Genomic DNA, 57671 nt, shown 5'->3' on the forward strand with positions numbered 1-57671 from the left:
GGTTATGCATGTGTTTCATGCACTGGCTTTTAACACACTGTTGAGTTCTCAAGAAACGGACGCGTACTTCCTCACCAGAACCCGTTCCCGGATCCCCGCTCAGAGGCGTTCATTTCGTCTTGCGTTCTTTCGTTGTGTCTTAATTCTTTCAGCCGTTCAAGTCTCTGTCAAATTGACCGGACTTGCTCGACCTGCTGGAATTAAGTCGCGCCCCGCTTCCGGGACAACCCCTCTAACTTACTCCCAAGCCTGACTCTTGTCGAATCGACCTTCCGTTGGACGCGGAGGTCCGCCGGAGTGGCAGTGTCTGGAGGTGGCCCCCGAGTGAGGTCGGCGATCAACGCCTTCCTCGTGGGACTGGTGAACTCTATGTACGGTCCCCAGAACCGTCAAATCGGCGACCCGCCACGCGTCGGGAAGACATGGTGGGTAGGTATTCCGGCGTGCGAGATCAATCCGTGCCGAGAGCACTCATCCTCCTGGTGGGCATCGCCGGCGCGGTGATCGCTCTGTTCGGGCTGCGCGAGATCAATTCCATCGTCGGGCCCGTCGTGCTGGCGCTCGTGCTGGTCATCGCCGTAGCCCCGGTGCGCAGCTGGCTGACGGCGCGGCGGGCGCCCATATGGGTGCAGGTGGCGGTGCCGTTCCTGATCGTGGTGCTGGTGCTGCTCGGCATGGTGGGGATCCTGACAATCTCCGTCACCCAGCTCGCCTCGCTGCTGCCGACGTACGCCAAACAGTTCGAGGAGCTGCTGGCGGCGTCGCAACACTGGGCCGGCACCCACGGTCTGGGCAACGACGTGCTGGCCAAGGCGGTGCAGGCGATCGATCCCGGCCGGATGCTGGGGCTGGCGCAGAGCCTGCTCGGGAGCCTGATCGGCGTGTTGTCGAGCCTGTTCCTGATCGTGGTGCTGTTGCTGGCGATGTGCCTCGACGCGCCGGTGACGGCGCGGATCCTCACCAACGGCGAGGGCAACCGGCCGCAGCTGGTGACGGCACTGGCGACGTTCGCGCACAAGACGCGGCGGTATCTCATCGTCTCGACCGTCTTCGGGCTGATCGACGCGATTCTCGACGTCATCGTGCTGTCGTTGCTGGACGTGCCGTTGCCGCTGTTGTGGGGGGTGCTGGCGTTGATCGCCAACTACATCCCGAACATCGGGTTCGTCATCGGGCTGCTGCCGCCCGCCCTGCTGGCCCTCCTGCACGGCGGCGTCAAGACGATGGTGCTGGTCGTCGTGGCCTACATCGTCATCAACGTGGTCACGCAGTCGTTCATCATGCCGAAGTTCCTGGGGGACGCGGTGGGGCTCTCGACCACGATGACGTTCCTGTCGCTGATCGTGTGGACGTTCATGCTCGGGCCGCTCGGCGCGATCCTGGCGATCCCGCTCAGCCTGCTGGCGCGGGCGGTGCTGATCGACAGCGACCCGAGCGCGAAGTGGGTGCAGGCGCTGGTGTCAGGGAAGATGCCGGACGGGTGAGAGCAGGCGGCCCAGCGGGACGCCGCTCAGCCGTTTCACGTCGTGGGACAGGTGGGCCTGGTCGGCGTAGCCGGCGCGGACCGCCGCCTCCGCCGCCGGCACGCCCGCGCGGGCCAGGGTGAGCGCGCGCTGGAAGCGGACGACGCGCTGGAGGGTCTTGGGCGAGTAGCCGAAGGAGGCGAGGCTGCGGCGGTGGAGCTGGCGTTCGCTGAGGCCGATGGCCCAGGCGACGTCGCGCACGCTGCGGCCCATGCGCAGCGCCCCGGCGATGGCGGGCGCGGCCGGGTCGGGGGCGGGGGTTTCGCGCAGGCGGGTCAGGACGGCGGCGCGCATGGCCGCGAGCCGCGCCGCCGGGTCGGGCGCGGGGGCCGCGTCGGACAGCAGCGGGGACGCGACGGCGAGGGCGGGCAGGGCGGCGAGCGGGACGCGGCGGTCGCGCAGCTCGTGGACCGGGACGCCGAAGACGGCCCCAGCCGCGCCGGGCTTGAAGCGGATGCCGACGTAGGCGTCGCCCGCCGCCATCGGGGTGGGCACCGGGCCGGTGTCGGGGCCGGCCACGAAGAGGCCGCCGGGCCCCCAGACGAGGTCGAGACAGGCGTCGGGCACCACGAGCTGCGTGGTGTCGCCCTCGCTGACCTGCTGCCACACGCAGGCGACACGGCCGGAGAGAGCGTCGCCCGGGTGCCGTTCCGCGTACATGCCTCCAACGTACGCGACCCCGCCGACAGAATCCGTTCAGGCGGGCAGGCGGCCGTACGCGCGCAGGGTCTGCAGGCGTGCCACGGTCAGGTAGCCCGCCCATTCGTGGGCGACCAGCGGGGTCCAGGTGTTCCAGTTCGGGTGCCAGCCGCCTTCCGGGGACTGGGCGGCGGCCATGGCGTCCAGGTGGGGGTCGAGGGTGGCGGCGTCGAAGAGGGGCAGGGCCGACGGCGCGGGGGCGAAGTCGAGGGGGTGGTGGACCGCGCCTTCGGCGTGCGGGTCGAAGGTGACCGTGGCCAGGACGGCCTCGCGCAGCCGGTCGAACTCGGCGGCCGCGCGCTCCCGGTCGGGGACGTGTTCGAGGAACACGAGCAGGGCGCGGGCCTCGTACGGAGTGGTCCGCGTGAGCTGGGCGATGCGCGACCAGCAGAAGTCGGTGGCGGGCCCGAGCCAGGAGTGGGTGACGCCGTGCTTGTGCAGCAGCCCGGCGAGCGCGGCGGTGGGGTTGAGGTCGCCGGGCGGGTCGTCCGGGGCCTGCCACCAGGGCGCGCGCGGCGTGTCGCGAACGGACGGCAGCACGAACGGCACCCCGCCCCCGGCGGCCGTGATGCCCGCCAGGTAGTCGCAGGCGGCGGCGACCATCGGCGAGTCGAAGGCGTCGAGCTCGTCGAGGATCCAGAAGGCGACCTCGACCGGTTGCGGCTGGCTGCCGGCGCCGCGCAGGTCGGGCTCCAGGGCGTTGCCGAAGCCGCCGTCGGCGTTCTGGTAGCAGCGCAGGGCGTCGAGGACGCGGGCGCGGGAGCCGCCCGCGAACAGGGCCTCGAATCTCAGTCTGTCGATGAGCCTGCCGTGGAGTCGCAGGAACTGTGCCGCTCGGTCGAGTGTGTCAATGTCCGTTTGCATGTCCGCTTGCATGTCCGCTTCCGTGGAGAGAGCCGTGTCCTGCGACGCTACCGCCGGGGGCGCGGACGGCTCTTGTCGGAATCGGACGCGTCGGCGGGTCACTTCATGAAGAAGACCGGGCCGCGCGGCCGGAACGGCAGCGGCGCGCCCTGGGGCACCAGGAAGGCGTGCTCGCGGCGGATGCGCAGCACGTCGCACTGTCCATCGGTGATCAGCAGGATGGGGCCGTCGGGCGGGAAGTCGTCGGCGCGTTCGAGCAGCTTGACGCCGGGCTGGAGGATCGTGCCGCCGCGGCCGCGCACCCTGACCCGGCCGGCGATCTCCTCGACCGGCAGGTAGCCGGCGTCGTAGGCGGTGGCGTCGCAGAAGACGACCCTGGCCCGGGGCACGTCGCGGGCGGCGGCGTAGGAGGCGATGGCGCCGAGTGCCTTGCCGAGCAGCTTGACGTCCATGGAGCCGGAGGTGTCGAGGACGACGCCGAACGTCTTCCTGCGGACGACCTCCTCGGGCCGTACCCGGCCGGGGCGCGGGATGCCGGGGCTGGCGGCCTGGCGGCGGGAGGCGCGGGCGTACGAGCGGCGCGACTCCTCGGGCCGGAAGTGCTCGTCGAACCAGCGGGCGAGCTGGGCGTCCCAGGGCAGGGGCGGCTGTTCGAGCGCGCGGATCTCCTGTTCGAGCCCGGCGGGCAGCAGGCCGCGTCCGCTGGAGTGGTGGTAGGCCAGGCCGGTGCACAGGGCGTTGCGGTAGTAGTCGTCGAGGTCGACGTAGCCGCGGGCCTGGCGTGCCGGGCGGTCGAGCACGTCGCCCATGCCCCGGCCGCGCAGGGTGGCCAGCTTGCGCATGCGTCGCAGGTCGCCGGCGATCTGGTCGTAGACGGCCTCGGCGGACAGCCCGCCGAGCGACTGGTCGAACAGCAGCCCTTCTGGCATCTCGCCGACGCCCATCTCGACCAGCCAGCCGTTGATCACGTAGTCGCAGGCGACGTTCCACAGGTACGGGTCGCGCATGCCGGCTCGTTCGCCGTGCCGCAGGGCGGCGTGCAGCATCTCGTGGGCGAGCACGAAACGCCATTCGTGCTCGGTGTGCGTGGCCAGCGGGTTGACGTAGATCTCGGCCGCCTCGGCGCTGACGGCGGCGATCGAGATGTCCCAGGCCCTGGCCAGTTCGGCGTCCGCGACGATCTTCATGCCCGCGGCCAGCGCGCCGAGCAGCGGGTAGGACGACATGAACCAGCGCAGGGCGCCGTCCCAGGGGCCCTTGACGTGGCCTTCGGCGGGGGTGCGCGGCGCGCCGGCCCGGTCGAGCGCGGACGTGGCGGACCAGGCTACGCCGATCGCGAAGCCGCGCTGGAAGTCGAAGTGTGCGGCGTCCTGCTCGGTGCCGATGTGGAAGTCGGCCGGGCCGAGCGGCTGGAACGGGGGCGGGACGCCGGTCCTGCGCCACCGTTCGGAGAGCGTCACCTCGTCCTCCTCGGGCAGCTCGGCGGGCAGCGGCGCGGGGCAGTGTCCGATCTTGACGGTGCGCAGGAAACGGTCGACCGCCAGGCAGCAGGCCGCGTGGTAGGCGGGGTCGGGCAGGTCGCCGTCGACGTCCTTGGGGGCGCAGGCGCGCGGGTCGGCGTGGCCGAAGCCCAGGTGGAGCAGCAGGTGGGCGAAGACCCATGCCCACTCCTCGGCGGGGGCGCGGCGCTTGGGGTGGAAGGTGACGTCGCCGTCCTGGCTGACGACGGCCCACGTCTCGGGCGGCAGCCGGCCGTCGGCCGCCTCCAGCAGGGTGCCGTGCAGGCCGGCGAACAGCGGGTGGCGGTTGACGGCGGCCCAGCCGTTCATGACCTCGGCCCGCCAGGGGTCGGCCTTGGGCTTGCGGCGGCTCACGAGCGGGCCGCCATGAGCCGGGGCACGTCCCTGCCGATCTCGACGAGGAACCAGGTGGGCAGCGCGGGCGCGCCGTCGGCGTCGTTGGCGATGACGAGCTGGGCGCATTCGAGGGAGATCTCGGCCAGCTCGACGAGCAGTGTCTTGGCGCGGAAGCCGAGGTCGCGGCCGCGGGCCGAGGCGCCGCGCTTGTCGGCGGGCAGTTCCTTGATCAGGCGGGCGCGGAAGGTCTCGGCCAGGAAGTAGAGCAGGTCGCGCTCCTCGGGGCGGCGCGGCCAGGGCGCCTCGCCCTTGAGCACGGCGTCGAGGTCGTAGGCGTGCCGGACGGTCCTGACGTAGGCGCGGAAGGCGGAGGCGTGGGCGGTGGTGAGGGTGCCGAAGGCGAGCATCGCGAGGGTCTCGTCGCCGAGGTCGTCGCCGTAGGAGGTGAGCACGTCGGAGAGCATGTGCCAGGCGCGCGGGGAGGAGAACGGCTCCTCGGTCTTGGGCGGCGGGCTCCACAGGTGGTCGGGGCGTTGGACGAGGTAGTCGACGATCCAGGGGTGGATGCCGCTGGACGCCGCCCACTTCAGCCAGTCGTCGGCCGAGGCGCGCAGGTGCACGTGGACCAGGCGGTTGATCAGGGCCGAGGCCATCGGGCGGGCCAGCGCGTTGTCGGTGGCCCGGTTGCCGGCTCCGATCACGACCGAGCCGGCGGGCAGCTCGTACGTGCCGATGCGGCGGTCGAGGATCAGCGAGTAGAACGCCTTCTGCACCTCGGGCGCGGAGGCGTTGAGCTCGTCGAGGAACAGGCAGTAGGGCTCGTCGCGGGCGATGGACTCCGGCGGCGCGAACCGGCTGCGCCCACCGACCAGCTCGGGCACGCCGATCAGGTCTTCGGGGGCGAGCTGGGTGCCGAGCAGGGTCACGCAGTCGAGGCCGAGGGAGCCGGCGAACTCGCGTACCAGCGAGCTCTTGCCGATGCCGGGCGCGCCCCACAGGAAGACCGGGCGGACCACGGCGACGTGCAGCAGCACCTCCGGAAGCTGCGCCGGGGTGACGGTGACCGTTGCCTGCATGCGTCCAAGGGTGACGAACCAGGCGTGCCCGCGCATGTCATTTATTCGTTTGCCCTGGTGGCGCCGCCCGGCCTACTGTCGGCGCCATGTGTTCCATGTTCTGCACCGTGTTCATCCGCATCCGCCGCGGCCGGGCTCTGGCCCGCTAGCGGACGGCTGACACCGCGCGTCCGCCGGCGCGCCCAGGGCCCTTCGAGACCTGTTCATCTCGAGGACCCGAAAGGGCAGTGCTGTGGCGCAGAACTTCGCGCACGGAAACTATTCACACACCCAGAAGAACGTCAGGAACGGCGGCGGCGGTCGCACGCCCGCCGACCGGCTCAGGCGTGAGCTCTCGCAGAACTTCCTGGCCGACCGGCATGCCGTGGAGCTGATGATCAAGGCGGCGGCGCCGGAGGGGCTGGTGCTCGAACCCGGCTCCGGGCCGGGGGCGCTCACGCTGGCGCTGGCCGAGGCCGGTGCGCGGGTGATCGGCTACGAGCTCGATCCCCGGCTCGCCGGGCGGCTGGCCTCGCGTACGCGCGACGATCCGCGGATCGAGGTGGTCAGGGGTGACTTCACGGCCGCGCGGGCGCCGCGTGAGCCGTTCGCGGTCGTGGGCAACATCCCGTACTCGATCACGTCGAGGATCGTCGACTGGTGCCTGCGGGCGCGGGAGCTGACCTCGGCGACGCTGCTCACCCAGCGGGAGTACGCGCGCAAGCGCACCGGCGACTACGGCCGGTGGAGCCTGGTCACGGTGTCGTCGTGGCCGTGGTTCGACTGGCGGCTCGGCGACACGATCGGCAGGGAGAGCTTCCGTCCCGTGCCGTCGGTGGACTCGGCGATCCTGCGCGTGCGACGGCGGCCCGAACCGCTGGTGAGCGACCGCGGGAGCTACCTGGAGCTGGTCGAGCTGGGCTTCGGCGGGGTCGGCGGCTCGGTGCGCGCCTCCCTGCGCACGCGCTACCAGGGGGTGGACGCGGCGCTCGGCGAGGCGGGCGTGCCCCGCGACGCCGTCGTGGGGCACGTGCACCCGGACCAGTGGGTGAGCCTGTGGCGACGGCTAGAGCGCCGTTGAGGCGACCTTCGGTGGGACGGCGGCGACTCTGTCCTGGGCCGTCGACACGCGACGGGCCCAGGGCATCGCCAGCAGCAGCACCGGCAGCAGCACGATGGAGGCCCGTGACCAGTCGCGGTGGAGGTACCACCAGTCGTTGACGCTGAACTGCGTCATGTACAGGTAGCCGAAGGCGGCCCAGAAGGAGGTGCCGATGATGGCCGGCCAGGCCCACCTGGTCGGCCTGGCCACCAGGAACGGCATGAACCACAGCAGGTACTGGGCGCCGAGGCGGGGCGTCATGACCATGAAGATCAGCAGGATGGCCGTGGTCAGGTCGATCGGGTCGGCCCGCCGCCACAGCAGCAGGACGCCGACGACGCTGACGTAGATGAGCTTCGTGCCGAACGAGGCCAGCCCCGGCATCAGGGCCCAGTCGCCGCCGGTGAACCACGGGGTGTAACCCCATTCGCCGACGATCGGACGGATGTCCTGGATGGTACGGATGACGGCCGGGATCTCGTCGAGCGTGGTGCCCGCGAAGATCGGCGAGGTGAGCAGGAAGAACACCGGGACGATGCCGGTCATGACGAGCGCGGCGATCCTGGCCCGCAGGTGGGGCAGGAGCAGCAGCATGCCGGGGATCAGCCAGATCGGCCAGCTCTTGGCGCACAGCGCGAGGCCCATGAGCAGCCCGGCCAGCATGGCGCGCCGCAGGTCGGCGCGGTCGTCGGAGCCGGGCATGAGGGCGCGGCGCAGCATGGCGACAGGGCGGCGCACCGCGGCGGCGAGGCCGGCGGCGTCGATGGCCGCGCCGGGACGGTCGGGTGCGCCGGGCCCTCGGGCCACCACGAACGCGGCCACGCCGAAGACGAGCGCGACCGGCTCGACCTGGCCGTGGACGCTGGCGATGAGCACGGCCAGCGGGTTGAACGCGTACTGGAGGGCGCGCAGGGACGCCTTGGGGCCGCCGGCCAGCTTGCCGACCAGCGGGATCAGCACGATGTCGGCGACGACGGTGACCAGGCGGCCGGCGTACTCCCACGGGATGCCGAGCCACAGCAGGATGCCGTAGACGTAGGGGATGGTCGGCAGGAAGTGCCAGCCGCCCTCGCTGGCCAGCACCGGGTCCTTGCCCTGCAGCACCGCCTCGCCGGCGGGCTTGAAGCTCTCCATGAAGTCGACGGGTTGCCATGAGTCGATCGCGGAGGTGTACATGATCAGCACGCGGACGGCGATGCCGACGAGCACGGCGACGTAGAGGGGCGGACGCCAGTCGCGCCACTGCGCGACGAGGGCGAGGACGACACCGGTGACGAGGACGACCCCCGTGAGAACTGCGTAATCCATGGCGGCCCCTAGCCTGCCGTAACAATCTGAGTGCCGCCACCTGGGCTTCCAATTCTTATCCCCGACATGCGGACACGTAACGCGATAGAACATGACTGTCTGTGTTGAACTTTTTCCATGGGGGGATCGCAGGTCAACCAGGCACTGGTCAGGCTCTATTTCGAGGTGAGGGACGGGGTCCGTGACCCGGTCGCGGCCTGGGCGAAACTCACAGGCAACTCTCAGGTCTACCAGGCGCGGCGCGGGGAGCGGCGCGTCCCGCTGGACGACGCCACGGCGGCCGAGCTGGCGGCGGCGGCGATCGTGCACACGGCGTCGGAGCACGGCGCGGACCGGGTGGCGGCGCTGGCGACGTCGCCGCTGGCGGGCGTGGTGGACGGGCTGGGCGGCGCGCTGCTGACCGAGCATCCGTGCGCGTCGGAGCAGGTGCTCGGGCCGCGGTTCACGGGGCCGGGGGCCGAGGACTGGGCGCGGGCGGCGTACGTGCTGCTGTGGGGGGAGAACAACCGGCTGGCCCGGACGGCGGACACGCCCTGGGTGATCGCCGGGCGGTACAAGGGCCAGAAGGTGGTGGCGATCGGCACCCATCCGACCCGGTTGTCGGACGAGACGCTGGTCGTGCGGCCGGGCACGGACGGCGCGCTGGCGATGGCGATGGGGCACGTCCTGCTGAAGGAGTTCTTCCTGGACCGGCCGCCGTTCGCCGCGCACGCGATGGAGCGGACCGACCTGCCGTTCCTGGTGCGGCTGCGCGAGCGCGAGGACGCGTACGTGCCGGGCGGGCTGCTCGGCCGGGCCTGCGACCGGCTCAGCGTGTACGGCGGCGAGGCGGTGCAGGTGCTGCTGCCGCGCTTCGACTTCGGGCCGGGCGTGCTGCGGCGCGGCGTGCCGGTCGTCAGGGACGGCGGCGAGCTGGTGACCACGGTGTTCGACCTGCTGCTGGCCGCCTACGGCGTGGCCCGGGACGGGCTGCCGGGGGTGTGGCCGCAGGGGTACGGGGACCGGGAGCCGTACACGCCGGGCTGGCAGGAGATCTACACCGGGGTGGCCGCCTCGCGGACCGTGAAGACGGCGCGGGAGCTGGGCGTGACGGCGGAGAAGACCGGCGGGCGGTGCATGATCGTGCCGGGCCGGCTGGAGACGCCGCACGCCGACACCGCCTACCGGGCGATGCTGGCGCTGCTGGTGCTGACCGGGTGCGGCAGCGGGTGGGCGCAGCCGGCGGGCGGCGCGGGGATCCCGCTGGTGCCGTACCTGTGCCTGCACGCCTGCGGTGAGGACCGCGCCGACGTGGGCGCGCTGAGCTGGGCCCTGTGCGAGGGCCTGTTCGCGCGCCGCACGTCGCGGTCGGTGCTGCTGGAGGCGGTGCGCGACGGGTGGCCGATGGCTCCCTCGCCGCGCGTGCTGGCCATCCCCCGGCCGATCTACCCGCTGCCGCCGGAGGTCGACCTGCTCATCGGCCCCGACGAGCAGTGCGACCTGGCGCCGCCGGACGCGGGCCTGGTGGCCGAGGCGGTGGCCCGGCTGGCCGGGCGGACGTCCCGGGCGGACCCGGACGGCACGCCGGCGGACGGGCGCATGCGCCTGATGGTCGACCACGCCTGGATGCACGAGTACGGCGAGGCGCTGCCGACCTACCGTCCGCCGGGGTTGGGGGTGCCGCTCAAGCCCACCCAGCTTGTCCGGCCGTTCACAGGCCGTTGAGGTAGGCCCGGTGGCTCCTTGAGAACTCGAAGGCGTTGTACCTGTCCCAGTTGATCGACCAGGTCATCAGGCCGCGCAGGTTCGGGTAGACGCCGCGGGGCTTGTAGGTCCCGCAGTTGCTGCCCTTGGCCAGGCAGTCGAACGCCTTCTGGACCTCGGCGACGGTGGTGAACCCGTTGCCCGCGTTGGGCGAGGCGGGCAGTCCGATGGCCACCTGGTCCTGGCGCAGCGGCGGGAACACGTTGTTCGGGTTGCCCATGATCGGGAAGCCGGCCAGCAGCATGTCCGTCATGGCGACGTGGAAGTCGTGGCCGCCCATCGTGTGGTACTGGTTGTCCAGGCCGGTGATCGGGCCGGAGTTGTAGTCCTGCACGTGCAGCAGGGTCAGGTCGTCGCGCAGGGCGTGGATGACCGGCAGGTAGGAGGCGGCCCTGCTGTCGGCCGAGCCGTTCGGGCCGGGGCCGTAGAACTGGTAGCCGAGCTGCACGAAGAACGTCTCGGGCGCCATGGTGAGCACGAACTTGGCGCCGTAGCGGCTCTTGAGCGCGCGCAGCGCGGAGATCAGGTTGACGACGACGGGCGTGGTGGGGTTGGCCAGGTTCGTGTCGCCCTGGTTGAGGTAGAGGGAGTGGCCCTCGAAGTCCACGTCGAGGCCGTCCAGGCCGTACCTGTCGATGATGGCCGCGACCGACTCGACGAACTTGTCCCTGGCGGCCGTGGTGGTGAGCTGCACCTGGCCGTTCTGCCCGCCGATGGAGATCAGCACCTTCTTGCCCTGGGCCTGCTTGGCCTTGATGGCGGCGACGAAGTCCGCCTCGGGTTCGACGTTCGGGCACTCGGCGGCCGGGCACTGGCGGAAGCGGATGTCGCCGGAGGTGACCGAGGTGGGCTCGCCGAAGGCGAGGTTGATGACGTCCCATTCGGCGGGCACGTCGGCCATGCGGATGTAGCCGGAGCCGTTGGCGAAGGAGGCGTGCAGGTAGCCGACCAGGACGCGCTTGGGCAGGCCGCCTCCCCCGCCGCCGCCGGCGGTCGTGGTGCCGGTGGCCTCGGCGGTGTAGGGCGAGCAGTTGCCTGCGGCGTCGCAGGCGCGGACCTTGAAGCGGTAGGAGGTGGAGGCGGCCAGGCCGGTGGCGGTGTGGCTGGTGGCGGTCACCGCGACCGGGGCGCCGCCGTCGCGGGAGACCTCGTACCGGTCCACGCCGACGTTGTCGGTGGCGGCCGACCAGGTGGCGGTGAGCGAGCTGCTCGTCGCGCCGCCCACGGTCAGGTTGCCGGGGACGGTGGGAGCCTGGGTGTCGCCGCCGCCTCCGCCGCCGGGCGCGCCGTCCAGGACGACGTCGTCGGCGAGGTAGGCGCTCTGGCCGTACCAGGAGTTGAGGTAGACGGTCACGGACGTGGTGGCGGCGCCGGTGGTGAACGTGGTGCGCAGCTGCGTCCAGGCCGAGCCGGGCGAGCCCCACGTCTGGGGGTCGGTGCCGCCGGTGCCGGTCGCGCCGAGGAAGACGTAGCCGCCCTGCACCCAGGCCGACAGCGTGTACGACGACGACGGCTGCACCTTGATCTGCTGCTGGCAGCGGGCGAGGTCGGCCCCCGCCGGGGTGGCCTTGAGCGCCTTCGTCCCGCCGTGGACGGGCGAGGTGACGACCGCGGCCCCGGCGGAGGCGCTGCAGGTCCAGCCGGTCAGCCCGTCCTCGAAGCCGGGGTTGACGGCGATGTTGGCCGCCAGGGCGGGGGTGGCGGTCAGGCCCGCCGTGCCGAGGGCGAGCGCGACCGCCGCGACGGCGGTGCGCCACCTGAAGATGCCGCTCATCCGGTGAACCCCTTGAAGATGTTCGTGAACTCGTAGCTGGACTGGGAGATCCCGCTGCAGGTCGGGGAGACCTGGCCGTTGGGGCAGCCGCCGTTGTCGCGGGCGGCCGACCAGAAGCCGACGAATCCGATGTGGTTGCTGTTGGCCCAGGTCAGGAGCTTGCGGGCGTCGGCCTGGGTGGTGGTCATGCCGGTGTCGTTCTTGCCGATCATGGGGGTGACGCCGAGCGCGCGCCTGAGCTGGGCGTCGCTCCTGGCCGGCCAGACGCCCTTCATCTGGCCGAGCGTGGCCTGGGCGGCGGCGGTCATCGCGTCGCCCCAGTTGTCGGTGTAGCCGAAGTTCATCAGCATGGGGTTGACGATCACGTCGAGGCCCTTGGCGGCGGCGTCCTGGAGGATCTGCAGCGAGAACGGGTCCACGCCGTAGTCCTGGCCCTGCACGCGCAGCGTGTAGCTGATCACCGTGCCGCGTTCGGTCTGGAGCTGCTTGAGCGCGGTGTTGACCTTGTTCGCGTCGATGCTCGCCTCGACGTCGACGTCCAGGTGGTTGGTGCCGACGGTGTCGAGCACCTTCTTGTAGGCGGCCAGCAGCGCCGCCGAGGTGCCGCAGGCGTGCTCCAGGTACGGTCCGACCGCGCCGCCGCTGGCCACGACCACCTGGCCGCCCTGGGCCTGGAGGGCCTTGACGTCGTTGACGATCCGGGTGTCGGCGAGCGGGATCGTGCCGCCCCAGGCCGGGTTGCAGCCGCTGCTGTCGCCGAGGACGAACGCCAGCGTGTAGTTCTTCACGCCGGTCGCGGCCGCCGCGCCCACCAGGGACGGGCTGGTCATCGTGATGTCGATGTAGGGGGCGTAGCGGATGTCGCCGGCGGGCGGGACGGTGTCCTTGGTGGTGCGGCCGCTGACCGGGGGCGAGTAGGCCGAGCAGTTGCCGGCGGCGTCGCAGGCCCGCACGCGGAAGGCGTAGGAGGTGTCGGGGGTGAGGCCGGTCGCGGTGTGGCTGGTCGTGGGGACGGCGACGGGGGCGGCGTCGTCCCTGGAGACCTCGTAGCGGGCGATCGAGCCGGAGTCGTCGGTGGAGGGCGACCAGGTCACCGTCAGGGAGGTGCCGGTGGGGCCGCCGACGGCCACGCCGCCGGGGACGGTCGGCGCCTGCGTGTCGGGCGGGCCGCCGGGGCCGTCGAGGACGATGTCGTCGGCGGTGTAGGCGCTCTGGCCGTACCAGCCGCTGACGTACACGGTCACGGAGGTGGTGCCCGCTCCGGTGGTGAAGGAGGTCCTGAGCTGGCCCCACTGGTTGCCGGGGGCGCCCCACGTGCTGGCGTTGACGCCGGCGCCGGTCGCGCCGAGGAAGACGTAGGAGCCCTGGGCCCAGGCCGAGAGCTGGTAGGCGGTGCCGGGCTTGACCGTGACGGTCTGCTGGCAGCGGGCCAGGTCGGAGCCCGGCGGGGTGGCCTGGAGCGCCTGCGTGCCGCCGTGCGCGGGGGTGGTGACGGCCTGCGCGCCGGCCGGGCAGGTCCAGCCGCTCAGGCCGGACTCGAAGCCGGGGTTGGACACGATGTTCGCGGCGGCGGCCGGGGTGGCGTGCAGGACGGTGAGTCCCAGTGCGGCCAGGGCCGTGGCCGCCAGTCCGCGCAGTCTCGTGCGGGGTCTCATGCGGGTCCTTTCGGGGGGTGCGGACCGCGCGCCGGTGCGGCCCGCCACCGGGGGGTGGCGGGCCGCCTCAGCGGGTCAGAAGCCAGCGGTGATCTTGGTGAACTCCCAGTTGTCCTGGGCGATGCCGCTGCAGTTCTCCGCGACGCCGCCGCCGGGGCAGGGGCGGTCGCGGTTGACCGACCAGAAGGCGAGCCTGGTCAGGCCGTGGGAGTTGGCGTAGTCGCGGATCTGGGTCCAGGTGCTCTGGTTGGTGAGCTCCTGCTGGTCGGACAGGCCGTTCATGCCGGAGATGCCCATGTGGGCGTACGCCTGGGCGTCGGTCCAGCCCTGGGCGGTCTTCAGGGCGTTCTTGAGCCCTTCGGCCGCGTTGACGGTGTTCTGGTACATGTTGGCGCCGCCGCCGAAGTCGAACGGCATGATCGTGTAGTTGTCGATCGGCACCGCCAGTTCCTTGGCGCGGTTGATCAGGCGGGTGCCGTAGTAGGTCGGGCCGGTGGTCGCGGTGCCGAAGGTCACGGCGATCTTGACGTTCGGGTTGGCCGCCTTGACGATCTTGAGGGCGTTCAGGATGCGGTCCTGGACGGTCAGGTTCTCGAACTCGTCGGTGTTCTCGATGTCGAAGTCCACCACGGCCGGGCCGACGGCGTTGATGACCTTCTGCACCGCGCCGGCGAACAGTTCGGGCGTGGAGCAGTTCGGGCCGAGCTTGTTGCCCTGCCAGCCGCCGAAGGACACCTGCACGCTGCCGCCGGCCGCCTTGATGGCCGAGATGGCCTGCGCGTCCTGGCCGCCGGTCAGCGGGCGCTGCCCGTCCCAGGCCGGGTTGCAGCCGTTGCTGGCCAGGATGAAGGCCATCGTGAACGACTTGATGCCGGTCGCGCTCATCACCGTGGTGGGAGAGGGCGGGTCGCCCCAGCCGGTGTAGAGGTAGGGGGCGCCGGGCATCTTGCCGCCGGTCGGGCAGCCGGTCGTGGTCGCCGAGACGTCACGCCCGGCCGACTCGCCCACCGAGTTGTACGCCTTGACGGTGTAGGTGTGGCTCTGGCACGCGCTCAGCCCGGAGATCGTCGTGCTGGTCCCGGTGACCTCGGCCTTCTGGGTCGCGCCCTCGTAGACGCGGTACCCGGTCACCGTGCCGGAGGAGGCGCCCCACGACAGCGCGATGCTGGTGTCGGTCACGGTCGTGGTGACCGTGCCGGGCTGGCCGGGCGCGCCGGTGCCGCCGGGGGTGGTGACGCTGAGCGCGTTGCTGACGCCGGACAGGTTCCCCGCGGCGTCGCGGGCCCGGACGGTGTAGCTGTAGGTGGTCGAGGCCGTCAGCCCGTTGTCGGTGTACGTCGTGCCAGTCGCGGTGCCGACCTGGGTGCCGCCGCGGTAGACGTTGTAGCCGGTCACGCCGACGTTGTCGGTGGAGGCGTCCCAGGCCAGGCCGGCGCTGGTGGCGGTGACGGTGGTCGAGCGCAGGTTGCCGGGCACCGACGGCGGGGTGGGGTCGCCTCCGCCGCTGCCCTGCTTCCACAGCGCGGGCACGTTCGGCGGCTCCCAGCCGGGCTGGGAGGTGTGACCCTGGAGGGCCACGTAGTCCACGCCGTTGTAGGTGACGGCGGCGCCGGTGGCGTAGGCGGTCCACGGCGCCCAGGCGGCGGCCAGCTGCTGCTGGGCGGCGGCGCCGTAGGCGGTGGGGACGCCCGTGGCCAGGCCGGCCCCGGTGAGGGCGATGGCCAGGCCGGCCACCGAGCTGATCAGTCTGCTACGTAATCTCATGGCATTCCCTGAAGGTGCGGCTTGACGGTCTTGGAGAAGGACCAGTTGTTGCTGGCGTCCCAGTTGATGGACCAGGTCATCGCGCCCCGGATGTCCGGGTAGGCGCGCGGCGGCACGAAGGATCCGCAACTGGTGCGCTTGGCCAGGCAGTCGAGCGCCTGGTTGACGAGGGAGGGCGAGACGACGCCGCCGCCCGCGGCCCCGGGCCCGGCCGGCAGGCCCAGTGCCACCTGGTCGGGGCGCAGGCCGTTCTCCAGCTGGATGCAGGCCAGGGCGGTCATGAAGTTGACCGTCCCCTGCGAGTACGCCGCGGACTGGTCGCAGCCGAGCATGGAGCCCGAGTTGTAGTACTGCATGTTGACGACCGTGAGGATGTCCTTGATGTTCAGGGCGAGCTTGAAGTACTCCATCCCGGTCGACTGCATGTCGATGGTCTGCGGGGCCATCATGATGATCAGTCCGCTGCCGGCCTTCGCGCGCAGCGACCGCAGGGCCTGGCCCATGTAGGTGGCGTTGAGGCCGTTCTCCAGGTCGATGTCCACGCCGTCGAAACCGTAGCTCTGCATCAGCGCGTACACCGTGTCGGCGAACTTCGTGGCGGCCGCGCCGCTGGAGACCTGCACGCGGCCGGCCTCGCCGCCGACCGACAGGATGACCTTCTTGCCGCGCTGGTGCAGGGCCTGCACGTCGGCCTTGAACTGGGCGTCGGTGTAGCCGCCGAGCGCGGTGGAAAGGCCCGGGTCGACCGAGAAGACGACCTCGCCCGCGGTGGAGGTGGCCTCGCCGAAGGCGACGGCGACGACGTCGTACTCGTTGGGCACGGCCGACAGCTTGAGCTCGGTCGCGGCGTTGACGAAGTTGTGCCAGTAGCCGGTCAGGAAGTGCTTGGGCAGCGGGTCGGTGGTGCAGCCCGGGGTGGTGAAGGTCGCGGCGTCGCTGGGCGGCCCGTCGCCGGTGGCGTTCGACGCGGTGACCGTCAGCGAGTACGAGGTGCAGGCGGTCAGGCCGGTGAGGGTGTAGGAGGTGCCGGTGACAGTCGCCACCTGGGAGCCGTTGAGCCGGACCTGGTAACCGGTGGCTCCGGCGACCGCCGGCCAGGTGGCCGTGGCGCCGGTCTGGGACGTGCCGGTCACGGTGATCGGGCCGGCCTTGCCGGGCACGCCGGTGCCGCAGCCCGTGGTGGTCGCGGTCACGGCGTCGCCGGCGGCCGACTCGCCCGCCGAGTTGTACGCCTTGACGGTGTAGGTGTGGCTCTGGCAGGTCCCGAGGCCGGAGATCGTCGCCGTGGTGCCGGTGACGGTGGCCTTGACGGCGCCGCCTTCGTAGACGCGGTAGCCGGTCACCGTGCCCGTGGAGGCGCCCCAGGACAGGGCGATGCTGGTGTCGGTGCTGGTCGCGGTGGCCGTGCCGGGCTTGCCGGGGACCTCGACGGTCGTGCCGCCGCAGGAGGAGCCGTTCAGCGTGCAGCCGGTGATGCCGGGGAAGTTGCCGGGGGCGCCGTTGAAGCCGAAGCTCGTGCTCGCCCCGGCCGCCAGCGGTCCCGCCCAGCTCGGCGCGGTGAACGTGTAGTGCTGGCCGCTCCTGGTCAGGACCGCGTCCCAGGCGGACGGGATGGAGAACCCGGCCGGCACGTCGAACTGCACGTTCCAGGCCAGGGGGGCGGTGGTGCCGTTGACGACGGTGACCTTGCCCTCGAAGCCGGACCCCCAGTCGGCGACCTTGACGAAGGTCGCGGTGGCGGCGGCGGCGTGGGCGGGCAGGGCCAGGAGACTCAGTGCGAGGGTCGCGAGCGCTAAGAAGATCGCGCGAAATCTCACTGTCGATTTCCGTTCTTCTGGCGTGCCGTACGGCTTGCACCGGGGGGTGAGAGCGCAAGCCGTACGGCACGGGCCCGTGGAGGTGAGACACGGGCCTTTTCGGGGGGTGTCGGCGCAGGCCGGTGGAAAGGCAGGCGCGCACGGAGCTTGCAGCGGCAGTCAGGGCCGGTGCGTCCGGCCGGGCCGCGTGACCGCTCCAGCGGCTGGGAAGAGGTGGGGGGTGTGCACGCCCGCAGCACCGGGGGCGTGGAAGAAGGGGTCGTTCGGGCGGATGTCTCCGCAGCTCAGCAGCGAGTCATGCGGGCGGCGAGCGAGTCATGGGCCATCCGATCCATGATTTCTTTTAGGAAAGTTTCCTAAGAGTTGCCGCGATCGTAGCCTTGACACCCTGTGCTTACAAGACCCAATCACGTGACGGCCCGTGACGTGCCGAAACGCGGGGTGCCGGCGGCAACGGCAGCGCCCCCTCATCCGGACCGGGGTCCGGACGAGGGGGCGCGGTGGTCGGGTCAGGGCTGCTGGGTGATCTTGACGTCGTCCACGCCCGCCTCCACCAGGGAGGCCCCGGAGGCGTCGGCCGCGTCGATGAGGATGCGGACCGTCTGGCCCGCGTAGGCGGTCAGGTCGGCCGTCGCCACGGCCCAGGCGCCGTTGCGGTTCGTGGCCGCGCCGGCCTGCTGGAACACGGTGGTCGTGGTGCCGCCGACCACGCGGACCCGGAAGTAGTCCGCGCTGGAGGCGTTGGAGCCGTGCGCCAGGTACCACGACAGCGACAGGCTCAGCGTGCCCGTCGAGGGCAGCGTGATCGGCGGCGACTGGATCGAGCTGACGCCGCCGTCGAGGTCGTAGTCACCGGCCGCGGCGCCCGCCAGGCGGCCGGTCACCAGGTCGTTCGTGCCGCTGACCGTGGTGCCGAGCTGCTTGGCGCCCGAGGAGGTGGTCGCCTCGGGGTCGCCGCGCTCCCACGCGCCCGTGGTGGCGGTGTCGGTGCCGGACGGGTTCGCCGTCCAGCCGGTCGCCGTCTCGAACGTGTCGGACCAGACCGTCACCGGCGGCGTGCCGGTGCCGCAGTACTGGGACTCCTTGCCGATGATCCGGTAGACGCAGTCGGAGTACTCCAGGAAGCGCAGCACGGCCTCCTTGTTGCGGGTGGTCTGCGGGACGATCTGCTCGTCCGGCGGGTAGAAGCCGGGGCTCGCCCCGACCGGGTACATCTCGAACGTGAAGCTGAAGATCTTGTACTGGCCCCACATCCAGTCGTCGATCGTGCCGTCGGTGATGTAGAGGTCGCTGGACTGCTCGGGCGTGTAGCCGTTGGTGCCGGCCATGTTCTGGCCGAGGGTGGCGTGGGCGTCCCGGTCGTCCTGGGTCAGGCCGGGGGCGGTGTCGTTGTAGGTGTAGCCATAGGGCCACAGGACCAGCTCGCTGTAGGTGTGCCAGTCGAGGTTCGTCCTGATCTGCTGCACGCCGCCGACGACCCGGCTGCGCACCCAGTCGGCCGCCGCCTTGACCTCGGGGGCCGACTCGGCGCTCGCGCCGCGGTAGGTCTCGCTGGAGGTCGAGCCCGAGGAGCCGCCGCAGCAGCCCCACTGGTAGGCCCAGTTGCGGTTGAGGTCGGTGCCGACCGCCGAGGAGCCGGAGTTCGGCTGCCGGTTCTTGCGCCAGGAACGGTAGGTGCCGCTGGCGATGTCGTACTCGCCGCCGTCCGGGTTGAGGTCCGGCATGATCCAGATCTCACGGGTGTTGACCAGGTTCGTGATCCTGGCGTCGGTGCCGTAGTTGTCGGTCAGCAGGTGCATGATGTACAGCGCCATCTCGACCGTGAGGTGCTCGCGGGCGTGCTGGTGGGCGGTGAACAGCACCTCGGGCTCGGCCTCGTCCGTGCCCACGTTGTCGCTGATCTTGACCAGGCGCATCGGCCGGCCCTCGTACGAGGTGCCGAACGTGCTCTGGCTCATGATCCCCGGATGGGCCGCGACCAGGGTGTTGATCTCCGCCGTCATCTCCGCGTAGTTGTGGTAGCCGGAGTCCGACGGCGGGAAGTCGAACGTCCCGACGGCGTCCGGCGGCGCCGGGCGCGGGGCCTCCGTCACCCGGTAGCCGAGCCGCCTGATGGCCGCGATCTCCGCTCCCGTGGCGGTGACCAGCACCGAGTCCGCCTGCACGTCCTCGATGGCGGCGCCCGTCGCCGCCACGGCGCTGCGCTGCCGCGCGTCGGCCGGGCCGGAGACCCGGTACTGCTTGTTCGCCGGTGGTTCCGCGCCGGCCCCGGCGCCGGTCATGCCGGTCAGGCTGACCATGCCCAGGACCGCCAGCAGGATGAGTAATCGGCGTTTCACCTCGTCCTCCTCGCCCGCGCGGGACTGGGGGGTTTGACCCGCGCCTGAACTGAGAGTGAAGACGATGGGTGCCCTAGGAAAGGCCCAATTTTCCGTCGAACCGGATCAGGGCCTCGTCCAGCGGTTTCCTGGCGAGGTCAGGCACCTCGGCGTCGGGGGCGGCGTACCCGACGGGGAACAGGATGTAGGGCCGCTCGTTGGCGGGGCGTTCGCAGATCTCGCTGAGGAAGGCCATCGGGTTGGGGGTGTGGGTGAGCGTGGACAGGCCCATGGCGTGCAGGGCGGTGATGAACAGGCCGCAGGCGATGCCCACGCTCTCGTTGACGTAGTAGTGCTTGACCTTGCGGCCGCCGGGGCGCACGCCGTACTTCTCGGCGAAGCACACCACCAGCCACGGCACGACCTCCAGGTAGCCCTTGTCGGAGGTCGTCTCCAGCGGGGCCAGCGCCTCGCGCCACTCCTGCGGCAGCCTGCCGCCCTCGTAGTTGCGGCGTTCCTCCTCCTCGGCGGCCTCGCGGATGCGCCGCTTGACCTCCGGGTCGCCGATCACCACGAACTTCCACGGCTGCTGGTGCGCGCCCGACGGCGCGGTGTTGGCCGCCCGCACGGCCAGCTCGACGCACCGGTACGGCACCGGCTCGTCGCTGAAGAAGCGCACGCTGCGCCGCCGGTCGGCCAGCGCGTGGAACTCCTCCCCGCGCTTGATCATCTCGTCGGCGTCGTAACGTTCGGGCCGGTAGGGGACGAACGGAAACTGGTGCTCCATAAGATCCGCAGTCTCGGCACGACCGGCGGGTCTGACAACACCGCGCGCCGTATGCTGCCGATCTGACAGCCGAATCGGCTTTTGGGAGGCGAATATGCCGGCACGTCGCCGCGGGCTCGACAATCTGGACCTGCGCGTCCTGCGCCTGGTCGCCGACCGACCGCGCAGCGGGCTGCTGGAGATCGCCCGGCTGCTCGGGGTGGCGCGGGGGACCGTACAGGCCCGGCTGGACCGGATGGCCGCGGACGGTGTGATCATCGACTACGGCCCGAACCTGTCCCCCGCCGCGCTCGGCTACCCGGTGCAGGCGTTCACCACCCTGGAGGTCGAGCAGGCCGCCCGCGAGCACATCTCCAGAACCCTGGAGTCCATCCCCGAGCTGCTCGAAGCCTGCATCGTGACCGGTCCTGGCGACGTCTGGTGCCGCGTCGCGGGCCGCGACAACGAGCACGTGCAGCAGGTGATCGACCGGATGCTGACGATCCCCGGCGTGCGCCGGAGCACCACCGTCATCGCGCTGTCGACCGTCGTGCCGCACCGGGTGCTGCCGCTGGCGGCGGCTGACAGGTAGGTGCCAGGCCGCTGCCAGCGCCCTCCGCGACCGTGGGGGCATGACATACGCGATCGAAGCGGAAGGGCTCGTCAAGCGGTACGGCGACAAGACCGCGCTGGACGGCGTCGGCCTGCGGGTCAGGACCGGCACCGTGCTCGGCGTGCTCGGCCCCAACGGCGCGGGCAAGACCACCGCCGTCCGCATCCTGGCCACCCTCGCCGCCCCCGACGCCGGCCACGCCACGGTCGGCGGGCACGACGTCGTCACCCAGGCCCGCCGGGTCCGCGAGCTGATCGGCCTGACCGGCCAGTACGCCTCGGTCGACGAGAAGCTGACCGGCACCCAGAACCTCGTGCTCGTCGGCCGCCTGCTCGGCCTGTCCAGGGCGGCCGCCAGGGCCAGGGCCGCCGAGCTGCTGGCCAGGTTCGGCCTGGAGGAGGCGGCGGGCCGGGCGGCGGCCGGCTACTCGGGCGGCATGCGCCGCCGGCTGGACCTGGCGGTCAGCCTGGTCAGCCGGCCCCGGATCCTGTTCCTCGACGAGCCGACGACCGGCCTCGACCCGCGGGCCCGCGGCGAGCTGTGGGACGTGGTCAGGGAGCTGGTCGCGGACGGGGTGACGGTCCTGCTGACCACCCAGTACCTGGAGGAGGCCGACCAGCTCGCCGACGACCTGCTGGTCATCGACCGCGGCCGGGTGGCGGCGAGCGGCACGCCGGCCGAGCTCAAGTCGCTGGCCGGCGGCCACCGGCTGGACGTCCGGCCGCTGCACGCCGCCGACCTGGAGAAGGCCGGCTCGATCCTCGGCGCCACGGCCGTGGACGGGCTGCTCAGCGTGCCCGTGCACGACCTGGCCGCGCCGCCCGACCTGCTGAGGCGGCTGGACGACGCCGGGATCGTGCTGGCCGAGCACGCCCTGCGCCTGCCCTCCCTCGACGACGTCTTCCGCACACTCACCGGAGCAAGCTCATGACCACCGCGCTCTCCCAAGGGCTGACGCTCGCCTGGCGCAGCCTGATCCCGTTGAAGAACAACCCCGGCCAGCTCGCTGGGCTGCTGCTCCAGCCCGTCTTCATGATCGTCATCTTCGTCTACCTGTTCGGCGGGGCGGCCGGCGGCGACCGGGCGGGGGCGGTGTCGTACATGCTGCCCGGCGTGCTCGTCCAGGTCGCGCTGATGGCGACGATCACGACGGGCATGAACCTGGCCACCGACATCGGCAACGGCGTGTTCGACCGGTTCAGGACCATGCCGATCGCCAGGTCGGCGCCGCTGGCCGGGCGCATCATGGCCGACCTGCTGACCCTGCTGATCACCATCGCCATGTCGCTGGCCGTGGGGTACGCCGTCGGCTTCCGCGTGCGGACCGATCCGCTGAGCGCGCTGGCCGGGATCGGCCTGGTGCTGCTCATGGTGACGGCGCTGAGCTGGGGGTCGGCCTGGATCGGGCTGGTGGCCAAGTCGGTCGCCTCGATGCAGGGCATCGCGACCGCCGTGCTGCTGCCGCTCACGTTCGGCAGCAGCGCCTTCATCCCCGCCACCGACCTGCCGGGCTGGCTGACCTGGTGGATGGGCGTCAACCCGGTCTCGCACCTGGCCGGCGCGCTGCGCGGGCTGCTGGTGGGCGGCCTGGCGGCGTCCGACGTGTGGATCACGCTCGGCTGGGCCGCCGCGCTGCTCGCCCTCTTCGCCCCCTTCGCCCTTCGTGCCTACAACCGGAAAGTGCGGTGACCGCGCCCTCCTACGTGGTGCTGCGGGCCATCGCGTAGAGCTCGTCCGGCGGCAGGGCGGCGCCCTCGGCGAAACGGCGGGCGAAGAGCTCGTCGCCGAGCGCCTTCCTGGCCGCCGCGTGTCCCTCCGCGGTGTCGGGCGAGGTGTCCTGGGGGACGACCGCCGACGCCCCGCCGAACAGCACCGCCGCCCGTTCCTGGTCGCCCGCGGCCTGCGCCGCCAGCGCGAACCCGGCCAGCGTCATCGACAGCAGCGGCCGGTCCGGGCTGACGTCGCCGAGGACGTCGAGCGCCTGGCGGTGCCGGGCCAGCGCGGCGTCCAGGTCGCCGGCGCGGGCCAGGGCCCGGCCGTAGGAGGTCAGGTACACCGCCGTGATCTGCGGCACCCGGGGAGCCGCGGCCACGACGCCGTCCATGTCCCGGTAGATCGCCAGGCTGCCGGCCAGGTCGCCGCGCCGCTCCTGGTACGCGGCCTCCCCCAGGCCCAGCAGCACCAGCGTCCACGGCGACGTCTCCTCGCCCACCCGGGACCTGGCCATGGCGAGGTCGGCGCCCGCGCCGTCCAGGTCGTCCACCCGCAGGCGGAGCTGGGCGAGCCGGATCAGGGTGGAGATCGACTCGTCGTCGCTGATCCATTCGCTGGTCAGCGACCTGGTCTCGGCGATCAGGTCGTCGGCGCCTGCGCCGCGCTCGGCCCGCAGGTCGGCCAGGCCCAGCAGCGCCTCGCTCAGCCCCCAGCGGTCGCCGAGCCGCCGGAACCCCTCGACCGCCCGTTCCAGCTCCCGCTCCCGCTCTCCCCCCGGCCGCATCCGGCCGCCGATCATCAGGGCGGCGGACGACAACCACAGGTCGTCGCTGCCGGCGTAGTCGCCGATCAGCGCGGCCGCCCGCTCGTCCTGCCCGGCCGCCGCGGCCATGACGACCCTGCTGATCAGTAGCAGCGGGTGCACCGGCCCCTCCCGGACCGCCCGCTCCACCAGCTCCTCCATCCGGGCCGACAGCTCCAGCATGGCCGCGCGGTCGTTGCTGATCGTCCCGAACACGTCGACGCCGTAGGCGAACATGCAGGACGTGTACGCCTCCGCGAGCCCCGGCGGCGGCGTGTCCCCGGCCAGGTCGAGCGCCTGCCTGGCCCAGGCCGCGCTCTCGCGGCGGTAGCCGCACATCCACCAGTACCAGTTGAGCGCCCCGCACAGCCGCAGCGCGGGCCCGGCGTCCCGACGGTCGATCAGCCAGCGCAGCGCCGCCGCGAAGTCGTCGCGTTCCGCCGCCAGCCGTTCGATCCACTCCACCTGGGTGGCGGTGCGCAGCTCGGGCACCGCGCGTTCGGCCAGGTCGAGCAGGTGGCGGGCGTGCCGGTCGCGGTACTCGGCGGTCTCGTCCGCCTCGGCCAGGCGTTCCAGGGCGTAGGCGCGGATGGTCTCCAGCATCGAGTAGCGGCCTTCGGGCGACAGGCGCACCAGGGACTTGTCGGCCAGCGCGCCGAGGACGTCGGCCGTGCCGCCGCACACCTCCTCGACGGCCTCCAGGGACGCGCCGCCGGCGAACACGCCGAACCGCCTGGCCAGCACGCGTTCCCGCTCGTCGAGCAGGTCCCAGCTCCACTCCACGACCGCCCGCAGCGTCTGCTGGCGCGGCAGCGCGGTACGGCTGCCGCCGTCGAGCAGCCTGAACCTGTCGTCCAGCCGGTCGGCGAGCTGGCGCGGGGTCATCGTGCGCAGCCGGGCGGCGGCCAGCTCGATGGCCAGCGGCATGCCGTCGAGCCTGCGGCAGAGCGCGACCACGGCCGCCGCGTTGCCCTCGTCCACGGCGAACGACGGCCGGGCCGCCGCCGCGCGGTCGACCAGCAGCCGCACCGACGGGTAGGCCGCCGCCTCGGCGGGCCCGGCGCCCGCCGGCGGCGGTTCGAGCGGCGGGAGGGGCAGCAGCCGCTCGCCCGGCACGTTGAGCGGCTCCCTGCTGGTGGCCAGCACGCGCAGCTCGGGGCACTCGTCGAGCAGCCTCTCGACCAGCACGGCCGCGGCCGTCACCACGTGCTCGCAGTTGTCCAGCACGACCAGCGCGGGCCGCTCGCCCAGCGCCTCGGCGACCTGCTCGACCACGTCCTTGGCCGCCTCGGGCGGGCGGTAGCCGGGGCGGTCGTCGCGCAGGCCGAGCGCGTCGAGCACGGCTCCGGACACGCCGGCCGGGTCACTGACCGAGCCCAGCTCCACCATCCACGCCACGACCCCCTGCCGACCGCCGGGCTCGCCTGCCGTCCGAGGTGTGGAGGGTTCGGCGGCCGGCCGGAGGCCCGCCTCGGTGCGCGGTTCGGTGGCGGGCTGGAGGGCCGCGTCGGTGCGGGGGTCGGTGGACAGCTGGAGGGCGGCCTCGGTCGCCAGTCTGGTCTTGCCGGCGCCGCCGGGGCCCACGAGCGTGACTAGCCGGTCGTGGCGGAGCAGGCGGGTGAGCCGTCCGAGCTCGGCCTCCCGGCCGATGAAGCTGGTGCGCGGCTTGCGTACGTTGCCCTTCGGCCGGCTTCTGGGCCACGCGACCGGAGGCGGCTCCGCCGACAACACGGCCAGGTGCGCGGCCCGCAGCTCGGCGCCGGGATCGACGCCCAGCTCGTCGGCCAGCCGGTGACGGGTGCGGTCGAACAGCTCCAGCGCCTCGGCCTGCCGTCCGGACGCGGCCAGCCCGCGCATGGCCAGCCCGACCAGCCGCTCGCGCAACGGATGCGCCGTCACCTCGGCGGCGAGCTCGACCGGCCGCCCGGCCGCCAGCAGGCGCTCGGCCCTGGCCTCGACCGCCGCCAGCCGCTCCAGCTCCAGCGCGGTCGCCGCGTCCGCCAGGTACGGGACCGACATGAGATCCGCCAGCGCCGCCCCACGCCACAACGCCAGTGCCCGGTCCGCGTCCTCGCCCGCCAGCCGCCGGAACTCCAGCGCGTCCACCTGCTCGGCGGGGAGCGCGAGGGCGTACCCGCCGGGGCGACTGTCGATCACCTCGTCGGGCCTGAGCGCCGCCCGCAGCCGTCTGACCAGCGTCTGCAGCGCGTTGGCCGCGTTGGCGGGCGGCTCCTGCGGCCAGAGCACGTCGATCAGCCGCTCCGCCGTGACCGTACGGCCCGCTTCGAGCGCCAGCACGGCCAGCAGCGCCCGCAGCCGGAGACCGCCGACCACGACCGCTCCCCCGTCGCCCTCGACCTCCAACGGCCCCAGGATGGATATCCGCATCCATCACATCCTGCCCTGCCTGCGCACATGCTCCGGTAGAGATCTTTCTCCCGCCCGTTTCCTCCCAGGGATGAACTCTTTCCACCTCCACGCGCCTGCCGTCCTTTTTTTGCGGACACAGAGCGTCATCGGCCGCTAACGTTCCGCCCGTGATCTCCTCCCAGCACGAGGCGCTGCACCGCGTCTTCCGTGACAATCCAGAGCTCTGCACGAGCGTCTTCAAGGTGCTCGACATCCCCTTCCCGTCACCGACCGAGGTCGCGGTGGTGGACACCGACCTGACCGAGATCAAGCCGATCGAGCGGCGCGCCGACACGATCATGATGTTCACGTCCCTGGAGGGACAGCACGCGGTCATCACCGAGTCGCAGTCCAAGCCCGACGACCGCAAGACCGCCGCCTGGGCGCACTACATCAGCCACGTGCACGTCAAGTTCGGCTGCCCCGTGACGCTGCTGGTGATCTGCCAGGACGAGGCGACCGCCACCTGGGCCGCCCTTCCGAAGACGATCGGCCTGCCGGACTGGCCGACGCTGTCCGTCCGCGCGGTCGTCGTGGGCCCGCACAACATCCCCGTGATCGACGACCTCGCCGAGGCGGTGAACGACGTGGTGCTCACCATGTTCTCGGCGCTGACCCACGCCCGTTCCAAGGAGGTCGCTGCCATACTGGAAGTCCTGGCAGACGCCTTGGACACCACCGACACCACCAGCGCGGGACACATCGCCGAACAAACCGAAATAGGCCTCGGAAACACCGACGCCCGACGAATCTGGAGAGACCTGATGGCGACCAAGACCTACCGCTACCAGTCCGAGTACGCCCAGATGCTGCGCGCCGAAGGCGAAGCCAAAGGCCGCGCCGAAGGCGAAGCCAAAGCGCTGCTGCGGCTGCTCGACCGTCGTGGCGTAGTGGTCCCCGACGTCGTGCGTGAGCGCATTCTCGCCTGCACCGACACCACCGTCATTGACACCTGGATCGACAGGGCCGTCCATGCCACCAGCCTCTCCGACATCTTCGGGATTGACGACGAGCAACCGGAACAGGGCTGACGGGCGGCCATGACGTACCGCTACCGGTCCGAGTACGCCGAGATGCTGCGCACCGAAGGCGAAGCGGCGGCCATGGCCAGGAGGCTCTTGTGGTTGCTGGACGGGCGAGGCGTGGAGGTGCCCGATGACGTGCGGGAGAGGGTCACCGCCTGCACGGACATCGCCGTCCTCGAAACCTGGATCGACCGGGCCGTTCACGCCGACCGGCTAAGCGAGGTGTTCCGGTCAGGCCTGGAGGAGGGTGAGGAGGCCGGCGGCGATCAGGGCGGCGGCCCACATGCGGTCCACGTTGAACCAGGCGCGGCGCAGGATCGTCAGGCCGAGCACCTCGTAGACCACCAGGGCCACGACACCGGCCACCACGAACATGGCCAGCGTGTGCAGGGCCGCCACCGCCAGCCCTCCTGAGACGGCGTGCCCCGGGTGGCCCTCCGCGCGCAGCCCGGTGAGTACGGGCAGCAGCATGAGCCCGGCGCCGTGGGCCGACGACATCAGGAACGACCAGCCGGCGAGCTGGGCGAGCGACAGGCGCATGCCCACCCACCGGAAGTGGCGGGTGGACAGCAGCCGCCACAGCCCGAACGCCACCAGCACCAGCCCGCCGACCACCGGCAGCGCCGCGCCCGTCACCAGGGAGCCGGTGACGGCCACGACCAGGGCGACCAGGGCCACCGACGCCAGGTGGCCCAGGGCGATCACGGGGATCGACTGGAGCAGCAGGTCGCGGCTGCGCTCCTGCAGGCCGCGGGCCACCGCGAAGAGCCAGCCCATGGCCGGGTTCAGGCCATGGAAGGCTCCGAGCAGCAGGACCGTCGCGGTGCTCATGGCGGGCATCGTGGCGGGCATGGTCACGGGTAGCAGTAGGAGTCGGAGGAGGCGTCGCCGCCCTGGAGGCGCACCTGGTGGGGGCGCAGGCCGCGGAAGGCGTCGCCGTGGGGGAAGAAGGCGGTGTCGAAGGTGAAGGAGTCGGCGTCGACCTTGGCGAGCCAGGCTCCGACGCCCTCAGGATAGAACTGGTCGTCCCAGGAGCCGTAGAGGGAGTTGGTGAGGTAGACGCGGCGGCCGTCGCGGCTCACCTCGACCATCTGGGGGCCGCCGCGCAGCGGGAGGCCGGGCTCGGCGGGGTGCGGGGTGCGCCGGGTGATGCCGCCGATCCGCAGGGATCCCAGCTCGACCGGCTTGTACGGGTCCGACACGTCGTACTGCTTCAGCTCCCCGGTGCCCCAGCAGGAGACGTACAGGCGCTGGTCGTCCACGGAGAGGGCGATGTCGGTGACCAGCGGCGGCACGGCGGCGAACGGCTGCAGCACGGGCGGCAGCAGGGCGGGGTCGGCGGGTTCTGCGGGGATGCTGATGACCTTCCGCGCCTGCCAGCGGCCGTCCTCGTGGAACCACAGCCAGACGGAGGCCGACAGGTCCTCGACGCTGGTGACCACGCCGACGAAGCCGTACAGGCGGGTGGGGTCGTGGGCGGGGCGCAGCTCCAGCGGCATCTGGTGCTGGTCGCCCAGGTCCACCTCCTGGACGTGCCGACGCTTGCGCAGGTCCCAGAAGTGCAGCTTGTGGCCGTACTTGCGGCCGAGCAGCAGCTCGCCGACCACGCCGTCCTCGATCATGGACGGCGTGCCCCACTCCGAGGTGATCAGCACGTCGTGGTTGATGTGCCACCAGAAGTCGTAGGCGAGGTACTGCGGCCCGCGGTCCAGCTCCCACCGGCCGAGCACCTCGAAGGAGGTGTGGTCGAGCACGGCGATGCCGCCGGGGCCCTCGGCGCCGTCCGCGCCGCCGAGCGCCGAGACGTACAGGCCCTCGGGACCGCAGTGGACGGTGTGCGGGCGGGAGTAGCCCGCCCGCCTGGCCAGCGACTCGGCGTCGATCACCTTGACCAGCTCGGGGCTGATCCGGTCCTTGGTGTCGTAGATGTGGATGCGCGAGGAGCGCAGGCCGGGCACGACCAGGTAGCGCCGCTCGACGTGCGGGTGCGGCGCGTTGGGGCACAGGGCGCTGCTGCAGGCGTTCCAGCCGAAGTGGTGCAGCTCGTCGCCGGTGCCGGGCAGGTCGGTCCAGCCGATCACGGTGCCGTAGGCCGGCGAGGCGGGGTCGGTGTCGAGCACGGCCAGCGCGTCCGGACGGTTCGCCGACCGGTCGAAGGCGGCGACGTAGGCCAGCTTCTCCACGGGGGCCTCGACGGCGTCGCGCGGGGAAGGATAAAACGTGGGGTCGGGGGTCCAGAGAGCCATGACACCAGATATTCACGAGTATCCCTACTGGGTCAATAGGCATCAGCGCCGCAATGTGCAGCCACCGACCGACTGAATCGGCACATATCACGCGATACCGTTAAGCGTGTTCTTCGGTATCACGGACATCTGGACCTACGTCGTCGGCGCCTTCTTCATCGTGCTGCTCCCCGGCCCGAACTCCCTGTACGTCCTCAGCTTCGCCGCCCAGCACGGCGTCCGGCAGGGCTACCGGGCCGCGGCGGGCGTGTTCCTCGGCGACACCGTCCTGATGGTGCTCGCCGCCGCCGGGGCCGCGTCCCTGCTGCGCACGACGCCCGTGCTGTTCACCGTCGTCAAGTACGCCGGCGCCGCCTACCTGGCCTGGATGGGCTTCCAGATGATCCGCGGCGCGGTACGGGCCTGGCGGGCCCGTCCGGCGGCGGCGGACGAGTCCGGGGCGGCCCCCGTGCGGCAGGCCAGGCCGTTCCGCAAGGCCCTGACGATCAGCCTGCTGAACCCGAAGGCGATCCTGTTCTTCCTGTCGTTCTTCATCCCGTTCGTGGACCCCGGGTACAGCGCCCCCTGGTTGTCGTTCCTCATCCTGGGCGCGGTGATCCAGATCTTCAGCGTGCTCTACCTCACCACGCTGATCTTCTCCGGCACGTTCCTGGCCGGTCAGTTCCGCCGGCACAGGAAGCTGAGCGCGGGCCTGACCTCGGGCGTCGGCGCGTTGTTCCTCGGGTTCGGCGCCAAGCTCGCCACGGCGTCACTCGGCTGAAAGCCGGGTTCAAGGGTGAGCTGGTTTCGTATGGAACAGATGGAACGCGGCAAAAGCGGCAGTCCTACTCGCCGGGCTCCGGTACGGTAGGCCACCGGCCTTCGGGGTCGCACCGGGCGGAGTCGCATCCGGCGGTGACGACGACCGGTCCATCCGGCAAGCCTGGACCCCCGAAGCCCGGGTAGACGCTGATCGTCGGCCTATCTGCGGAGCAGCCTTGAACCACCATCCGGTCGCACTCCCCCGTCTGACCGCGCTCGCCCGTCAGGCGGCCCCCCGCCTGCTCGAAGGCGTGGTCGCCCCCCTGCTGGTGTTCTACCTCGCCATGGTCGTGCTGGGCTTCAAGTGGGCCCTGGTGGCCACGGTCTCCTGGGTGTACCTCGGCGTGGCCTGGCGGCTGGTCAGAGGGATCAAGGTGCCCGCCACCATGTTCCTGGCCGCGTTCGCGGTCACGGTGCGGGCCCTGGTGTCGTTCTGGACGGGCACCTGGATGTGGTTCTTCATCCAGCCGGAGCTGGGCACGATCTGCATCAGCATGGTGTTCCTGGCCTCCGTCCGGCTCAACCGGCCGCTGGTGCAGAAGCTCACCCTCGACTACATCCACCTGCCGTCGGCCGTGCTCAAGCACGAGCGGGTGCGCAGGTTCTTCGCCAGGATCACCCTGCTGTGGGCGTTCGTGCTGCTGGCCAACTCGACGCTGAGCATCTTCCTGGCCGTCTACGAGAAGCTGGAGGGCTCGCTCGGCGCGTTCATGGTGCTGCGCACCTCAGCCGTGGCCGTGATCAGCGGGCTGGCGATCACCTTCTCGATCCTGGCGTTCAAGCGCGTCCTGGCCAGGCTGCACGTGGCCCACGCCTGACCGTTCGGCCAGCAGGAACGCTCCACACATCCCCATCACCAGCCCGGTCAGCATGCCGAACAGCTCGGCGAAGTCCGCGACGCCCGTGCCGCCGTAGGCCAGGGGGCCGCCCGTGGACCTGACGATCATCGAGAACAGCCCCCAGCCGAACAACGAGCCCGACCCCAGCCAGGCCAGCGCCAGCGGCCGCCAGAACGGGCCGTTCCCGCGCCGCCTGACCAGGACCACCAGCGCGGCCGCCCCGCCCACCGCGAGCAGCGCCTTCAGCCCGTTCTGCACGGCCTGGACGGTCCCGTCGAACGCCATGACGACCCGCAGCGCCCCGACGGCGGTCGCCACCAGGAGCGCGCCCCACGCCACCACCTCCTGGAACGATCTGGTCGCGCTCGGGAACGGCAGCCTGACCGGGGTGGCGAAGACGGCGGGCCAGCGGTCGCGGGCGTAGAGGGCGAAGGCCGTCATGAGGGCGACGCCGAGGGTGATGAAACCGCCGTAAACGACCAGGTAGACCCAGGTCTGGATCGGGCCGCCGCTGAAGATCGTCAGGCCGCCGATCAGCAGGATCAGCGGGGTCGTGACGGCCAGCACCGACAGCAGGCCGGTGCCCACCCACAGCGGCAGCAGCACCAGCCAGGCGGGCAGCCGCATGCCCCAGCGCATGGTGAAGGCCAGCGCCAGCAGCAGCCCGGCGGCCTCCATGGCGAAGGTCAGCGCGTTCATCCCCAGCATCTGCCCGTTGTCCATGAGCGCCGGGTCGGAGACGCCGACGGGGTCGCCGGTCAGCCAGAGCGTCTTGATCGTGAGGTAGGGCAGCGTGGCGGCGACCGCCACGATCGCGGCGGTGAGCCGGCCGATGCCCGCTCGCTGTTCTGTCATGCCACGATCGTGCGCCTCAGGCGGGCCGGTCCCCTCCCGACCGGCGGGGATCCGCCTCCCCCTCGCGGGGGAGCTCGACGGCCAGGCGGAAGCCGTCGCCGTCCGGGCCCGCGGTCAGCGTGGCGCCGGCCAGCCGTACGCGCTCGCGCAGCCCCGCCAGGCCCAGCCCGCCGCGCCGGGCGCTGGGACGCGAGCTCGGCGGGCCGTTGCGCACGACCACCCGGTGCGGCGCGACCGACACGGCGACCGCCGCCCCCGGCGCGTGCTTGGCCGCGTTCGTCAGCCCTTCCTGGACGACGGCGTGCGCCAGCTCCGACGACGCCCCCGGCGCCAGCTCCAGGGTGATCGACATGCCGGAGTCCCTGGCCCGGCCGACCAGCTCGGCGACGTCCTCGCCCACCGGGGACAGCGGGGCCTCCTCGGCGTCCTCGCGCAGCAGGCCGATGATCTGGCGCAGCCGCTCGGTCGCGTCGGCCGCCGCCATGCGCAGCTCGCCGGCCGCCTTGACCTGGGCTGGGCCGAGCCCGGGGGCGACTTCGAGCCCGCCGGCGCGCACCGCGATCAGCGCCAGGTCGTGGCCGAGCGAGTCGTGCATCTCGCGGGCGATCCTGGCCCGCTCGCGCAGCCGCGCCTGCGCCTCGACCGACAGCCGTGCCTGCCGCCGCTGCTGGAGCACGCCCCGCCGGAGCAGCCCCAGCAGGTACGGCACCAGGTACGTGCCGACGAGCCCGGTGCCCATCGACACCCACAGCGCCAGGTCACCGCCCTGGAGCAGCACGACCCCGCAGCCGATGGCCGTGATCAGGCAGAACACGGCGCCCGCGGGCCACAGCCGGGTCAGGCGCCGGCCGGTGAGGTAGGCGTACCAGATGATGAACGGCGAGGTCGCGAGCAGCGGCAGGATCTTCACGTCGCGCCGTGGCAGCAGCCACGTCAGGTCCACCGTCGCGAAGCCCTCGGTGAAGGTCCACGGGCCGAGCGGCAGCAGCAGCACCAGCGCCGCCAGCGGCCAGGGCCGGCCCACGAGCACGGCCAGCGCGGCCAGCCCGACCCTGGGCGGCGTCACCAACGCGAACCCGGCCGGATCGGCGAACGGGTCGGGGCCCATGGCGGTCACGAAGATGCCCAGCACGGCCCACAGCAGCAGGTCGAGGACGACCTGACGGCGGCTCTCACGACGCAGACGGTTCACGCACCGACGGTATCCGCCGCCCGGCGGGGCCGGTCCCGCCCGAAGGTCATGCGGCGCCCCTGACGAAAGTCAGGGTGGGGCCTCGTGCAGTGATCACGGTGGGGCTAACCCCACCTGAAAGGCGGATACCTCCTCTCCTGTTTCCGGGGCGCGCAACCGGTTTGATCGTGGGTGTCACGCGGAAGTCGCACGTCCGCCCCTGACGAAAGTAGGGGGTGGCGCGTGCCGATGGGCCGATGTGCCACGACCTGCGGAATTTCTACCTTCATGGGGTAGGCGGCCCTGACCCTCCTAGGGGACGGGCCCGCGTTCGACCGGGGGCATCCCCGATGTCCCCGGTCCGCTCACGCCGACAGGCTTGGTGAGTGCCCTGACGATCGGAGTCCACGCATATGTCGCACGCCATTCTCGACCTCGTCCAGCAGGTGATGTCATCGCCATGGCTGTACGTGGCGCTGTTCGCCCTCGCGCTGCTCGACGGGTTCTTCCCCGTCGTGCCCGCCGAGACGTCGGTCATCACCGCGGCGGTGTTCGCCGCCTCCGGCCAGACCAACCTGGCCCTGGTGATCGTGGTCGCGGCGCTCGGCGCGTTCGTGGGCGACCACGTGTCGTACCTGATCGGCAACAAGTCGGCCAGGCGGCTGCGGGACAAGAAGGCGTTCGTCTGGGCGCGCGGCGCGCTGGCCGAGCGGGGCGGAATGGTGCTGGTCGTGGCCAGGTACATCCCCGGCGGGCGGACCGCGACGACGCTGACCATGGGCGCCGTCGGTCATCCGCTGCGCTCGTTCACGTTCTTCGACGCCATCGCGGCGAGCTCGTGGGCGGTGTACTCCGGGCTGATCGGCTTCTTCGGCGGCATGGCCTTCGAGAACGACCCGATCAAGGGCCTGCTGCTGGGGCTCGGGATCGCGCTGTCGATCACCGGGCTCGTCGAGCTGGTGCGGTGGGCCAGGAAGCGGCGCGCCACCCAGCCTTCCCCGGAACGTCTTCCGGTGGACACGTCCGTTTGACCCTGTCCGGCAACCATCCGTCTGAAAGGAGTGCGCATGAGTGTGCTGGCCGCGGCGATCGCGCTGGTCGGTTCGCTGTTCTTCGCGCTCGGGGCCGCGCTGCAGCAGTTCGAGGCGGCGGGCTCGGCGAAGCCCGCGCTGCTGGCCCTGCTGCGCAGGCCGCGCTGGCTGCTCGGCGGCGTCTCCATCGTGACGGGCGGCGGCCTGCACATCGTCGCCCTCGGGCTCGGCCCGCTGACCGTGGTGCAGCCGATGGGGGTGGCCAGCCTGCTGTTCGCGCTGCCCATCGCCGCCGCGCTGCACGGCCGCCGGCCCTCCCGCAAGGAGCTGGCCGCGGCGGGCGTGGTCGCGGCCGGGCTGATCGGCCTGGTGCTGCTGGTGCCCGAGTCCGACGGGCCGACGTACCTGGCGCCCACGGGCGTGCTCACCCTGCTCGCCGTGGCCGGCGTCGCGGCGGTGCTGCTGTGGGCGGGCTCGAAGGCGGCCTCCCCCGCCGGCCGGGCCGCGCTGCTCGCCACCGGCTCCGGCGTCCTGTACGGCGCCACCGCCACGCTCATGCGCGTGCTCGTGGACGGAGGCTGGAACTGGTGGTACCTGCTGGCCCTGCCGGTGCCGCTGCTGCTGGCGCTGGTGATGCTGCAACGCGCCTACGCCGTCGGGCACTTCGGCGTCTCCTTCGCCTCGCTGCAGATCGCCGACCCGCTCACGGCGGTGGCCTTCGGGGCGCTGCTGCTCGGCGAGCCGCTGCCGTCCGGCCTCGCGCCGATCGCGGCCGCCGCCCTGACCGCGGCGGGCACGTTCGCCCTGGCCCGGACGTCCCCGCTGGAGGCGCGCAACGACCTCGCCTGATCCTCTCCCCTGACCGAAACCCCCTGTTCGTCCATCGGCCCTCCCCCAGCCGTCCCCCCTTGTGAAAGCGGAGTCACCGTCATGGCCATGCCCCTGCGCAACGTCACCGACCACGCCCAGCTCGCACCCGCCCCCGAACGTCCCCGCCGCGTCCTGATCTCGACCGACACCTATCCCCCCGACGTGAACGGCGCCGCCTACTTCACCCACCGCCTGGCCACCGGCCTGGCCGCGCGCGGCAACGAGGTGCACGTGGTGTGCCAGTCGGAGGCCGGCCCGGCCAGCGCCGACGTGGTGGACGGCGTGATCGTCCACCGGCTGCGCTCGGCCCCGCTGCTGGTGCACCCGACCATGCGGGTCACCGTGCCGACCAGGCTCGACCGGCTGGTGGCCGACATCGACCCGGACGTGCTGCACACCCAGGGCCACTTCGTGGTCGGCCGGGCCGCCATCGCCGCCGCCCGGCGCCGCGGCGTGCCGGTCGTGGCCACCAACCACTTCATGCCCGACAACCTCTTCCAGTTCGGGCACGTCCCCGAGGCGCTGCGGGCCAGGGCGGGCCGGCTGGCCTGGCGCGACTTCAGCCGCGTCTTCAAGCGCGCCGACCACATCACCACGCCGACCCCGCTGGCCGCCAAGCTCCTGTCCGACCAGGGCTTCTCCCGCGACGTCGAGGCCGTCTCGTGCGGCATCGACCTGGCCAGGTTCCACCCGCACGCCGAGCCCAAGTCGTGGGCGCGCCGGCGGTTCGCGCTGCCCGACCGGCCGACCGCCCTGTTCGTGGGCCGCCTGGACGAGGAGAAGCACCTCGACGAGCTGATCCGCGCGCTGCCCCTCGTGCTCAACGAGACCGACGCGCAGGTGGCGTTCGTGGGCCGCGGCAACCAGCGGATGGAGCTGGAGAAGCTGGCCAAGCGCATCGGGGTGGGCGACCGGGTGTTCTTCGTCGGGTTCGTGCCCGACGAGAGCATGCCGCAGGCGTTCGCCGCCGCCGACGTGTTCGCCATGCCGGGCGTCGCCGAGCTGCAGAGCATCGCCACGCTGGAGGCCATGGCGTCCGGCCTGCCCGTCGTGGCCGCCGACGCGATGGCCCTGCCGCACCTGGTGAACGGCAACGGCTACCTCTACCAGCCGGGCGACGTGGTCGCGCTGGCCAGGCACCTGACCGCCGTCCTCACCGACGACGACCTGCGCGCCCGCCTGGGCAACGCCAGCCGGGCGCTGGCGCTGACCCACGACGACCAGGTGTCGCTGGCCCGCTTCGAGCAGATCTACGACGAGGTGACACGATGACCTGGCGTGCCGTGCTCGCTCCCGTGGCCGGAGCCGTGGCGGCGGTGGCCGCCCTCGGCTACGCGCAGGTGACCCTGCCCGAGCAGCCGCTGATCAGCGACTACGCGCTCGTCCCCGGCGGCATGCTGCCGGTGCTGATTGGGACGCTGGCGCTGGCCGCCGCCTGCCTGGCGCTGGCGTACGGGCTGGCCGCCCGGGAGCCGGGCCGGACCGCCGCGACCCGCGTGCTGCTGCTGGCGGGGGCGGCCGGGCTGATGCTCAGCGCCATCTTCCCCACCGATCCCGGCATGTCGGACGTCAGCACGCTCGGCGGGGAGATCCACCGCTGGTCGGCGGCCGTGGTCTTCACCGCGCTGCCGGTCGCCGGCTGGACCCTGGCCAGGGGACGGGCGGCGGCCGCGCGCTGGAGCGCGGTCAAGGCCCTGAGCGTGACGTCCGGGCTGACGCTGGTCGCTTACCTGGCGGCCCACCCGGCCGCCGTCACCTCCTCGCTGATCGGCGGCGAGGCGTACTACGGGCTGCTCGAACGGGGACTGGTGCTGGCCGAGATCGTGCTCGTCGTCGCCATGGCGCTGGCCTGCGCACCGGGCCGCGCCGCCGCACGGGAGCAGGGCACGCGGGCCACCGGGGCGCCCGCGCAGCCCGAGAGCCCGCAGCGGCTGGCGGCGTGACGGGGATGCGCAGCCACACTTCGTCCGCCGTCGAACGGTCGGCGGCCTAGCGTGGACCCATGCTCATCACCCACCACGCCGAAGCCCGGGCGGTGCTCTCCGACGGCCGGTACGTGCCGCCGCCCGTCCCGCAGGACGGCGAGCCGGGGACGCTCGCCTGGCTGCGGGCCCACGTGTCGCGCTTCAGCACCGGCGAGACGCACGCCGAACGCCGCCGCCTGGTCGTCGAGCGCCTGTCCGCCCTGGACCCGGCCGAGCTGCGGACGGCCGCCAGGGCCGCGACGCTCGACCGTTACGGCGACCGTGACGGCGACTGGCGCGGCGTGCCGACGGCCGTGCTGGGGGCCGCGCTCGGCGTCCCGGACACCTCGGCCGTGCCCGCGGCCGCGAGCGGCTACCTGTCGGGCGAGGGGAGCCCGGAGGCCGACGCCGCCGTCGCCGAACTGCTCGGCCTGACCGACCTGCCGGCCGTCACCCTGCTGCTCCAGGGCCACGCCGCCACCGAGGCGCTCATCGAGAACGCGCTCACCCACGCCGTGCCGGGCGACGACCCCGAGGCAGTGCTGCGCGAGACGCTCAGGCAGGACCCGCCGCTGAAGGCCAGCCGCAGGCTCGACACCCGCACCGGCGAGGAGGTCACGATCGACCTGGTCGCGGCCAACCGCGATCCCGAGGTGTTCGCCGACCCCGACCGCTTCGACGCCTCCCGGGGCCCCGCCCCCCACCTGACGTTCGGGGACGGCCTGCGCCCGTGCCCCGCTCCCGCCCACGCCCTCGCGCTGGCCGCCGGCGTGCTCGACGCGCTCCTCGAAGGGACCCGCCGATGAACTTCCACGACCTGCACAAGCCGGGCGACCCGCTGCTGCTGCCCAACGCGTGGGACTACGGCTCGGCCGCGATCCTGGCCGCGCACGGCTTCCCCGCGATCGGCACCACCAGCCTCGGCGTGTCCGCCGTGCACGGCAAGCCGGACGCCGCCGGCGCGACCAGGGCCGAGACGATCGAGCTCGCCGAGACGGTCAAGGACCTCGGCGTGCTGGTCACGGTGGACATCGAGGGCGGCTTCAGCGACGACCCGCAGGAAGTGTCGGACCTGGTCGCGAGCCTGGCCGCGCTCGGGGTGGCGGGCGTGAACCTGGAGGACGGCCGTCCCGACGGCACGCTGCGCCCGGTCGAGCTGCACCGGCGGATCATCGAGGCCGCCCAGGGCCACGGCGTGTTCGTCAACGCCCGCACCGACACCCACTGGCTGGGCACCGGCGACTGGCGCGAACGGGTGGACGCCTACGAGCACGCCGACGGCATCTTCGTCCCCGGGCTCTCGGATCTCGCGGAGATCGCCGAGGTCGTCGCGCGTACGCGGCTGCCGCTCAACGTGCTCTACCAGCCGGGCGGGCCGACGCTGGACCGGCTGGCCGAGGCGGGGGTGGCCCGGGTGAGCACCGGCTCGCTACTCTACCGGGCCGCGCTCCAGGGCGCTCTGGCCGCCGTGCTGGGCGCGCAGGGCAAGGACGCCCCGGCGCTGCCGACGTACGGAGAAATCGCCGCGCTCCTCCCGCAGACCCGATAATCGGGGCATGCGCTTCGAGATCCTCGGACCCACCAGCGTGCTGGACGAGGACGGCGCGCCGGTGGCGCTCGGCGGGCCGCGGGTGCGCGCCCTGCTCACCCTGCTGGCCCTGAACGCCGGCCGCGTCGTCGGCGCCGGCCAGCTCGTGGACGACCTCTACGGCCCCCACCCGCCGGACGGCGTGGCCAACGCGCTGCAGTCCCAGGTGTCCAGGCTGCGCCGGGCGCTCGGCCGGGACCTGGTCGAGTTCCACCCGGCGGGCTACCGGCTGGTCGCCGACCCGCACGACGTGGACGCGCGCCGCTTCGAGCTGCTGGCCCTGGACGGGCGGCGGGCGCTGGCCGCCGGGGACGCCGGGCGGGCGGCGGCGCTGCTCTCCGAGGCGCTGGAGTTGTGGCGGGGCGCGCCGCTCGCCGACGCGCCGCACGCGGTGTCCGCCGCGGCCGGGCTGGAGGAGCTGCGGCTGGCGGCCGTCGAGGACCGCCTCCAGGCCGACCTGGCGCTCGGGCGGCACCGCGACCTGGTCGCCGAGCTGCGCCGGCTCACCGCCGCCCATCCGCTGCGCGAGCGCCTGCGCGCCCAGCTCATGCGCGCCCTGTACGGCAGCGGCCGGCAGGCCGAGGCGCTGGCCGCCTACGACGAGGCGCGGCGGCTGCTCGACCGGGAGCTGGGCATCGAGCCGGGCGCCGAGCTGGCCGCCGCGCACCTCGCCGTCCTGCGCGCCGACCCGTCCCTCACCCCGCAGATCACCGCGCCGAACCCTCCGCTCGGCACCGCACCGAACCCCCCGCTGAGCACCGCGCCGAACGCTGCGCCGGCCTCCGCGCCGGCTGCCGCGCCGATCCAGCCGCCGGTTCCCTCGTCCCTTCCCGCGCCCGGAGGGCCTGCCGGGTCGTCGCGCGGGGGGTTCAAGCAGGGGTTGCGGGCACAGCTGACCAGTTTCGTGGGCCGGGCGGAGGAGCTGGCGCAGGTGGGCGCGCGGCTGCGGGACAGCAGGCTCGTCACGCTGATCGGCCCCGGCGGCGCGGGCAAGACCAGGCTGGCGCAGGAGGCGGCCGCCCAGGAGCCGGGCGACGTGTGCTTCGTGCCCCTCGCCCACGTGGCGGGCGCCGCCGGGGTGCCCGGCGCGGTGCTGGTCGCGCTCGACATCCGCGACGCGCTGCTGCCCGCGCCCCAGCGCGCCGCGGTCGGTCCCGTCACCCGGCTGCTCACCGCGCTGGCCGAGCGCGACCTGCTGCTCGTCCTGGACAACTGCGAGCATCTGGTCGCCGCCGTCGCCGAGCTCGCCGACGCGCTGCTGGCCTCCTGCCCGGGGCTGCGGGTGCTGACGACCAGCCGCGAGGCGCTGGGCATCACCGGGGAGTCGATCCTGCCGGTGTCCCCGCTGCGCCTGCCGCCGCCGGAGCCGGACGACCCGCTGGAGTACGCCGCCGTCCGGCTGTTCGCCGACCGGGCCGCCGCCGTGCGTCCGGGGTTCGCCGTGGACGCCGGCAACGCGGCCGACGTGGTGCGCATCTGCCGGGCGCTCGACGGGCTGCCGCTGGCCATCGAGCTGGCCGCGGCCCGCCTCCGTACGCTGTCGGTCGCCGACGTGGCGGCGCGCCTGGACGACCGGTTCCGGCTGCTGACCCGCGGCAGCCGTACGGCGCTGCCCCGGCACCAGACGCTGCGCGCGGTCGTCGCGTGGAGCTGGGACCTGCTGGACGACGCCGAGCAGCGCCTGGCCGCCCGCCTGAGCGTGTTCGTCGGCGGCGCCACGCCCGAGGCGGCCGAGCGGGTGTGCGGGCTGCCGGAGGAGGTGCTGTTCTCGCTGGCGGAGAAGTCGCTGGTGGAGTACGTCGGCGGCCGGTACCGCATGCTCGACACGATCCGGGCGTTCTGCGCGGAACGCCTGGCCGAGTCCGGCGAGACCGCCGCGACCAGGGACGCGCACACTGCCTACTACCTCGACCTCGTCCTGACCGCCGACCCGCTGCTGCGGACCGCCGACCAGCTCACCTGGCTGGCCCGCCTCGACCAGGAGAGCGACGACCTCGAAGCCGCCGTGCGCTGGACGACCGCGTCCGGGCAGCCGGAGACCGGCCTGCGGCTGCTGGCGCACAGCGCCTGCTACTGGTGGATGCGCGGCCACCGCGGCGTCATCGCCGGGCTGGCCGCCGCGCTGCTGGCCAGGATCGGCGACGCCCGCCCCGCAGGCATGGAGGAGGAGTACGTCATGTGCCTGCTCGTCACCGCCTGGACGGGCGTGGCCGACGACGTCGTGCGCGAGCGGCTGGCCGAGGTGCGCGAGCTGCTGCCGATCACCCACCTGCCGGAGCGGGTGGAGTTCCTGATGATGATGCGGTCGATGTTCACCGGGCCGCCGGGCGACGTCGAGGAGATCTACCACGAGCTGCAGGCCCACACCGAGGGGCTGCCGCCCTGGCAGCGGGCGTTGTCGTACAGCGGCGCGGGGTTCGTGCTGCAGATCCTGGGGCGGGTCGAGGAGTCGCTGGCCGCCTTCCGGCGCGCCCTGGCCGCCTTCCGGGGCATCGGCGAGCGCTGGGGGGCGGTGCTGGTGCTGTCGGGCCTCGGCGAGCTGGCCTCCCGCGAGGGGGACTACGCGGCCTCGTACGCGCTGTCGGACGAGGCTCTGACGCTGGCCCGCGAGCTCGACGCGCGGGCGGAGATGGCCGAGGCCCTGTGCCGGCGCGGCGACGCGCTGCTCGGCATGGGCGAGCCGCTGGGCGGGCGGGCCGACTACGAGGAGGCGGCCGAGCTGGCCCGTCGCGTGGGTTCCATGGACATGCTGGCGTGGGCGCACCTCGGGATGGCCGAGGTGGCGCTGATCGGCGGCGAGCGCGACGCCGCGCTGTCCCTGCTGGCCCAGGCCCGCGCGGAGTGCCCCGACGACTGGTACAGCACCGAGGACATCCGCAACCGCATCGACGAGGCCCTCGGCCGGGCGGTCAGCGAACGGTAGGCGGCCCGTCAGCCGTCCTCGCCACCGTGGACGGTATGACGCGAAAATGGGCCTGTCTGGCCATCGCCTGCCTGGCGACGCTGCTGCTCTCGGTCGATCTCACCGTGCTGCACCTGGCGCTCCCCCGGCTGGTCGCCGATCTCGGTGCGAGCTCGACGCAACTGCTCTGGATCGGCGACATGTACGGGTTCGCCCTGGCCGGACTCCTCGTCACCATGGGCAACCTCGGGGACCGCGTGGGCCGCAAGCGGCTGCTGCTGATCGGCGCGGCCGGCTTCGGCGCCGCCTCGGTGGTGACCGCCTACGCCCCGAACCCCGAGCTGCTGATCGCCGCCAGGACGCTGCTGGGCGTGGCGGGCGCGATGATCATGCCGTCCACGCTCTCGATCGTCAGGAACGTCTTCGCCGACCCGCGTGAGCGGACCGCGGCCATCGGGATCTGGAGCGGGATGAGCGCGGCCGGGTTCGCGCTGGGGCCGGTCGTCGGCGGCGTGCTGCTGGACCACTTCTGGTGGGGGTCGGTGTTCCTGATCAACGTGCCGATCATGGCGTTGGCGCTGGTCTGCGGGTTCCTGGTGCTGCCGGAGTCGCGCGGCCCCGCCGGGCGGGTGGACGGGCCCAGCGTGGTGCTGTCCTTCGCCGGTGTCGTGACGGCCGTCTACGCGGTCAAGGAGGCCGCCCACCAGGGCCTGGCGCACGCCGACGTGCTGGGGGCGGCCGTGGTGGGCGCGGTGTGCCTGGTGCTGTTCGTCCGGCGGCAGGGCCGGCTGGCCACGCCGCTGATCGACGTACGGCTGTTCCGGCGGCGGGCCTTCAGCGCGTCCGTGGGCACGAACCTGCTGGCGATCTTCGCCTTGTCGGCCATGAACCTGCTGTTCGCCTGGTACCTGCAGCTCGTCCTGGGGTGGACCCCGCTCCAGGCCGGGCTGGCGCAGCTGCCCGGCGGTCTCAGCGGCGCGGTGGGCGGAGTGCTCGCGGCCCGGCTCATCGGCCGGCTCGGCAGGAACGGCGTGGTCGCGCTCGGCCTGGCGCTGAACGCCGGCGCGTTCGTCCGGTACGCCATGCTCGGCGCCGAGCTGGACTATCTCACCCTGCTGCCGGTGATGATGATCGGCGGGCTGGGGGTCGGGCTCACCTTCACCGTGAACAACGACAACATCCTGGCCACCGCGCCCAAGGAGCGGGCGGGAGCGGCGGCCGCGGTGTCGGAGACGGCGTTCGAGCTGGGCGGGGCGCTGGGCATCGCGGTCCTGGGGACGGTGCTCAACAGCGTCTACCGCGCGAACCTGCTGGTGCCCGCCGGGGTGCCCGGCGAGGCGGCGCGGGAGTCGATCGCCGGGGCCACCGCCACGGCGGCGGAGCTGCCCCCGCAGGCGGCCGGGGAGCTGATGCGCGCGGCGCGCACCGCGTTCGTGTCGGGGATGCAGGTGACGACGCTGGTCACGGCGGTCCTGCTGGCCGTGGTCGCGGTGTTCGCGCTGGCCTGGCTGCGCGGCGTGCCGAAGGTCATCCAGGAAGAGCAGCCGGTCCCTCGGTGAGCGACGGGGTCTCTTCCGCGGGCCCGGCGGGCAGCGGGCGCAGGCTGCGCACCCTGGCCAGCACGAGCAGCGCGGCCACGCCCGTCGCCGCCGGCGCGACGACGAACGCCAGGGACGCGCCGAAATGGTCCACGAGCTGCCCGGCGACCGACGACCCGGCCGCGATGCCGAGGGCGATGCCGCCGTTCAGCCAGGTGAACGCCTCGGTGCGGACCTCCGCCGCGACCAGGCCCTCGACCAGGGTGTAGCCGGTGATCACCACGGGGGCGATCACCAGGCCGGCCAGGGCGGCGGCGACGTACATGTGGGGGACGGCTCCGGCCAGCGTGAACGCGCTGGTCGCGACCGCGAGCAGGGCCAGCCCGGCGACCAGCCGGGCGCGGGCGGACGACCGCCAGCGGACCGCGCCGTACAGCAGGCCGCCGAGCATGCTGGCGCCGGAGAAGACGCCGTAGACGGGTCCGGCGGCGGCGGGCGCGTGCAGGGCAGTGGTGAGCGAGGTGACGCCGACCTGGAGGCTGCCGAAGACCGACCCCATGGCCAGGAAGGCGGCGGCCAGCAGCGCCACGCCGCGCCGCCGCAGCACGCCCTTGGAGGCGGCGATCCTGACCGGCACCGGCTCGGGCGCGCCCGTCCGGACGGCGGCGAAGACGACCGTGCCCACCAGGATCAGCACCAGCCCGCCGAGCAGCGCGACCACCGGCGAGTACGCCGTGGACAGCCCCACCAGCAGCACCGGGGCCAGCGTGAACGTCAGCTCGTCGGTGATCGACTCGACCGCGAACGCCGTGTTCAGCCTGCCGGTGCCGCCGAGCCGGTGCGCCCAGCGGGCCCGGACCATCGAGCCGACCTGCGGTCCTGACGCGCCGACGAGGGCGGCCATGGCGACCAGCGGCGCGAGGTGGGCGTGCGCGGCGGCCAGGGCCAGCAGGCCGCCCATGGCCAGGGCGTGCAGGGACACCTGCGGGAGCAGCACGCGGGCCTGGCCGTACCGGTCGGCCAGGCGGCCCGTCTGGGGGCCGATGAGGGCCTGGCAGACGGCGGAGGCGGCGGCGGTGATCCCGGCCGCGCCGTAGGAGCCGGTGGACCACTGGACCAGCAGCAGGATGCCCATCTGGGTCATCGCGAACGGCACCCGGGCCAGCAGCGCGGGCACGAGGAACCGCCAGGCGCCGGGGGTGGCCAGCACGTCGAGGTAGGACTTCAAGGGTCTCCGTCCAGATCATGACGGAGTCCTCCCCCGGGGGAGCGCACCGTCGGAGGTGGGCTTCGACCGGGGTAGATACCGGCGGGTGCCGGCCGCCGAGCGGTCAATCAGTCACTTCAGTCAAACGCGACGAGAGCCGATCCTATTGCAGGAAACGGGCGACTTATTTCATTTGTCGTTGACTTCAACTCCGGGATGCCGGAGAGGTCTTGGGGGTCGGGAGGGACGGCGTCAGGGGCCCGGGTTCCGCGGGCAGGACCGGATCATCGTCGGCGACAGCTCGTCGAGGCGGGAGCCGATCATCCTGGCCACCCCCTCGATGGTCTCGATGCCCGCCCCCTCCCCCGGCTGCTCGTCGGTCTGCACCGCCAGCAGCAGGTCGCGCCCCGGCCCGACGACGCGGCCGTAGCTGGTCACCGCCCAGGTGTTGTGGATGAACGGGCGTGGCGTCCAGCCGTTCTTCAACGCCACCCGGTCCACCGGGCGGGCGGCCGCGCTGACGCCCCACGACTGGTCCTTGACCACGCGTCCCATCAGGCCGAGCACGAGGTCGCGGTCGCGGCCGGACAGGCCCTCGCCGCCCTCCACCAGCACCTGGAGCAGGCGGATGCGGTCGGCGGGGCTGGTGTTGGTGCCGCCCCAGAAGACGCCGGGCCCGGGGACGGTCTCGGTCAGGCCCATGCGCCGGTAGAACTCGCCCATCGCGCCGCCGACCCGGCCCCACAACGCGTCCGCGGCGCCGTTGTCGCTCTCGGTGATCATGCGCTCGGCCAGGTCGCGTTCCTCCTCGCCCAGGCCGCCGCGGCCGAGCACGAGCGCCGTCAGGATGTCCACCTTGACGCCGCTGGCGGTGATCATGTCGTGCTGGTGCTCGCCGCGGCCCAGGGTGATGCCGCTGTCGCGCTCCAGCATGCTGTAGGCGACCCGTCCCGGGCGTCTGGACAGGTACTGCTCGATGTCGTGCTCAAGCCGGTCGCGGGCCGCCCTCCCAGCCCTCTTGTCCGGAAATTTCAGGACGCATCGGCCGACCGTCACCGGCGCCTTCCGCACGCCGGGCACCTCGGGCAGCCGTCCGGCCGCACACCCGGCCGCGAGCCCCCAGACCACCACGACGACCAGCCATCTCCACCACACCCGCAAACCCCCGCGATCGTCACGTCTCGGGGGTTTTGATCACCTTCTGCCCAGTGGCGTCAATGGTCACACCCTGCACGTCAGGGCAGGAGCACCACCTTTCCGACAGTTCGCCGTCCGGCCAGGTCGGCCACGGCCCGGCCGGCCTCCGCCAGCGGGTACTCGCCGCCCACCAGCGGCCTCAGCCGCCCGGCCGCGGTCAGCGCGAGCAACTCGCCCAGCGGGGGCCCGACCATCTCCCGCCGCCCCCGCAGCGGACGCAGCCAGAACCCGAGGACGGCGAGGTTGCCCGCGGTCAGCCGCGCGACCTCGACCGGCGCGGCCTGCTCCCCCGACGACGACCCGTAGCTCACCAGCCGCCCGAAGGGGGCCAGCACGGTCAGCGCCGCGTCGAAGACCGCGCCGCCCACCGCGTCGAGCACGACGTCCACCGGCCGGTCGCCGTTGGCCTCGATGACGCGCTCGGCGTACCCGTCGGCCGCGCCGTCCACGGCGGCGTCCGCGCCGAGGTCGAGGGCGAGCGAGCGTTTGTCCTCGCTGGAGGCGGTGGCGATCACGCGTCCGGCCCCGAACACCTTGGCGAGCTGCACGGCCAGGCTGCCGACGCCGCCCGCGCCGGAGTGGACCACCACGCTCTCGCCCTCCCTGAGCCGCGCCGACGAGCGCAGCAGGTGCCAGGCGGTGAGCCCCTGGACGAGCAGCGCCAGCGCCTCCCCGGCCCGCAGCGAGCCGGGCACGACCACGACGTCGCCCTCGTCCAGGACGGCCCTGGAGGCGTAGCCGTTGGCGGTGAACCCCATCACCCGCCGCCCCCGGGGATCGAGCCCGACGACCTCGCTGCCGGGGATGTGCGGCAGGCGGTCGGGGGCGGAGTAGTGGCCGGAGATCTGCCGCACGTCGGCGAAGTTCAGCCCCGCCGCCTCGACGTCGACCAGCACCTGGCCCGGCCCCACCACCGGGTCGGGCACCTCGGCCTCTTCGAGCACCTCCGGGCCGCCGAAGCGGGTGAACTGGATGGCACGCATGAATCCCCCCATTCCGCGCGATACCCCCAGCGTAGACGTCAGGCTCCGGCGCCTCCCGGCCGGAGGTGCTCGGCGAGGAAGTCCGCGGTGGCGTCCACGGCCTGCGACACGTACGGCTCGCGGTCGTAGAGGTCGATGTGCTGCTTGGCGTCCACCCAGACGAGCTTCTTGGGCTGGTCGAGCCGCCTGAACGCCTCCTCGGCCCCCTCCGGCGGGCAGAACCTGTCGATCACGCCGTGCACGATCAGGGCGGGCTTCGGCGACAGGAAGTCGGCGCCCATCATGTTGTCCATGGTGATCAGCTCGCGCAGTCCGGCCCGGGTCACCGCGTTCCGCCAGGAGGCGGAGGCCCCGCGCTCGGTGCCGTAGTAGGCGAACGGCTCGTCGCCCGGCATCGCGGCCTCGCCCTCCTCGGCCACGGCGGGCAGGTACTCGACCGGGCCGCCCCGGTCCTGCCGCTCCAGCACGCCGGCGAACCCGGCCAGCGCCGCCTGGTAGTCCATGCCGGACCGCATCGTGTACGGGTTGTTGTAGGCCCCGGCGATGCCCGCGAACGCCCGTACGCGCGGGTCGAAGGCGGCGAACCTCAGCGCGTACCCCGCGCCCAGGCAGATGCCGACCGCGCCGATCAGGTCGCCGTCCACCTCGGGGCGCGACCGCAGCAGCGACACCGCCGCCCGCAGGTCGGCCAGCTTGCCCTGGGGATCCTCGTGCCCGCGCGGCTCGCCGCCGGACTCGCCCCAGTTGCGGTGGTCGAAGGACAGCGTCACGTAGCCGCGCCGGGCCAGCCGTTCGGCGTACAGGCCGGTGACCTGGTCGCGCACCCCGGTGAACGGCCCGGTGAGCACCAGCCCCGGCCAGGGGCCCGTGCCCTCGGGCGTCCGCAGGTCACCGGTCAGGCGCACGCCGTCGGCGGCGAACTCGACTTTCATGGTGACAAGTGTGCGCCAGGCCCGCCGCGGGCGGGCCCGGCGCCCCCTCGGAACACCGGATCAGGAGTCGAACCCGAGGCCCATCCTGTCGAGCGTGCGCAGCCACAGGTTGCGCTTGCCCTGATGCTGGTCGGCCTGGGCGATCGACCACCGGGTGAACTGGATCACCCCCGACCGGACCGGCTCGGGCGGGAACGGCACCGGCTTCTCCTTGACCATCCGCAGCTCGGTCCGCTCGGTGGCCTCCCCCGACAGCAGGTCGAGCATCACGTTCGCGCCGAACCTGGTGGCCCCGACGCCCATGCCGGTGTAGCCCACGGCGTAGGCCAGCCGGCCGCCGTGCGCCGTGCCGTAGAAGGCGCTGAAGCGGCTGCAGGTGTCGATCACGCCGCCCCAGCGGTGCGTGAAGCGCACCTGGGAGAGCTGCGGGAACGTGGTGGCGAAGTGCTCGGCCAGCTTGACGAACGTCTCGTCGCGCTGCTCGTACTCCGGCTTGACCAGGCCGCCGTTGTAGTAGACCGCGTCGTAGCCGCCCCACAGGATGCGGTTGTCGTCGGTGAGCCGGTAGTAGTGGAACTGGTTGCCCGAGTCGCCGACGCCCTGCCGGTTGTGCCAGCCCACCTCGGCGAGCTGGGCCGCGCTCAGCGGCTCGGTCATCAGGGCGTAGTCGTACACCGGGACGACGAAGTGCTTGAGCCTGCGCAGCAGGGGCGGGAAGACCCCCGTGCCCAGCGCCACCCGGCGGCCCACGACCGACCCGTACGGGGTGCGCAGGGTGATCGTCGTGCCGTCGTCGCGCAGCGAACGCACCGGGCTGCGCTCGAAGACCCGTACGCCGAGCCGCAGGCACGCCTCGCGCAACCCCCAGGCCAGCCGCGCCGGGTCCAGCATGGCGCAGCCGCTGCGTTCCCACAGGCCGCCCAGGTAGGTCGGCGAGTTGACCTCGGCCCGCACCTGCCGCTCGTCCATCGGCACGTAGTCGAGGCCGAGCTCGGAGATCAGGTCCAGGTGTTCGCCCAGCGAGTCGAGCTGCCACGGCTCGGTGGCCACGTGCAGCTCTCCGGTGCGCTCGAAGGAGCAGTCGATGCCGTGCCGCTCCAGCGTGCGCTCGATCTCGTCGAGGTTGTCCACGCCCATGCGTTCGAGGCGGCCGATGTCCTCCGGCCACCGTTCCAGGCCGTTGGCCAGGCCATGGGTGAGGGTCGCCATGCAGAACCCGCCGTTGCGGCCGGTCGCCGCCCAGCCGATCCTGCGCCCTTCGAGCAGGACCACGTCCAGCGAAGGGTCACGTTCCTTGGCCATCAGGGCCGTCCAGAGCCCCGAGAAGCCTCCGCCGACGACGACCAGGTCGGCGTCGGTGTTTCCGATGAGCCGCGCGCGCGGCTCGGGTCTGGCCGGGCTGTCCAGCCAGTACGGCTTGCGCTCCGCGTCAGCCAGCGCCTTCAGCGGATCCACAAATCCCACTTCCCTACGAAAGTCTTAGTTGTTCTTTGTTGATTGCGGGATCCAAAAGCATGATGTGATCACGCGCGGGTTCCCCCCGCCGAAATCCGATCTCGCCTCCCTGTTCTTGGTCGGAATACACCAATCCCCCCGCCGGATCGCGGGGGGAAAGCCTGTTGGAGCAGATCCTAGGCGCGGCGTCTGGCGGCCACGGCGTTCGCCACGGCGATCAGCACACCGATCCCGAAGATGAGCGTACCCATCACGTTGACCTGCGGCGGAATGCCGGTCTTCACCGCACCCACGATCCACAGGGGGAAGGTGACGGTCGAGCCGTTGACGAAGCTCGTCACCACGTAGTCGTCGATCGACAGCGCGAAGGAGAGCATCGCGCCCGCGAGCACGCCCGGCATGATCGAGGGCAGCGTCACCTGCCGGAACGTGCCCCAGGCGGTCGCGCCGAGGTCCTTGGCCGCCTCCTCCAGCGACGGGTCGAGCGTGATGACCCGCGCCCTGACCGTCACCACGACGAAGGAGAGCGAGAACAGCACGTGCGCGACGATGATCGTGTTGCCGTCGCGCGGCACGTTGCCCGAGACGAACAGCGACAGCAGCGAGGCCCCCATCACCAGCTCCGGCGTGGAGATGGCGGCGAAGACCAGGAAGTTCGTGGCGCTGAGGCCGCGGAAGCGGTGCCGGCCGACGGCCAGGCCCAGCATCGTTCCGATGACGACCGTGATCACGGTGCTGACCAGGGCGATCACGATGGAGTTGCGCAACGCCGTGGTCAGGTCGGAGATCTCGAAGAGCTCGCCGTACCACTTGAGGGTGAAGCCCTGCCAGCTCGTGTTCGACTTGCTCTTCTTGTCGTTGAAGCCGAACAGGATCATGACGGCGATCGGCGACGACAGCCACAGGATGATCAGCCAGGTGTAGACGTGCAGCAGGCGGTCGCCGAACCTGCCCCGCGTGCCCCTCCTCATTGCTCGCTCACCGCTCATCGCGCCGCCGCCTCCAGGACGTTCTCGGTGCCGAGCGCACGGGCGTAGACGAAGATGCCCACCAGCAGGATCGCCATCAGCGTGAACGACAGCGCCGAGGCGGTCGGGTAGTCGAGGTTGGTCAGGTACTCGGTCTGGATGATGTTGCCGATCATGGTGTTGGCCGTGCCGCCGAGGATCTGCGCGTTGACCGGGTCGGCCGTCGCGGGCACGAACGTCATCAGCACGCCGGCGAAGACGCCGGGCAGCGACAGCGGCAGCACCACCCGGCGGAAGGCCCCGGCGCGGGTGGCGTACAGGTCCTGGGCCGCCTCCACCACCCGCGGGTCCACCCGCTCCAGGGCCACGTAGATCGGCAGGATCATGAACGGCAGGAAGTTGTAGGTGAGCCCGCCCACCACGGCCACGGTCGTGGCCAGCACGTGGAAGCCCTCCGGCAGCAGCCCCCAGCCCTTCAGCGTCCCGAACAGGATGCCGTTGTCGGCCAGCAGGAAGTTCCACGAGATCGTCCGCAGCACGAACGAGACGAAGAACGGCAGCAGCAGCAGGAACAGGTACACCGACTTGCGGCTGCCGCCCTTGAAGGCGATCCAGTACGCCACCGGGTACCCGATCACCAGCATGGCCACCGTGGCCAGGCCGCCGTACAGGAGCGAGCGCAGCAGCTGGTCGCTGTACCTGCCGAGCGCGTCGGCGTAGTTGGAGAAGCTGAACGTCATCGCGTAGCCGTCGATGGCGTTGCCCGTCTGGAGCGAGACCGACGCCATCGCCACCATGGGCACGACCAGGAAGATCGCCAGCCACAGCCAGCTCGGCAGGGCGAGCAGGTAGGGGGTGAGCCGTTTCATGGCTATGCCTGGGTGATCGACTGGAAGATGGAGTTGAACACCTGCTCCTGCTGGGTGGTCAGCGTGGTGTAGGTGCGCAGCTTGGCGTAGTCGGCCTCCGAGGGGAACATGAGCGGGCTGTCCACCATGTCCTCCAGGGCCTTCTTGTCCTCGCCCTTGGCCGTCTTGGCCTTCTCCCGCAGGAGGTCCTGCACGGCCGGGACCGGGGTGACGAACTGGATGAACTCATCCAGGTCGGCGGCCACCGCGGGCTGGTACAGGTAGTCCATGAGGGTGAGCGCGTCCACGGGGTTGGCCGCGCCCTTGGGGATGAGCATGTTGTCGGTCCAGATCGTGCCGCCCTCCGCCGGCACCACGAACTTGACCGGCTCGCCGGCGAGCTGCCGCTGGAAGATGTCGCCCGACCAGGCCATGCTCAGCCAGACGTCGCCCTTGGAGACCGCGTCGATGTAGCTCTGGTCGTAGTATTTCCGGACGATTCCCGCGTCACGCTGCTGCTTGAGCTTCTCCCCGGCCTTCTTCCAGTCGGCCTCGGTCGACTTCTCCGGATCGACGCCCAGCGCGAACATCGCGAAGTTGCCGATCTCCTGCGCGTCGGCCATCATCCCGACCCGGCCCTTGTACTTGGGGTCGAACAGGGCCTCGATGCTGGTGATGTCGTCCTTGACGTACTTGGTGTTGTACGCGATGCCGGTCACGCCCGAGGTGTAGGGCATCGTGTACTGGTTGCCCGGGTCGTAGGCGCGTTCCTTGTACTTGTCACCGGCGTTGGCCAGGAAGTTCGGCATCCGGCTGTGGTCGAGCGGCACGATGTAGCCGAGCTCGACCATGTGCTGGAGCTGCACGCCGTTGGTCATCACGACGATGTCGTAGCCGAGCGACTGGCCGGCGCGGAGCACGGGGTCGGCCTTGCCGAAGAACTCCGCGTTCTCCTGGATGACCTCCTTGTACTCCACGGAGATCCCGGTGGTCTGGGTGAACTTCTTCAGCGGGGCCTGGTCCTCGGGCATGTACTCGGGCCAGTTGGCGAAGACGAGCTTGCCGTGCTTGCTCTGCTTGGCCCAGTAGTCCTGGACGGCGTCGGCCTTCGGAGGGGCGGCCTTCTGGCCCTGGACGCCACAGGCGGCGAGCGCGAGGCCGGCGGCGGACAGGCCGGTGACACGGAAGAAGTCGCGGCGGGTGCGGGGCTGGGTCATGCCCCTCAGGAGGGCGGGGGTGATCTGGCGGGGGTTCATGGGGTGCTATCAACTTCCAATCACATAAGAGTGCTGCGCCTCCCACGACAGCCACACGGAGTCGCCCCGCTCCGCGGTCGCCGTCGCGTCGTGCGCGTTCTGCTCGAACACGGTCATCTCGGCCCCGTCGGCGAGCTGCACCGCGTAGCTGTTGGAGGTGCCCAGGTAGACCATCTCCGTGACGGTCCCGGGGACGGCGCTCAGCCCGGGCCCCGGCTCGTCCGCGCAGATCGTGATCTTCTCGGGGCGGACGGTCACCGTCACGTCGCCCTCGTGGCCCGGCACCAGCACCCGGCCGCCGCCGATCGCCAGCACCCCGCCGGTCACCGACCCGGTGATCAGGTTGGAGGTGCCGATGAACCCCGCCACGAACGCGGTGGCCGGCCGTTCGTAGATCTCCCGCGGGCTCGCCAGTTGCTCGACCAGCCCGTCGTTCATCACGGCGATCCTGTCGCTCATGGTCAGAGCCTCGTTCTGGTCGTGCGTCACGTACACGAACGTGATGCCGACCTCGCGCTGGATGCGCTTGAGCTCGATCTGCATGGCCTGGCGCAGCTTGAGGTCGAGCGCGCCGAGGGGCTCGTCGAGCAGCAGCGCCCGCGGCCGGTTGACCAGCGCGCGGGCCAGCGCCACGCGCTGCTGCTGGCCGCCGGACATCTCGCGCGGCCGGCGCTTCTCCCGGCCGGTCAGGTCGACGATCTCCAGCATCTCGCCGACCCGCCGCCGGATCTCCTCCGGCGGCGTCTTGCGCTGCTTCAGGCCGAACGCCACGTTGTCCCACACGCTCATGTGCGGGAACAGGGCGTAGGACTGGAAGACCATGTTGACGTCGCGCTTGTTGGGCGGGACGTCGGTGACGTCCTTGCCGTGCAGCCTCACGAGCCCTTTGGTGGGCTCCTCGAAGCCGGCGATCATCCTCATGGTCGTGGTCTTGCCGCATCCGGACGGGCCGAGGAGGGAGAAGAACTCCCCCTCGGCGATGTCCAGCGACACACCCTTGACCGCCTGGACGACCTCGCCGTGCGAGAGGTACTCCTTGACGACGTCCTCAAGCTGAATCGCGGATAGCTCGGTCATGTCCAGGGCTCGTCCTTATTCGCCGATGTAGTGCATGACGTGCTTGACCCTGGTGTAGTCGTGCAGACCGAACACCGACAGGTCCTTGCCGTACCCGGAGTGCTTGAAGCCGCCGTGCGGCATCTCCGAGACGAACGGGATGTGCGTGTTGACCCAGACCACGCCGAAGTCGAGACGGTTCGACATGCGCATGGCGCGGCCGTGGTCGGAGGTCCACACCGAGCTGGACAGGCCGTACTTGACGTCGTTGGCCTTGGCCAGCGCGTCGGCCTCGTCGGTGAACGTCTGGACGGTGATGACGGGGCCGAAGACCTCGTTCTGCACCATCTCGTCGTCCTGGCGCAGGCCGTCCACGACGGTCGGGGCGAAGAAATAGCCCTTGTCGCCGACGCGGTTGCCGCCGGTGAGCACCTTGGCGTGGCCGGGGACCCGGTCGATGAAGCCCTGGACCCTGGCGAGCTGGTTCTCGTTGTTGAGCGGGCCGTAGAGCGCTTCCTCGTTGCCCAGGTCGCCGGTCACGGTCGCGGCGGCGGCCTCGGTCAGCGCGGCCACGAACTCGTCGTGCACGCTCTCCTGGACGAGCACGCGGCAGGCCGCGGTGCAGTCCTGGCCGGCGTTGTAGAGACCGGCGGTGGCGATGTCGGCGGCGGCCTTGGCGAGGTCCTTGACGTCCTCGAAGACCACGACCGGCGCCTTGCCGCCGAGCTCCAGGTGCACCCGCTTGAGGTCGTCGGCGGCGCTCTTGGCGACCGCCATGCCCGCGCCGACGGACCCGGTGATCGCCACCATGGCGGCGGTCGGGTGGCCCACGACGAGCGCGCCGGTCTCGCGGTCGCCGGTGACGACGTTGAAGACGCCGGGCGGCAGCACCGAGCCGACGATCTCGGCCAGCTTGAGCGTGGAGGCCGGGGTGGTGTCCGACGGCTTGAGGACGATCGTGTTCCCGGCGGCCAGCGCCGGGGCGATCTTCCACACGGCCATCATCATCGGGTAGTTCCAGGGGGTGACCTGGCCGACGACGCCGATGGGCTCGTGCCTGATGACGCTGGTGTGCTCGGCGAGGAACTCCCCGGCCGTGGGCCCCTCCAGGGTGCGCGCGGCGCCGGCGAAGAAGCGGAAGTGGTCGGCCGCTACCGGTGTCTCGTCCTCGGCCATGCGGGCGCGCGGCTTGCCGGTGTTGAGGCACTCGGCCTCGTTGATCTCGTCGGCCCGGGCGTCGATCGCGTCGGCGACCTTGAGCAGCAGGTTCGCCCGCTCACCGGGGGTGGTCCGACCCCACGACTCGAACGCGACGGCCGCCGCGGCGTAGGCCGCGTCGACGTCCTCGACGCCGGAGATCGGGGCCTGAAGGTAGGCCTCTCCCGTGCAAGGGTCGATGATGTCGGAGAACCGGCCGCTCTGGGCGTCCACGAACTCACCGTTGATGAAGTTCTGCAGACGGGTGGTCAATGCACGACCTCCTCGTTGAGGTGGCTGAGATGCCGCGACTCTTACAGAGCAGATGCATCTGGACAAGGGATTTCGTGGTGAAGATATCAAATTGCTACGAATTCGCTTGACACACCGCCAAGAACTGACAACATGTCGCACCAGGACGGCAATCGAGCGGGAACGCCCCCGTAACGCCGGACCGCTAGGAGGATTCCTCTGACATGACGACGCCGCCCCGCGTACGACGAAACAACGCCAGTTCCGGGCCCGTCGTGCTCGACGATCTCTCCAAGCAGATCATCGAGCAGCTCCAGTCAGACGGGCGCATGCCCTACGCGGCGATCGGCAAGGCCGTCGGGCTCTCCGAGGCCGCGGTCCGTCAGCGCGTCCAGCGGTTGCAGGACGCCGGGGTGATGCAGATCGTCGCGGTCACCGACCCCCTCACCCTCGGCTTCCCCCGCCAGGCGATGATCGGGGTCAACTGCGAGGGCGACCTGGAGTCGGTGGCCGACGAGCTGTCGGCCATCGAGGAGATCGACTACGTGGTGCTCACGGCGGGCTCCTTCGATGTGATCGTCGAGGTGGTCTGCGAGGGCGACGGGCACCTGCTGGAGATCCTCAGCAAGATCCGCGCCATCCCCGCCGTCCGGGCCACGGAGTCGTTCGTGTACCTGAAGCTGCGCAAGCAGTCGTACTCCTGGGGCACGCGCTAACCGATCCGCGCCACGGCCCGCACGGGCGCGCCGTCGGCGCCGTCGAGCCGCAGCGGCATCATCCAGACCTCGATCGGCCGCCCAAGGGCCTGGGCGTCCAGCAGCCGGTCGAGGCCGGTGAGGTTCTCGGCGATCACGGCGTGCGCCCCGCACAGGACGCGGTGGGCTGGGAAGTCGTCGGCCGGCGTCGGATCGACGCTCAGCGCGTCGATGCCGACCGTGCGCACGCCCCGCTCGACCAGCAGCGTGGCGGCCTCCTCGGTGAGGAAGGGGTGGGCCTGGTAGGACTCGCCGCCCCAGTGGGCCGACCAGCCGGTCGCGACCAGCACGATCGGCGCGTCGCCGCCGGACGGCCAGGCCGGGCCGTCGAGCAGCCCGGCCCCGATCGGCGACCGGGGCGCGAGCCCCCGGGCGTCGGCCACCACGGCGGGCCCGGCGAAGCGGAACAGCGGCAGGTCGCCGAGCGCCGGCAGCGCGTCGTCGATGTGGAAGGGGGCGTCGACGTGGGTGCCCGACTGCGAGCCGAGGTGCAGGCCCAGCACGTTGACGCCGTCGCGGGCGACGGTGAGCGCCGGGGCGACCGAGACCTCGGGATCGCCCGGATAGACCGGCATCCCCGTCTCGACGGGCACCGACAGGTCGACGAGTTCCATCACGCCATCGATTCTGCCGCGTCCACGATGGGCAGGATCGGCGTGTCGGCCGAGCGCACCAGGCGCGGGCCCCGCGGGCCGTACACCTCGCGCGGTTCGGGGAAGAGCGCGAGCAGCGTCAGGTAGAGCACGGCCGCGACCGCGAGGCCCAGCGGCAGCGAGACGTCCACGCCGCCGGCCAGGTCGCCCAGCGGCCCGACGAACTGGCCCGGCAGGTTCACGAACGTCAGCGCCACGGCGGCCGCGAGCAGCCACGCGGTGAGGCCGCGCCAGTTCCAGCCGTGGGTGAACCAGTACCGCCCGCCGCGCTGCCGCCGGTTGAAGACCTGCAGGGCGTCGGGGTCGTACCAGCCCCTGCGGGTCACGTAGCCGAGCATCATGATCACCATCCAGGGGGCGGTGCAGGTGATGATCAGCGTGGCGAACGTGGAGATGCTGGCCGTCAGGTTCGCCGCGAAGCGCCCGACGAAGATGAACACGATCGACAGGGTGCCGATGAAGACGGTCGCCTGCACCCGGGAGAAGCGCGGGAACACGCTGGAGAAGTCGAGCCCGGTCCCGTACAGGGACGTGGTGCCGGTGGACATGCCGCCGATCAGCGCGATCAGGCAGACCGGGACGAAGTACCAGGCCGGCGAGATCGCCAGCAGCCCGCCCACGTAGTTGGGCGCGGCCGGGTCGACGTACTCGGCGGCCTTGGCGGCGATGATCGAGGCGGTGGCGAGCCCGAAGAAGAACGGCAGGATGGTGGCGAGCTGCGACAGGAAGGCCGCCGCCATCACGCGGGAGCGCGGGGTCGAGGCCGGGATGTAGCGGGACCAGTCGCCCAGGAAGGCGCCGAAGGACACGGGGTTCGACAACACGATCAGCGCCGCGCCGATGAACGACGGCCAGAACAGCGGGTCGCCGGCCGCCAGCGTCCCGGGGTAGGACGGGTCGAAGTCCCCGGCGAAGGCGAACAGCCCGAGCACGAACAGCAGCGACGCCGCCGCGACCGCGATCTTGTTGACGAACAGCATGAAGCGGAAGCCGTACACGCAGACCACGAGGACGAGCAGGGCGAAGACGGCGTAGGCCACCCCGTAGGACAGGTCGGTGTCGGGCAGGCCGACGAGCCGGTGCGCGCCGCCCACCAGCGCGTCGCCCGACGACCACACCGAGATCGAGAAGAACGCGATGGCGGTCAGCAGCGACAGGAACGAGCCGACCACCCGGCCGTGCACGCCCAGGTGGGCCGAGGAGGAGACGGCGTTGTTGGTGCCGTTGAGCGGCCCGAACAGCGACAGCGGGGCCAGGATCAGCGCCCCGACCACCAGGCCGAGCACGGTGGCCGCGAGCCCCTGCCAGAACGACAGGCCGAACAGGATGGGGAAGGCGCCCAGCACGCAGGTGGCGAACGTGTTCGCGCCCCCGAAGGCGACCCGGAACAGGTCGAACGGCCCGGCGGTGCGGTCGGCGTCGGGGATGCGCTCGACGCCGTAGGTCTCGATCTCGGTGATGCTCATGTCTTCTCCTGCATCGCCAGCAGGCTGACGAGGTCGTAGGCCACGTGGGAGGCGGCGACCGAGGTGATCTCGGCGTGGTCGTAGGCGGGGGCCACCTCGACCACGTCGGCCCCGATCAGGCGGCAGCCGGCCAGACCGCGGAGGATCTCCAGCAGCTCCCGGCTGGTGAGCCCGCCGGCCTCCGGCGTGCCGGTGCCGGGGGCGTGGGCGGGGTCGAGCACGTCGATGTCGACGGAGACGTAGAGCGGGCGGTCGCCGACGCGCTGCCGCAGCACGTCGATGACCTCGTCCAGGCCGCGGCGGAGCACGTCGGCGGCGGTCAGGATGCCGAAGCCGAGCCGCCGGTCGTCCTCCAGGTCCTTCTTGCCGTACAGCGGGCCCCGGATGCCGACGTGGCTGAGCGCCTCGGTGTCGAGGATGCCCTCCTCGACCGCCCGGCGGAAAGGGGTGCCGTGGGTGTACTCGGCCCCGAAGTAGGTGTCCCAGGTGTCGAGGTGCGCGTCGAAGTGCAGCAGCGCCACGGGGCCGTGCTTCCTGGCCGCCGAGCGCAGCAGCGGCAGCGCGATCGTGTGGTCGCCGCCGATGGTGACCAGCCGGGCGTCCAGCTCGTCGGCCGCGGCCTCGATGGTCTCGACGGCCTCGCCGATGTCGAACGGGTTGGCCGCGATGTCACCGGCGTCGGCGACCTGGACGCGCTCGAACGGCGAGACGTCCAGCCCCGGATGGTAGGGCCGCAGCAACCGGCTGGCCTCCCGTACGGCGGCGGGGCCGAACCGGGCGCCCGGACGGTAGGACACGCCCGCGTCGAAGGGCACGCCCACGACGGCCACGTCCG

At 72.0% G+C, this 57671-nt stretch carries 47 protein-coding genes (1 of these 47 running past the window's edge); 18 read left to right on the forward strand and 29 right to left on the reverse strand.

From position 1 onward, the window contains the following. Positions 1-458: 458 nt before the first annotated feature. Positions 459-1484 (forward strand): AI-2E family transporter, encoded by a 1026-nt coding sequence (locus ACWEJ6_RS29965; RefSeq protein ID WP_452428050.1) that lies wholly within the window; start codon positions 459-461, stop codon positions 1482-1484. Here the strand turns inward: ACWEJ6_RS29965 and ACWEJ6_RS29970 are convergent. The 4 genes from ACWEJ6_RS29970 to ACWEJ6_RS29985 form a co-directional block, all read right to left on the reverse strand. Beyond that, the gene (locus ACWEJ6_RS29970; RefSeq protein ID WP_452428052.1) at positions 1461-2183 is read right to left on the reverse strand and encodes a DUF6597 domain-containing transcriptional factor; all 723 of its coding nucleotides are present in this window, start codon (positions 2181-2183) and stop codon (positions 1461-1463) included. The two genes, ACWEJ6_RS29965 and ACWEJ6_RS29970, sit on opposite strands and share 24 nt — an antisense overlap. 36 nt (positions 2184-2219) lie before the next feature. Continuing rightward, a complete protein-coding gene (locus tag ACWEJ6_RS29975; RefSeq protein WP_452428054.1) occupies positions 2220-3086 on the reverse strand; it encodes a hypothetical protein in 867 nt (288 codons plus the stop codon). Positions 3087-3184: 98 nt separating this feature from the next. Further along, on the reverse strand, positions 3185-4960 hold the full coding sequence (locus ACWEJ6_RS29980; protein ID WP_452428056.1) for a vWA domain-containing protein: 1776 nt from the start codon (positions 4958-4960) through the stop codon (positions 3185-3187). Continuing rightward, complete coding sequence (locus ACWEJ6_RS29985; RefSeq protein ID WP_452428058.1) at positions 4957-6018, reverse strand: ATP-binding protein; 1062 nt, start codon at positions 6016-6018, stop codon at positions 4957-4959. Before ACWEJ6_RS29985 ends, ACWEJ6_RS29980 begins: the two co-directional genes overlap by 4 nt. A 232-nt stretch (positions 6019-6250) precedes the next feature. Between ACWEJ6_RS29985 and erm the strand changes: the two genes are divergently transcribed. Then, complete coding sequence (gene erm / locus ACWEJ6_RS29990) at positions 6251-7078, forward strand: ErmE/ErmH/ErmO/ErmR family 23S rRNA (adenine(2058)-N(6))-methyltransferase (protein WP_397162589.1); 828 nt, start codon at positions 6251-6253, stop codon at positions 7076-7078. Here erm and ACWEJ6_RS29995 read toward each other — a convergent pair. Next, positions 7064-8407, reverse strand: a complete 1344-nt coding sequence (locus ACWEJ6_RS29995) for a hypothetical protein (protein ID WP_452428060.1) — start codon at positions 8405-8407, stop codon at positions 7064-7066. The genes erm and ACWEJ6_RS29995 overlap by 15 nt on opposite strands. 117 nt (positions 8408-8524) lie before the next feature. Here ACWEJ6_RS29995 and ACWEJ6_RS30000 point away from each other — a divergent pair, with 117 nt between their 5' ends. Further along, positions 8525-10111: a molybdopterin-dependent oxidoreductase gene (locus ACWEJ6_RS30000; protein WP_357984351.1), complete on the forward strand. Its 1587-nt coding sequence runs from the start codon at positions 8525-8527 to the stop codon at positions 10109-10111. Here ACWEJ6_RS30000 and ACWEJ6_RS30005 read toward each other — a convergent pair. The 6 genes from ACWEJ6_RS30005 to ACWEJ6_RS30030 form a co-directional block, all read right to left on the reverse strand. Continuing rightward, positions 10098-11924 carry a chitinase gene (locus ACWEJ6_RS30005; protein ID WP_452428063.1) on the reverse strand — a complete coding sequence of 609 codons (1827 nt, stop codon included), beginning with the start codon at positions 11922-11924 and terminating at the stop codon, positions 10098-10100. The two genes, ACWEJ6_RS30000 and ACWEJ6_RS30005, sit on opposite strands and share 14 nt — an antisense overlap. Continuing rightward, complete coding sequence (locus tag ACWEJ6_RS30010; protein ID WP_452428065.1) at positions 11921-13579, reverse strand: carbohydrate binding domain-containing protein; 1659 nt, start codon at positions 13577-13579, stop codon at positions 11921-11923. Before ACWEJ6_RS30010 ends, ACWEJ6_RS30005 begins: the two co-directional genes overlap by 4 nt. 75 nt (positions 13580-13654) lie before the next feature. Next, positions 13655-15343 (reverse strand): fibronectin type III domain-containing protein, encoded by a 1689-nt coding sequence (locus tag ACWEJ6_RS30015; protein WP_358283868.1) that lies wholly within the window; start codon positions 15341-15343, stop codon positions 13655-13657. Beyond that, complete coding sequence (locus ACWEJ6_RS30020; protein ID WP_452428067.1) at positions 15340-17160, reverse strand: cellulose binding domain-containing protein; 1821 nt, start codon at positions 17158-17160, stop codon at positions 15340-15342. Before ACWEJ6_RS30020 ends, ACWEJ6_RS30015 begins: the two co-directional genes overlap by 4 nt. A 509-nt stretch (positions 17161-17669) precedes the next feature. Next, positions 17670-19499, reverse strand: coding sequence for a M14 family zinc carboxypeptidase (locus ACWEJ6_RS30025; RefSeq protein ID WP_387667537.1), 1830 nt, complete (start codon positions 19497-19499; stop codon positions 17670-17672). 73 nt (positions 19500-19572) lie between these two features. Further along, a complete protein-coding gene (locus tag ACWEJ6_RS30030) occupies positions 19573-20265 on the reverse strand; it encodes a nitroreductase family protein (protein WP_449917845.1) in 693 nt (230 codons plus the stop codon). A gap of 94 nt (positions 20266-20359) precedes the next feature. Here ACWEJ6_RS30030 and ACWEJ6_RS30035 point away from each other — a divergent pair, with 94 nt between their 5' ends. The 3 genes from ACWEJ6_RS30035 to ACWEJ6_RS30045 are packed head-to-tail and all read left to right on the forward strand — an operon-like array spanning position 20360 to position 22546. Then, a complete protein-coding gene (locus ACWEJ6_RS30035; RefSeq protein WP_452428070.1) occupies positions 20360-20836 on the forward strand; it encodes an Lrp/AsnC family transcriptional regulator in 477 nt (158 codons plus the stop codon). Between the two features lie 40 nt (positions 20837-20876). Continuing rightward, complete coding sequence (locus ACWEJ6_RS30040) at positions 20877-21788, forward strand: ATP-binding cassette domain-containing protein (protein WP_452428072.1); 912 nt, start codon at positions 20877-20879, stop codon at positions 21786-21788. After that, entirely contained in the window at positions 21785-22546 is a 762-nt protein-coding gene (locus ACWEJ6_RS30045) for an ABC transporter permease (protein WP_352350427.1), read from the forward strand. Before ACWEJ6_RS30040 ends, ACWEJ6_RS30045 begins: the two co-directional genes overlap by 4 nt. A gap of 10 nt (positions 22547-22556) precedes the next feature. On the opposite strand, the gene ACWEJ6_RS30050 is transcribed toward ACWEJ6_RS30045, so the two are convergent. Further along, entirely contained in the window at positions 22557-25760 is a 3204-nt protein-coding gene (locus tag ACWEJ6_RS30050) for a BTAD domain-containing putative transcriptional regulator (protein ID WP_452428074.1), read from the reverse strand. Between the two features lie 149 nt (positions 25761-25909). Between ACWEJ6_RS30050 and ACWEJ6_RS30055 the strand changes: the two genes are divergently transcribed. Next, a complete protein-coding gene (locus tag ACWEJ6_RS30055) occupies positions 25910-26812 on the forward strand; it encodes a hypothetical protein (RefSeq protein ID WP_452428076.1) in 903 nt (300 codons plus the stop codon). A 225-nt stretch (positions 26813-27037) separates the two neighbouring features. Here ACWEJ6_RS30055 and ACWEJ6_RS30060 read toward each other — a convergent pair whose 3' ends face one another. Next, positions 27038-27637 carry a hypothetical protein gene (locus ACWEJ6_RS30060; protein ID WP_452428078.1) on the reverse strand — a complete coding sequence of 200 codons (600 nt, stop codon included), beginning with the start codon at positions 27635-27637 and terminating at the stop codon, positions 27038-27040. A gap of 23 nt (positions 27638-27660) precedes the next feature. Next, complete coding sequence (locus ACWEJ6_RS30065) at positions 27661-29052, reverse strand: selenium-binding protein SBP56-related protein (protein ID WP_387667557.1); 1392 nt, start codon at positions 29050-29052, stop codon at positions 27661-27663. A gap of 106 nt (positions 29053-29158) precedes the next feature. Between ACWEJ6_RS30065 and leuE the strand changes: the two genes are divergently transcribed. Continuing rightward, positions 29159-29812 carry a leucine efflux protein LeuE gene (leuE, locus tag ACWEJ6_RS30070; RefSeq protein WP_452428080.1) on the forward strand — a complete coding sequence of 218 codons (654 nt, stop codon included), beginning with the start codon at positions 29159-29161 and terminating at the stop codon, positions 29810-29812. 217 nt (positions 29813-30029) lie between these two features. Beyond that, the gene (locus ACWEJ6_RS30075) at positions 30030-30671 is read left to right on the forward strand and encodes a VC0807 family protein (RefSeq protein WP_364324307.1); all 642 of its coding nucleotides are present in this window, start codon (positions 30030-30032) and stop codon (positions 30669-30671) included. Here ACWEJ6_RS30075 and ACWEJ6_RS30080 read toward each other — a convergent pair. Both ACWEJ6_RS30080 and ACWEJ6_RS30085 read right to left on the reverse strand, forming a co-directional pair. Continuing rightward, a complete protein-coding gene (locus tag ACWEJ6_RS30080) occupies positions 30579-31547 on the reverse strand; it encodes a hypothetical protein (protein ID WP_452428083.1) in 969 nt (322 codons plus the stop codon). The two genes, ACWEJ6_RS30075 and ACWEJ6_RS30080, sit on opposite strands and share 93 nt — an antisense overlap. A 16-nt stretch (positions 31548-31563) precedes the next feature. Then, positions 31564-32739 carry a sensor histidine kinase gene (locus ACWEJ6_RS30085; protein ID WP_387667565.1) on the reverse strand — a complete coding sequence of 392 codons (1176 nt, stop codon included), beginning with the start codon at positions 32737-32739 and terminating at the stop codon, positions 31564-31566. 392 nt (positions 32740-33131) lie between these two features. On the opposite strand from ACWEJ6_RS30085, the gene ACWEJ6_RS30090 reads away from it, so the two are divergent. The 8 genes from ACWEJ6_RS30090 to ACWEJ6_RS30125 all read left to right on the forward strand — a co-directional run bounded on the left by ACWEJ6_RS30090 (position 33132) and on the right by ACWEJ6_RS30125 (position 42632). After that, positions 33132-33749 carry a DedA family protein gene (locus ACWEJ6_RS30090; protein ID WP_452428085.1) on the forward strand — a complete coding sequence of 206 codons (618 nt, stop codon included), beginning with the start codon at positions 33132-33134 and terminating at the stop codon, positions 33747-33749. A gap of 36 nt (positions 33750-33785) precedes the next feature. Beyond that, positions 33786-34598: a DMT family transporter gene (locus ACWEJ6_RS30095; RefSeq protein ID WP_358283843.1), complete on the forward strand. Its 813-nt coding sequence runs from the start codon at positions 33786-33788 to the stop codon at positions 34596-34598. A gap of 81 nt (positions 34599-34679) precedes the next feature. Continuing rightward, positions 34680-35891: a glycosyltransferase gene (locus tag ACWEJ6_RS30100; RefSeq protein WP_452428088.1), complete on the forward strand. Its 1212-nt coding sequence runs from the start codon at positions 34680-34682 to the stop codon at positions 35889-35891. Continuing rightward, positions 35888-36562 carry a DUF998 domain-containing protein gene (locus ACWEJ6_RS30105; protein WP_452428089.1) on the forward strand — a complete coding sequence of 225 codons (675 nt, stop codon included), beginning with the start codon at positions 35888-35890 and terminating at the stop codon, positions 36560-36562. Before ACWEJ6_RS30100 ends, ACWEJ6_RS30105 begins: the two co-directional genes overlap by 4 nt. Before the next feature lie 59 nt (positions 36563-36621). Further along, positions 36622-37389, forward strand: coding sequence for a cytochrome P450 (locus tag ACWEJ6_RS30110; RefSeq protein WP_452428092.1), 768 nt, complete (start codon positions 36622-36624; stop codon positions 37387-37389). Then, positions 37386-38132 carry an isocitrate lyase/PEP mutase family protein gene (locus ACWEJ6_RS30115; RefSeq protein ID WP_452428094.1) on the forward strand — a complete coding sequence of 249 codons (747 nt, stop codon included), beginning with the start codon at positions 37386-37388 and terminating at the stop codon, positions 38130-38132. Before ACWEJ6_RS30110 ends, ACWEJ6_RS30115 begins: the two co-directional genes overlap by 4 nt. Before the next feature lie 7 nt (positions 38133-38139). Next, positions 38140-41094, forward strand: coding sequence for an AfsR/SARP family transcriptional regulator (locus tag ACWEJ6_RS30120; RefSeq protein WP_452428096.1), 2955 nt, complete (start codon positions 38140-38142; stop codon positions 41092-41094). A gap of 35 nt (positions 41095-41129) precedes the next feature. After that, positions 41130-42632, forward strand: coding sequence for an MFS transporter (locus ACWEJ6_RS30125; RefSeq protein ID WP_452428098.1), 1503 nt, complete (start codon positions 41130-41132; stop codon positions 42630-42632). Here ACWEJ6_RS30125 and ACWEJ6_RS30130 read toward each other — a convergent pair. The 10 genes from ACWEJ6_RS30130 to ACWEJ6_RS30175 form a co-directional block, all read right to left on the reverse strand. Beyond that, the gene (locus ACWEJ6_RS30130) at positions 42601-43839 is read right to left on the reverse strand and encodes an MFS transporter (protein WP_452428100.1); all 1239 of its coding nucleotides are present in this window, start codon (positions 43837-43839) and stop codon (positions 42601-42603) included. The genes ACWEJ6_RS30125 and ACWEJ6_RS30130 overlap by 32 nt on opposite strands. A 231-nt stretch (positions 43840-44070) precedes the next feature. After that, a complete protein-coding gene (locus ACWEJ6_RS30135; RefSeq protein WP_452428102.1) occupies positions 44071-44973 on the reverse strand; it encodes a serine hydrolase in 903 nt (300 codons plus the stop codon). An 80-nt stretch (positions 44974-45053) separates the two neighbouring features. Next, complete coding sequence (locus tag ACWEJ6_RS30140; protein ID WP_358283824.1) at positions 45054-45998, reverse strand: quinone oxidoreductase family protein; 945 nt, start codon at positions 45996-45998, stop codon at positions 45054-45056. Between the two features lie 38 nt (positions 45999-46036). Next, entirely contained in the window at positions 46037-46930 is an 894-nt protein-coding gene (locus ACWEJ6_RS30145; protein WP_452428104.1) for an alpha/beta hydrolase, read from the reverse strand. A gap of 60 nt (positions 46931-46990) precedes the next feature. Beyond that, positions 46991-48385: an NAD(P)/FAD-dependent oxidoreductase gene (locus ACWEJ6_RS30150; RefSeq protein ID WP_358283821.1), complete on the reverse strand. Its 1395-nt coding sequence runs from the start codon at positions 48383-48385 to the stop codon at positions 46991-46993. Between the two features lie 176 nt (positions 48386-48561). Beyond that, positions 48562-49356 carry an ABC transporter permease gene (locus tag ACWEJ6_RS30155; RefSeq protein WP_452428106.1) on the reverse strand — a complete coding sequence of 265 codons (795 nt, stop codon included), beginning with the start codon at positions 49354-49356 and terminating at the stop codon, positions 48562-48564. Between the two features lie 14 nt (positions 49357-49370). Beyond that, the gene (locus ACWEJ6_RS30160) at positions 49371-50222 is read right to left on the reverse strand and encodes an ABC transporter permease (RefSeq protein ID WP_358283817.1); all 852 of its coding nucleotides are present in this window, start codon (positions 50220-50222) and stop codon (positions 49371-49373) included. Between the two features lie 2 nt (positions 50223-50224). Continuing rightward, a complete protein-coding gene (locus tag ACWEJ6_RS30165; RefSeq protein WP_452428109.1) occupies positions 50225-51418 on the reverse strand; it encodes a polyamine ABC transporter substrate-binding protein in 1194 nt (397 codons plus the stop codon). Between the two features lie 48 nt (positions 51419-51466). Next, positions 51467-52534, reverse strand: coding sequence for an ABC transporter ATP-binding protein (locus ACWEJ6_RS30170; RefSeq protein ID WP_452428111.1), 1068 nt, complete (start codon positions 52532-52534; stop codon positions 51467-51469). A 15-nt stretch (positions 52535-52549) separates the two neighbouring features. After that, positions 52550-53983: a gamma-aminobutyraldehyde dehydrogenase gene (locus tag ACWEJ6_RS30175; protein WP_449922942.1), complete on the reverse strand. Its 1434-nt coding sequence runs from the start codon at positions 53981-53983 to the stop codon at positions 52550-52552. A gap of 203 nt (positions 53984-54186) precedes the next feature. Here ACWEJ6_RS30175 and ACWEJ6_RS30180 point away from each other — a divergent pair, with 203 nt between their 5' ends. Next, the gene (locus ACWEJ6_RS30180; protein WP_352322709.1) at positions 54187-54678 is read left to right on the forward strand and encodes an Lrp/AsnC family transcriptional regulator; all 492 of its coding nucleotides are present in this window, start codon (positions 54187-54189) and stop codon (positions 54676-54678) included. On the opposite strand, the gene ACWEJ6_RS30185 is transcribed toward ACWEJ6_RS30180, so the two are convergent. The 3 genes in view from ACWEJ6_RS30185 to speB are tightly spaced (each overlapping or abutting the next) and all read right to left on the reverse strand, a layout consistent with a single transcriptional unit that may run on beyond the window. Beyond that, positions 54675-55331, reverse strand: a complete 657-nt coding sequence (locus ACWEJ6_RS30185) for a cyclase family protein (protein WP_452428185.1) — start codon at positions 55329-55331, stop codon at positions 54675-54677. The genes ACWEJ6_RS30180 and ACWEJ6_RS30185 overlap by 4 nt on opposite strands. Beyond that, on the reverse strand, positions 55331-56836 hold the full coding sequence (locus ACWEJ6_RS30190; RefSeq protein ID WP_452428114.1) for a purine-cytosine permease family protein: 1506 nt from the start codon (positions 56834-56836) through the stop codon (positions 55331-55333). Before ACWEJ6_RS30190 ends, ACWEJ6_RS30185 begins: the two co-directional genes overlap by 1 nt. After that, positions 56833-57671, reverse strand: the 3' portion of a protein-coding gene (speB, locus tag ACWEJ6_RS30195) for an agmatinase (protein WP_358283807.1). The gene runs 94 nt beyond the window's last position; the window shows 839 of its 933 coding nt (coding positions 95-933); its start codon lies off the right edge, out of view — the gene reads right to left on this strand; the stop codon is at positions 56833-56835. Before speB ends, ACWEJ6_RS30190 begins: the two co-directional genes overlap by 4 nt.

It is taken from the genome of Nonomuraea sp. NPDC004702, from assembly GCF_053601695.1.

Bases quoted from the DNA above. Each gene is read 5' to 3' on its own strand.
- ACWEJ6_RS30000 (WP_357984351.1), top strand. From the start codon at position 8,525: ATGGGGGGATCGCAGGTCAACCAGGCACTGGTCAGGCTCTATTTCGAG.
- ACWEJ6_RS30190 (WP_452428114.1), bottom strand. From the start codon at position 56,836: ATGAGCATCACCGAGATCGAGACCTACGGCGTCGAGCGCATCCCCGAC.
- ACWEJ6_RS30140 (WP_358283824.1), bottom strand. From the start codon at position 45,998: ATGCGTGCCATCCAGTTCACCCGCTTCGGCGGCCCGGAGGTGCTCGAA.
- ACWEJ6_RS30115 (WP_452428094.1), top strand. From the start codon at position 37,386: ATGAACTTCCACGACCTGCACAAGCCGGGCGACCCGCTGCTGCTGCCC.
- ACWEJ6_RS30080 (WP_452428083.1), bottom strand. From the start codon at position 31,547: ATGACAGAACAGCGAGCGGGCATCGGCCGGCTCACCGCCGCGATCGTG.
- ACWEJ6_RS30035 (WP_452428070.1), top strand. From the start codon at position 20,360: ATGCCGGCACGTCGCCGCGGGCTCGACAATCTGGACCTGCGCGTCCTG.
- ACWEJ6_RS30155 (WP_452428106.1), bottom strand. From the start codon at position 49,356: ATGAGGAGGGGCACGCGGGGCAGGTTCGGCGACCGCCTGCTGCACGTC.
- ACWEJ6_RS30040 (WP_452428072.1), top strand. From the start codon at position 20,877: ATGACATACGCGATCGAAGCGGAAGGGCTCGTCAAGCGGTACGGCGAC.
- ACWEJ6_RS30060 (WP_452428078.1), bottom strand. From the start codon at position 27,637: ATGAGCACCGCGACGGTCCTGCTGCTCGGAGCCTTCCATGGCCTGAAC.
- ACWEJ6_RS30090 (WP_452428085.1), top strand. From the start codon at position 33,132: ATGTCGCACGCCATTCTCGACCTCGTCCAGCAGGTGATGTCATCGCCA.
- ACWEJ6_RS30170 (WP_452428111.1), bottom strand. From the start codon at position 52,534: ATGACCGAGCTATCCGCGATTCAGCTTGAGGACGTCGTCAAGGAGTAC.
- ACWEJ6_RS30100 (WP_452428088.1), top strand. From the start codon at position 34,680: ATGGCCATGCCCCTGCGCAACGTCACCGACCACGCCCAGCTCGCACCC.
- ACWEJ6_RS30110 (WP_452428092.1), top strand. From the start codon at position 36,622: ATGCTCATCACCCACCACGCCGAAGCCCGGGCGGTGCTCTCCGACGGC.
- ACWEJ6_RS30145 (WP_452428104.1), bottom strand. From the start codon at position 46,930: ATGAAAGTCGAGTTCGCCGCCGACGGCGTGCGCCTGACCGGTGACCTG.
- ACWEJ6_RS30065 (WP_387667557.1), bottom strand. From the start codon at position 29,052: ATGGCTCTCTGGACCCCCGACCCCACGTTTTATCCTTCCCCGCGCGAC.
- ACWEJ6_RS29970 (WP_452428052.1), bottom strand. From the start codon at position 2,183: ATGTACGCGGAACGGCACCCGGGCGACGCTCTCTCCGGCCGTGTCGCC.
- ACWEJ6_RS30160 (WP_358283817.1), bottom strand. From the start codon at position 50,222: ATGAAACGGCTCACCCCCTACCTGCTCGCCCTGCCGAGCTGGCTGTGG.
- ACWEJ6_RS29975 (WP_452428054.1), bottom strand. From the start codon at position 3,086: ATGCAAACGGACATTGACACACTCGACCGAGCGGCACAGTTCCTGCGA.
- ACWEJ6_RS30005 (WP_452428063.1), bottom strand. From the start codon at position 11,924: ATGAGCGGCATCTTCAGGTGGCGCACCGCCGTCGCGGCGGTCGCGCTC.
- ACWEJ6_RS30010 (WP_452428065.1), bottom strand. From the start codon at position 13,579: ATGAGACCCCGCACGAGACTGCGCGGACTGGCGGCCACGGCCCTGGCC.
- ACWEJ6_RS30120 (WP_452428096.1), top strand. From the start codon at position 38,140: ATGCGCTTCGAGATCCTCGGACCCACCAGCGTGCTGGACGAGGACGGC.
- ACWEJ6_RS30030 (WP_449917845.1), bottom strand. From the start codon at position 20,265: ATGGAGCACCAGTTTCCGTTCGTCCCCTACCGGCCCGAACGTTACGAC.
- ACWEJ6_RS30015 (WP_358283868.1), bottom strand. From the start codon at position 15,343: ATGAGATTACGTAGCAGACTGATCAGCTCGGTGGCCGGCCTGGCCATC.
- ACWEJ6_RS30050 (WP_452428074.1), bottom strand. From the start codon at position 25,760: ATGCGGATATCCATCCTGGGGCCGTTGGAGGTCGAGGGCGACGGGGGA.
- ACWEJ6_RS30125 (WP_452428098.1), top strand. From the start codon at position 41,130: ATGACGCGAAAATGGGCCTGTCTGGCCATCGCCTGCCTGGCGACGCTG.
- ACWEJ6_RS30095 (WP_358283843.1), top strand. From the start codon at position 33,786: ATGAGTGTGCTGGCCGCGGCGATCGCGCTGGTCGGTTCGCTGTTCTTC.
- ACWEJ6_RS29985 (WP_452428058.1), bottom strand. From the start codon at position 6,018: ATGCAGGCAACGGTCACCGTCACCCCGGCGCAGCTTCCGGAGGTGCTG.
- ACWEJ6_RS29995 (WP_452428060.1), bottom strand. From the start codon at position 8,407: ATGGATTACGCAGTTCTCACGGGGGTCGTCCTCGTCACCGGTGTCGTC.
- ACWEJ6_RS30105 (WP_452428089.1), top strand. From the start codon at position 35,888: ATGACCTGGCGTGCCGTGCTCGCTCCCGTGGCCGGAGCCGTGGCGGCG.
- ACWEJ6_RS30180 (WP_352322709.1), top strand. From the start codon at position 54,187: ATGACGACGCCGCCCCGCGTACGACGAAACAACGCCAGTTCCGGGCCC.
- ACWEJ6_RS30045 (WP_352350427.1), top strand. From the start codon at position 21,785: ATGACCACCGCGCTCTCCCAAGGGCTGACGCTCGCCTGGCGCAGCCTG.
- ACWEJ6_RS30165 (WP_452428109.1), bottom strand. From the start codon at position 51,418: ATGACCCAGCCCCGCACCCGCCGCGACTTCTTCCGTGTCACCGGCCTG.
- ACWEJ6_RS30185 (WP_452428185.1), bottom strand. From the start codon at position 55,331: ATGGAACTCGTCGACCTGTCGGTGCCCGTCGAGACGGGGATGCCGGTC.